This window comes from Sphingobacterium sp. UBA7855, assembly GCA_002500745.1.
Lineage (GTDB): Bacteria > Bacteroidota > Bacteroidia > Sphingobacteriales > Sphingobacteriaceae > Sphingobacterium.
On sequence record DLST01000020.1, the window covers coordinates 288357 to 346027 of the forward strand.

The following is a 57671-nucleotide window of genomic DNA, read 5'->3' on the forward strand; positions in this document are numbered from 1 at the left end:
GCTTGATGTGCAAAAAGCTATCGGATCTATTCAAACAAATTAATCAATTAAAAAGGAAACTAATACAAATCATGAATAAAAGACAATTATTATTCGCGTTCTTCCTAGGGACAGCTTTAGTATGGACCTCTTGTGGAAATAAAGATGCTAAAAAGCAAGGGCCACCACAGGCGCAAGCCGAGAAAGTCGTTCCAGTTACTTTCGGTGTAGCATCACATGAGATTGTAACAGGTACAATAAGCTATCCTGCGACAGTTAAACCGCTGAATGAAGCAGACTTATTTGCAGAAGTGAGCGGTTATATCACCAAAATATATGTCTCAGATGGCGCAGCAGTTACGAAAGGACAAGCACTTTATGAAATTGATGGTACACGCTATAATGCTGCGGTTCAACAAGCTAAAGCTAGCCTCCAAGTCGCACAGACAGAATTGGATCGCCAAAAAAGAGATTTAGGAAGATATCAAACATTGGCAGATAAGGATGCAATCGCAAAACAGACCTTTGATAATGCGCAATCAAGCGTTGCTGCTGCTCAAGCACAGGTAGAGTCTGCTCGCGCAGCACTACTCACAGCAAATACCAATTTATCACGATCGACTATTCGGGCTCCGTTTAGTGGCACTGTAGGAATATCACAGGTACGGTTGGGAGCTTTAGTGAATCCTGGTACTACCCTATTGAACACCTTATCTTCTACAAGTCCAATTGCTGTAGAGTTTCAGGTAAACGAAAAGGACATTAGCAAATTTAGCCAATTACAAAGTAGGCGTTCGTCTTCCGATCTTTCGCTTATGCTACCCAATGGAAGCACTTATGAGGGCAAAGGAACGATCACAACCATTGACCGGGCAGTCGATCCTGCAACTGGAACGATCAAAGTACGGGCGACATTTCCGAACAATGCCAATGAACTGCGTGCAGGTATGAATATCACCATGAATGTATCAACAACCTCTTCCAAAGAAGAAATTGTTGTTCCCTACAAAGCGGTATTTGAGCAGTTAGGTGTTTTCAATATATATACCGTCAACGACAGCAGTAAGGCGGAGATACATCAAGTAAAACTGGGTATCAAAGCTGGCGACAAAATCGTGATCAAAGAAGGTGTCAAAGATGGCGAGAAAATTATCGTCGATGGCACGATGAATGTCCAAAATGGAGTTAAAGTAGTGGATGCTGCCGTGGCAGCTCAACAGGCTGCGAAAGGAGCTCCTCAGGGAAAATAACACCACTAATTTTTAAAGAGAATCTAAAAAATATAGAATGATTTCAGAAGTATTTATTAAGAGGCCAGTTACCGCAATCGTTATTTCGATTTTGATTTCAATCATCGGAATTATTGCAGTATCGACGTTGCCAATTAGCCAGTATCCTTCTATTGCGCCTCCAACAGTGACTGTTACAGCAAATTACACTGGAGCGGATGCACAGACGGTTGAACAAACCGTGACAACTCTTATCGAGAGTCAGATCAATGGTACACCTGGCATGATTTATATGTCGTCTAATAGCACATCCAATGGTCAAGCAACAATTACGGTGACATTTGAAGTAGGTACGGATATCGATATAGCTACCCTAGATGTACAAAACCGTGTGGGAATTGCTGAACCAGCCCTTCCTGAAGCTGTTAGACGTCTGGGGATTACTACACGTAAAGCCAATAACGACATCCTTATGTTAGTTGCGCTAACTTCTCCAAAAGGAACGAGAAGCGAAAACTTCTTAGCTAATTACAACAACTTATACGTTAAAGACGCTCTATTACGTGTGAAAGGTGTTGGTGACGTAACCGCCTTTGGTCAGCCATTCTCCATGCGGGTATGGCTTGATGCGAACAAATTGGCTAACTTGAGCATGACTCCTGCCGATGTATCGACTGCAATTGCAGAACAAAACTCCCGTATACCTGGCGGTAGCGTCGGTGGACGTCCGCAAGAGTCGTCAACGGTATTTGAGTACCCGGTGATTACCGATAGTGACCTTTCCAATCCAGAGGATTTTGAAAACATCATTGTAAAAACCAATAAGGATGGGTCTATTGTACTTTTAAAGGATGTTGCACGTGTAGAATTGGGTCAGTTCAATTATGGTACATCATCTACCGTAAACGGTATGACCTCCTCGGCCATGATGATCAACCAGACACCTGGAGGTAATGCAGTCGAGTCGGCTGAAGGTATTGTTAATGCTTTGGAAAAATTGAAGAAATCTTTCCCAACAGATGTAGATTATACAATCAGTTACGAAACTGTATCCGTTGTAAATGCCTCAATATCTTCCGTTATACACACGCTAGTTGAAGCATTAATTCTAGTTACGGTTGTGGTGTTTTTCTTCCTTCAAAGTTGGAGGGCAACATTAATTCCTGTACTGGCCATTCCAGTGTCCATCGTGGGTACCTTCATCTTCTTCCTGATGTTTGGGTTTTCAATCAACAACCTGACGATGCTTGCTTTTGTATTAGCCATCGGTATTGTGGTGGATGATGCCATTGTTGTTGTGGAAGCAGTACAGCATTACATCGACCACTATAAGCTGGATGCAAAAGAAGCAACAAGGCGCGCTATGGGCGATATTACAGCTCCGGTTATTGCAATTGCATTGATTTTGGCAGCCGTATTTGTACCAGTCGGTTTTATACCAGGCATGGTCGGTAAATTGTACCAACAATTTGCCATCACGATCGCCGTATCCGTCATGCTATCTGCATTTATAGCGCTTTCATTAACCCCAGCATTATGTTCAATTTTATTGAAGCCTACAGCAGTACATGAAGGCGCAAGAGGATTGAATAAATTTTTCTATAAATTTAATGTTTGGTTTGAAAAAGTAACGATAAAATACTCAAATGGTGTAAAACAGGCGATCAAAAAAGCACCCCTGGTATTGATCATTCTCTTATGTATTTTTATTGGAACAGGATGGATGTTTACAACCAAACCCACTGGATTTATTCCTTCTGAGGATGGTGGTGCATTTTTTGCAGGTATAACGTTGCCAGAAGGTTCATCCTCTGCGCGTACAAATGAAGTGCTAAAAGAAATTGAAGCTGATCTGCATAAGACATTCCCCGAAATCAAATATGTTACTGCAATCTCCGGTATCAATATCTTGAATCGTGCATTTAAATCCAATGGAGCGACAGTATTCGTTTCGCTTAAACCTTGGGAAACGCGTACACGCACTGCAAACGATATTGCCGGGATGATTATGGGCAAGTATGCAGGCTATACCAAGGCCAGAGTATTAGCTGTAACGCCACCGGCAATTCCAGGTTTAGGTACATCTGGGGGTTTCTCGATGCAGGTACAGGATTTGCAAACTGTCAACATCAAAGACTTCGAAGCCACAGTCGGTAAATTCTTGATGGCTGCCAACCAACGTCCGGAAATTGGAATGGCTTACACATTGTTTAATACCAATTCGCCAAACTACAAATTGGAGGTAAACCGTGAACAGGCAAAACGTATGGGTGTGCCGATCTCAAGTATCTATTCAACAATATCATCGTATTTAGGTAGTAGTTATGTCAATGACTTCACAAAGTATGGACGTAGTTATCGGGTTGTTACACAAGCCGATATACCATACCGCATGAATATTGAAGATATCAATAAGTTGTATGTCAACAATATCTCAGGAAACCCTGTACCTATGGGTACCCTGGTTACTTATGAACTAACGACAATGCCTTCAATCATCAATCACTACAATATCTTTAGAAGTATTGAGGTCAACGGTAGCTCAGCTCCGGGTTATTCGTCAGGGGATGCTCTGAAAGCTTTACAGGAAGTTGCTGCCCAAACTTTGCCAGAAGGTTTTGACTATCAATTTTCCGGTCTATCATTACAAGAAATGCAATCGGGATCTAAGACCATTCAAATTTTTGCGTTGTGTATTCTATTTGTGTTCCTACTTTTAGCAGCATTGTACGAAAGCTGGTCTGTACCATTTTCTATTTTATTATCTGTGCCGTTGGGCGTATTTGGAGCAATCTTAACATTGACGCTGATTCCAACCTTGGATAATAACATCTATGCACAAATCGGTTTGGTTACAATTATTGGTCTAGCAGCCAAAAATGCAATTCTGATTGTAGAGTTTGCCAAGGAAAGGGTTGATATTGGAATGAACCTTTATGAGGCAACTTTAGATGCAGTAAAATTGCGTTTACGCCCAATCATCATGACATCTTTTGCATTCATTTTGGGGATTATTCCATTGATGCTATCCCACGGTGCTGGTGCTATATCTCGCCAAACAATTGGTTGGACCGTATTTGGCGGTATGACTGCCGCTACCCTCCTTGCGATATTTATCGTTCCCGTTCTGTTCGTCGTGATTACACGCATGGCCTATGGTAAGAAAAAACTAGCAGAATTAGAGGCTAATTTCGATGCGGAGAAAGCTAAAAATTTAAGTGCCCACTAGTTATATGTTGCCTCTGGTATTAAAATAAATACCGGGCTAACCGCAAAGAAGCCTTTCCTAAAATTCGGGAAAGGCTTCTTTTTGCTTGTCCAATTATATTTCTTTATTTTTACCATTCACTATTAAAAATATATGTCACCTGAATCACAACGTAAATTTGAATTACTAAACCTCCTCGCCGAGTCCTACGATGCGCTATTGTTTGATGTCGATGGTACTTTGGCAGATAATATGCACGCGCATAAACAAGCATACAAAGCTGCGGCAGAACACTATGGAATTGAATTGGATGTTAATTTGATCGACGAAACTGCCGGATGGCCAACTGTTGCTGTTTCAGAAGAAATCAGCAAACGCTATGAAGTGGATTTCGATTATCAGGAATTTTCCGCGCTTAAATCTACTATATTTCGTGATGAATATGTATTTAAAACCCAACCAGTAGATTATGTCGTTGAACATCTAAAATATCAAAAAGGCAAAAAACATATTGCTGCTGTATCTGGAGGCACGAGATCGACTTTATCGATGACATTGAATACCATTGGTGTATGGGATGATCTGGAAACATTGGTGTGTGCAGGCGATACTCCCGAAGGGAAACCCTCTCCCCAGCCTTTTCTTTTGGCAGCCTCACAATTAAATATTGATCCCAAAAGATGCTTGGTGTACGAAGATGGTATTCCGGGAGTTGAAGGTGCTAAAGCCGCAGGAATGGGATGGGTTCGCGTAGATGAAATTTAATACCTAGAATGCGATAAAAAAGCCGCAATAAATTAAACACTTATTGCGGCTTTTGATTATCAGGTAGGATTAAAAACTCGTGATTATTTTCACTCCCCCATTACTGTAGTTCAAATCGGATGATTTTAGTCCTCCAATCGGGGCTTTGTAATAAGGCTCTACAGAAATCGATAGTTTACCAATTTTTTGCTTCCTACCAACAGAAAAATTAACAAAGCCATTTACACCTTTTTCATCCACATTTTTATCTGTAGATTTTTGTTTATATTCTGCATTATTAGTCTCATAAATCATCGCGCGTTCCTGATCCAATACACCTACATAAGAGACGCCCACAGACGTGTAAAAGTTCCTCGTAATCGCATATCTCACATCCACAGGAATGTCCACGGTTAAGATTTTACCAGAGACTCGTTCATTGCTCTTGGCATCCTTTGCATCCGCTGCCCGCGTAATAAAAGAATTACTGATATTTGACTGTGAAATATAATTTGGTGCATCTAAACTAAATGAGTTTGAAGACATTGCTGGAGTAATAGGCGTATTCCCAGAAACAGCACCATAATGTTGAATAGAGGCTCCGGACCGGAGGCTTATTTTGCTCGATATATTATAAGCTAGTGCAACGCCACCGCCAAGTGTTATACTCTCCGAAGTTGAAGCTGGAGAAATAAAAGCCCCCATCTCCCATTTTTTCTCTAGACTGGTTTCATTCTGCATAATGCTTGTTCTCGCAGCCCCTTGTTGCATAGCGTAGAGTTGTGAAAGCTTTGCCGCATCATGCTGTGTCCTATTACCAGAAGAAATTGAAACCGAATTAGATTGAACGGTAAGACCTTCCACTTCATCTTCGTCCCAATGAATATTCGCTGAGAACTTATTATTCTTTAATGGGATTGCTTGTGGGCTGGTAATCTCCTTCGAAAAAGTTAAATCAGTCGATTGCATTACCCGTCCAGCATTTAATACCACACGGTTATTTTCGACATGTTGAACGGAATGGTTTGTCACCCCTGCGTAGGTAAACGGTCTTGTTTGAAATAACTTCTCGCTGACTAAATCATCATCACGAATAACATCCGATAGTGAACGCTTCATGGACTCTTTCAAATCCTTATTATTTACGATCACATCATCACTTGTCTGATTCTCGATTTTGACCACAGACGGTGCATCCTTAGGCGTATCGTTATTTAAGCCCCAGTAGCCAACACCAGCAAACACGAGTAAGGCAGCTGCTGCGCTCCAATACCTCCAATTCGAGGGACTACGTGGGATAGCATCATACGTTGAGGCAAATTTCTCCCAGGAACCTTCTTTATAAGGCAGTTCATGGTCTTTTAATTGTCCAATGATCTCATCTATCAATTCCTTTTTCTTATTGTCTTTCATCGTAACAACAATATTTATCTTATTTCTTGAACTACGCCTGTATAATTCAAGTATAATTTCCTAAGTTTTTGCTTCGCTCGCGTCAGATAAGTACGTGAAGTACTATCAGGTATATTAAGCATTTGGGCAATTTCATCGTGTGAATAACCCTCAATTTCATAGAGATTAAAAATAGTTTTTTGAATTTCAGGAAGCTGATCCAACAGCCGCATAATCTCATTGACTTCCAAACGACTATCCAACTGAACTGCTGGTGTGTGCATGTCACCTTCTCCGAGATCTTCAACCGAATAAAGTTGCTTCTTACTTCGTAAAAAATCAATGGAAATATTAGCCGCTATTCGACCTATCCAAGCTCGAAAAGACTTTTCTAAATTTTCATCGTCAATATCCCGATTAAAAGACTCCAATTTTCGAAAAACTCTAACAAAACTCTCATTCACAAGTTCTTCAGCATCCACATCCTGTTTTACATAACGGATAATAATTGCCATGAGATATCCATAATATTTCTTATAAACGAAGGCCTTCCCATCCTCGCGATCTAGCAAGCAACGTGCTAAGGCATCATCTAAAGACGATAACTTCTTGTTATAAAAATATGATCGAATTATACCCACTTAACCTATTTAATTATTAAGTCTCAAACTTAGACAAATTGCCTTTGATATGCAATCGATTACATTATCTATGCAACAATTCACCACATTTCCCCCGGTAACCAACATCTTTTTTTGAGGAAATAACCGAATTAAAATCATAAAACTTAAAACTAAATAGCCAATTGTCCCCTTGTAATATCACTATTTAACTATTTTTTTACACTTTAACGATACCCTAAGCATTTTCGCTACAACGATTTCATAAAAAAATCAATAAAAAGAATTGAAAAAAATGGCTATTTTTGCTTGATTTTCACATTTTAAATATTATTCATACCGAATGAGTACTGTATTATCCGAACAGGAACAACTTAGAAGACAAGCGATGCAATCGTTGTTGGATATGGGAATTGACCCGTTTCCAGCGAATGAATTTGTCGTTAATGCACATGCTGCTGATATTTTAGAAAATTACGATAGAGATAAATTGAATTATAAAAACATTACCCTAGCTGGACGCATTATGAGCCGTCGTGTCATGGGAAGTGCTTCATTTTTTGAAATTCAAGATTCTACCGGCCGTATTCAAGCTTATATTAAGCGGGATGACATTTGCCCAGACGAGAATAAGGATTTATACAACGTAGTTTTTAAAAAACTGTTGGATATTGGTGATATCGTCGGAATCAAAGGCTATGTATTCACAACACAAACTGAAGCGATTGCAGTGCACGTAGAACAACTTACCGTTTTATCTAAATCGCTACGTCCGCTACCTGTTGTTAAATCTGCTGAAGGAAAAACTTTCGACGCCTTTACAGATCCTGAACAACGCTATAGAATGCGCTATGTGGATTTGATTGTCAATCCAGGTAATAAAGATATATTTATCAAACGGACCAAACTTTTCAATGCAATGCGTCAGTTTTTTAACGATGCAGGTTATATGGAAGTAGAAACACCAGTTCTACAGTCTATTCCCGGTGGAGCAGCAGCACGTCCATTTATAACCCACCACAATGCGTTGGATATTCCATTATACCTTCGCATTGCTAACGAGTTATATTTAAAAAGATTGATCGTAGGAGGATTTGACGGTGTGTATGAATTTTCTAAAAACTTCCGCAACGAAGGAATGGACCGCACGCATAATCCCGAATTCACAGCGATGGAGATTTATGTAGCTTATAAAGACTACAATTGGATGATGGATTTTACGGAACGTCTTTTGGAACACTGTGCATCCGCCGTCAATGGAACAACTGAAGTTACATTCGGCACGCATAAAATTGACTTTAAAGCCCCATATAAACGTATCTCGATGACAGATTCTATCAAAGAATTTACTGGATTCGATATCACTGGAAAATCTGAAGATGAAATTCGTATCGCTGCTAAAGGAATGGGTATTGATGTGAATGAAACGATGGGAAAAGGTAAATTAATAGACGAAATTTTTGGTGCGAAGTGCGAAGGCCACTACATTCAACCTACATTCATCACAGATTATCCTAAAGAAATGTCTCCTTTGACCAAAAAACATAGAGATAATCCTAATTTAACAGAGCGTTTTGAGCTAATGGTCTGCGGAAAAGAGATTGCCAATGCGTATTCAGAGCTAAATGATCCGATTGATCAACGTGAACGTTTTGAAGAGCAATTGCGCCTTTCCGAAAAGGGGGATGACGAGGCAATGTTTATTGACCAAGACTTCTTACGTTCACTCGAATATGGTATGCCGCCTACTTCTGGACTTGGTATTGGAATGGATCGTTTGATCATGTTCCTGACAGACAATGCCTCCATTCAAGAAGTTCTTTTCTTTCCACAAATGCGCCCAGAAAAAGTTGCTCGAGTAGCGGAAATACAAGATTACGAGCAGGAAGGAATTCCTGCAGTATGGGTGCCAGCACTGCAAAAAATGGGTTTTACAACCATCGAAGCTTTAAAAGAGGCAAATCCAAATAAGGTCTTTAACGACCTTGGCGGTATGCGTAAAAAGCTTAAATTAGATATCAATATGCCAACGAAAGACGAGGTATTTGCTTGGTTCAATTAAATCGATCCAATCTGAACAAAAAAAGCTGTCCCAATAAAAATTGAGACAGCTTTTTTTATTGTGTAAAAACTGATAAAGAATTACCAACTGTGCATATGAATCGCAAAATTTTAATTGAAGATAGCTCACGTTTTTAATTAGTTCAAGATGCTACCAGCACGCTACCATTTCTATCACTAACAGGGAGATTACAGGGGGTTAACAGGGGGTTAACAGGGATAAACCCCTGTAGTACCCCTGTTATATCCCTATAAAGGTCGTCTTGAATCCCTATTAGATTGGGAATTGGTATTGAGATATCAATAAGATGAATGGAGAGGATAGCCAAAAACCTAGATAAAGCTTTTGAAAACAGTGGCTATGACCTGATTATCTCCAAGAAAATCGCTCGACCAATTGTATACATTTATTATATTTACATAGCATAAACGAAATCAGCTTTTGGTATGAAGAATATTCTCGCGCTTGATGGTGGTGGTATAAGAGGCATCATTCCCGCAATGGTACTTGTAGCTCTAGAAGAAAAACTACAGAAGCAGAAGATGGATACAAATGCTCGTATCGCCTCGTATTTTGACTTCATTGCAGGTACAAGTAGCGGTGGAATTCTCACCAGTATTCTGCTCTATCCGGAAGAAGGAAATCCCTCCCAACCAAAATTTTCTGCGCGAGATGCGTTAAATTTATTTGTCAATCATGGTACTGAAATTTTCAACGCTTCCAAATGGCGGCACTTTTTAGGCGGTTTCGGATTGGTCAGTGAATTATATTCCCCTATTCCTTTATCAAACGTACTCGATAAATATTTTCAAAATGCGAGATTGAGTCAATTAATCAAGCCCTGTATTATCACAGCATATAATATCGAATTACGAAAAAATCATTTTTTCAGACAACAGAAAGCAATTACACATGGTGAAGCGAGAGATTTCTACCTCAAGGATGTCTGTAGAGCGACTTCTGCCGCACCCACATTTTTCCCTGTCGCTGAAATCTACTCCCTTTCAAAAACCAGATACCCATTGGTTGACGGCGGCGTATTTGCCCAAAACCCTTCCATATGCGCTTTACTCGAAGTCCTAAAGGCATTTAATAGCACGCAGATAAATGATATGTTTATGGTGTCGCTAGGAACTGGTGTTTCAAAAACAGCCTACAATTACGAACATTTTAAGAAGAATCTTGCCATCCAAATCGGTCCAGCACTAGTGGATATTATGACAAGTGCGTCTTCTGAAAGCACTGAATTTTTCATAAAGCAATTATTTCGAAGCAACGGTAAACAACAAAATTATCTTCGCTTAGAACCATCGAACCTTTCTAGCATCAATGCGGCGCTAGATGCTGCATCGATGAACAATATCCAGAAATTGATCTCCTTATCGGATAAAATGATTAGTGAAAATGAAGATACGCTGGATTATATTGTTGCTCATCTAATTAAAGAAAAGAATCAGAAGGAGAAGAAAAATCCATGGAGCAAGTTGATGGATAAATTCTAAAAGATTACTTTTACGCATATTTTAAATCGATATGGCATTAAACTACGTTTGGGTTGCATTTTTTTTTATCACATTTGCCGTAGCCCTTGTAAAACTCATTTTTTTTGGGGATACTGAAGTTTTCCAGCAAATTGTAAACTCAATCTTTGATAGTGCGAAAACAGGTGCCGAAATTTCCTTGGGACTGATCGGCATGATGAGTTTTGCCCTAGGCATCATGAAAATTGGTGAAAAAGGTGGAATGATCAGTATCTTCGCGAAAGTCGTTGGCCCTTTTTTTCATAGATTGTTTCCTGAAATTCCAAAAAATCACCCTGCGCTTGGCTCTATTCTTATGAATTTCTCGGCTAATGCGCTTGGTTTAGATAATGCTGCAACGCCTTTAGGACTTAAAGCGATGAAAGAACTGCAGGAATTAAATCCAAACAAAGAAACTGCATCGAATGCCCAAATCATGTTTATTGTCCTCAACGCATCAAGTTTAACACTCTTGCCGATTTCTATCATGGCCTATCGAAAAGAAGCGGGAGCACCAGATCCTTCAGATGTATTCTTACCAATCTTAATAGCGACATTCTTCTCCACTCTGGTCGCGTTGATTCTTGTAGCTATTTATCAAAAAATCAATCTGTTGAATCGTGTAGTTTTGGGATATTTGGGTGCCATGTGCCTGTTTATCGGTGGACTGCTTTATTACTTTTCTGGTCTACAACAATCGGAGATCGAAATATTCAGCAAAGTATTTGGAAATGTTATCTTATTTAGCTTATTTACCTCTTTCATAGGGTTGGCACTTTTCCGTAAGGTAAATGTTTATGATTCCTTTATTGAGGGAGCCAAAGAAGGCTTTGAGGTTTCCGTTAAAATAATACCTTACTTAGTTGCAATGCTTGTTGGAATTGCCGTCTTTAGAGCGTCCGGGACAATGGATTATATGGTAGCGGGTATTGCTAAAGGCATTGCCTTGTGCGGTTTGGATACGTCCTTTGTGGACGCGCTACCTGTTGCTTTTATGAAACCGTTGAGTGGCTCTGGCGCACGTGGACTTATGGTTGATTTGATGAATGCAAAAGGTCCAATGGATTTCGCGGCTCGGGTTGCGTGTGTTATTCAAGGATCCACGGAGACTACTTTTTATGTCCTTGCAGTATATTTTGGAGCGGTAGGAATTAAACGCACTCGACATGCGCTTCCATGCGCTCTACTGGCTGAATTGGCCGGGGTGATAGCTGCAATCATTATATCCTATATATTTTTTAAATAGCTTGCAAAATAGGATCAGAACGGTTCTTTTCCATAGATAAGCCAATCGCTTAACACATAATTATATACTGATGAAAAAAACAATTGCATTGATAGCCCATGACGGCAAGAAACCAGAAATGGTGGCATTTGTCAAAGATCACCAAGATTTGTTAGAACGCGCTGATATCATTGCCACAGGGACCACGGGTTCATATGTCAGACAAACTGGCCTTCCGGTAGAATTGAAACTAAGTGGCCCAATGGGCGGCGACGCACAGATTGCGGCATTAGCTGCTGAAGGAAAAGTTGATGGAATCATATTCTTTCGCGATCCACTAGGAAAACATGCACATGAACCTGATATTCAAATGCTCATGCGTGTATGTGATCTTTATAATGTGCCATTGGCAACAAATCCGGCAACAGGAAGCCTGATTATTGAAGGTTTATTGGAAGATGTCGAAGCTTAAATTCAAATTGTATGGATAATGAAGTAATCGTTTCAATAGGGAAAATTCCCTATACAACTACAGTAAACTATGGAAAGCATCAGCTAACGGTAGATGAACCAAAAGATTTAGGCGGCGAAGATGAGGGCATCAATCCCGTTCCTTTGCTACTATCCTCTCTAGGGAGCTGCAAGGCCATCACGGTAAAAATGTACGCTGACAGGAAAGAATGGCCCCTGGAAGAAGTATTGGTTCGTCTAACGCATGAAGTACAAACGAGTGAGCAGCAACAAACGACCTATATACAATGCTATATTAGTTTTAAAGGAGATTTAGACGATGTCCAAAAACAGCGCCTATTCAAAATTGCTGAGAAGTGTCCTGTCCATAAAATATTAGCAAATCCGATTATAATAACGTCAAATCATTTATAGCGTTTCTTGGGATAACGAATAACAGTATTTATATTTGCCCGCGCAAAATCGGCCTTTAAAATTGTTAAAATCGAATGGAAAAGGTTACTGATGCTGAAATAAAGATATTTGTATTAAAAATATAGCAAACGATGCAGTTGGATCCACAAATAGCAATAGACTCGCCTTTTCGATCGATCAAACGTGAAGACTGGAAAAATTTAAACGGGAAAGTTTTGCACAACTTCAGTACCGAAGACTTAGAAACCCTCCATGCGCTAAATGAACCCTTGACAAATCAGGAGATAGAAGAAGTCTATGTCCCGTTGAGTCACTTACTCGAAATTCATATCGATCGTTTCCAAAGCCTTCATCGGCGAACAAATCGTTTTTTTGGTAAGGAGGAAAGCAAACTTCCGTACATCATCGGTATTGCCGGATCGGTTGCCGTGGGGAAAAGTACTACAGCAAGGGTATTGCAGCGTGTACTCAGTCTACTTCCTTCAAAGCCAAAAGTAGATCTAGTAACCACAGATGGCTTTCTTTATCCAAATAAGCAACTCATTGAACTCGGGATTCTTAACCGGAAAGGTTTTCCGGAAAGCTATGATGCCAAAAGATTGATCCATTTCCTTTCAGCCGTGAAGTCCGGTTCTCCAAGGATTGCAGTACCCGTCTACAGCCACCTGATCTATGATGTATTGCCAGACGAAGAGCAACAAATCATCGAACAGCCCGATATTCTCATTGTAGAAGGAATCAATGTATTGCAAGTCAATTCCCAGCGGCCGAGAAAAGGCCATAGCGTATTCGTCTCCGATTTCTTTGATTACGCTATTTATGTGCACGCCAGCGAAAAAAACTTGATCGAATGGTACACCAACCGATTTGAGTCACTTCGCGAAACTGCGTTCCAAAATCCAGCGTCATTTTTCCACAAATATGCAAATATGACGACTGAAGAAAGCCAGTCTATGGCCGTAAGTATCTGGAATGAAATTAATAAGCCTAACTTAATTAAGAATATTCTGCCAACACGATATCGCGCAGATCTGATTCTGGAAAAAGGGGGCCATCACTTCGTCAAAAATATCAAAGTCAGGAAAATTTAACCTTTGCCGCGCTGAAATTGCAAAATTTCATTCAATATTCTGCTCTGCACCTGCTGATGTATCTTGTTGCTGGAAGAAATTGTACTAACTTCAACTTTGTATTTGATGTAATCTTTAGCAATATCAGCAACCTTAATAATAAAACCTTTGGAATGGTCCAAATTAGGATTCTGCTGAAACAAAGGTGTTAAATAACGTTCCAATTCCTCTACTGCAACAGCAATATCAATGGGTAACTCAAACTTGACAACAATTTTATTTGATTTTTGAGAAGTTTTATTGACTAGCGTTGCCGTAAATACTAAATTGTTTGGAATCATTACGGCGTCGTCATCTTCATCTCGTACAACAAGATTGGCCAATGTGATATCGACAATCTTTCCCTGGTACTCACCTATTTTTATCCGGTCTCCCACCGAAAATTGATCGGAAAACATGATGATCAAACCAGAAATCATATTGGTGATATATTCTCTAAATATTACAGCAATCGCCATGGCAACGATTGTCATGCTGGTAATAAAATCTTTCGGATTAATACCAACGGCAATCATTAGGCCAACAATAAAGAAAAACACATTACAGACAGTAGCGACACGTGTAATGCCAAGTACAAAATTACCACGGACAATCTGTTGTTCATTTCTACTGTTGTATAATTTTACAAGTATAAAATGCCCAATTGATATCAAAACACTTGCGGTTAAAAATGTGTTTAATCCGTATGCGATATTTCGAATAATCTCCTTTTGCTTATAAAAGCTTTCAAATTGAACAAATGATGCCGTCAATGCAACGAGCAGTATCATCCGTATAAAAAAAGAAATTGAAATTGACTTTCTCATTTTTACCCTAAATCTAAAACTGTTTTAATCCTCCAAAGCTTGATTTTTGAATACCTTCCGCACAAGAATATCTCTGCAAGAACGGAATAAAAGCGGCCTGCTAAGCTAAACAATTTTACTTTACGCAAAAAGCATTATCAGGAAATACCTATCTTTGCGTAAAGATATTATTTACGATTAAATGAAGGAATCCAACGTGCATACTGAACTACATGTAACCGGAATGCACTGCGCAAATTGTGCTATTTCAATCCACAAATACCTGGAAAAAAACGGAGCTAAAGACATCTATATTGATTTTGTCGCTGATGAAGTCAAATTTTCCGATATCCCCCAAGAGCAAATACCAATGCTGATCGAAGGGATTGAGTCTTTAGGATACAAAGTAGTCGATGGTCAGGATGATAAGCCTAGCTTTTGGCAATCCATTGAATTTAAGTTTTTCTGTTGTTTGATTTTTACCGTACCTCTATGGAGCCATATGTTTACCGCTTATCCTTTGCTCCATGATCCTTATATCCAGCTCTGCCTTTGTATACCTGTATATCTTATTGGCTTTTCCTATTTTGGGATCAGTGCGTTACGATCCATTTGGAATAAAATGCCAAATATGGATGTGCTCATATTAGTCGGATCTACAGCAGCTTTTATCTATAGTCTGATTGGTACAGGCTATAATCTTGGGCACGATTATCAATTTTACGAAACCTGTGCTACGATCATTACATTGGTCTTTTTAGGAAACGTATTGGAAAAACGGGCTGTAAAGAAAACGACATCTGCAATCAAAGATCTGATCAATTACCAAAACGTGGATGCAATTAAGATCGATGGGGATCAGGAAATAACCATATTGGCCAAAGAAATTAAATCTGGTGATATTTTAAAAGTGAACACAGGAAATCAGATTCCTGTCGACGGCGATATTTTGGAAGGGCGAGGCTGGGTAGACGAGTCGATGTTAACAGGAGAAAGTATGCCCGTTGAAAAATTGAAGTATGATGCTGTAATTGGCGGTACATTACTGACCGAGGGGAATATTAGAATTGTCGCAACCAAAGTGGGATCTAAAAGTGTGCTCTATCAAATCATCCAGTTGATCAAAGATGCGCAAGGTAAAAAACCTCCTATTCAAAAATTCGGCGATAAGGTAGCCGCTTATTTTGTACCGATCGTTGTCAGTATCTCATTCTTCACTTTTTTCATCACATATTTTATCGCACAGTTGCCACTACAACAATCTTTGATGAATGCAATAGCCACCCTGGTTGTATCGTGCCCCTGTGCAATGGGATTAGCAACTCCTACCGCTGTTATGGTCGGCTTGGGTAGAGCTGCAAAAAAAGGTATGCTAATCAGAGGCGGAAGCACTATTGAGGAAATGTCCGAACTCAAACAAATGGTATTTGACAAAACTGGAACCCTAACAACTGGCGATTTTAATATCAAAGCAATTCAAACATTCGGTATTGAACAATCTCAAGTCGAATCGATCATAGCACAGTTGGAAAGTTATTCTAGCCATCCTATAGCGAAGTCGATCCGAAAACAGCTGAAGGAAATCAAACCCTTCCGTATTATCTTCAAGGAAGTTAATGAGATACGAGGAAAGGGGATATTTGCCACAGATACGAATGGGAATAGTTATTCCATTTGCAATGCCAAACTTGGATCAAAGGATTATTCAAACCGTTATGACCTTACATTAACAATTAACGAAATGGTTATAGCGGGTATTGTACTTGAAGATCAACTAAAACCTTACGCAAAAGAACTCATCCAATATCTCAAAGATAAGGGTATACGCCCTATCCTGTTGAGCGGCGATCGTCAAAGTAAATGTGAGCGCACAGCGCAGAAGCTTGGTATTGCCGACGTATATTGGGATAAATCACCGGAGGAAAAGTTAGAAATCTTGTATAAGCTTAAAAAGAAAGGCCCAACGGCCATGGTTGGTGACGGTATCAATGATGCGCCAGCACTCACTGCAGCGGATGTGGGCATTTCTCTTGGTGATTCGACTCATGTTGCGATTCAGTCTGCCAAAGTTATCCTACTGAATAGTGATCTCCGGTCCATTGAAAAGCTACTCAAGATCGGTCACCACACCTTACTGGCAATCAAACAAAATCTTTTTTGGGCCTTTGCATACAATATTGTCGCCATCCCGCTCGCTGCCCTTGGTTTCCTCGGCCCTATGGTGGCGGCCTTAAGCATGGCGTTTTCGAACTTAATTGTGATCGGCAATTCAGTCCGTCTCCGCTTTAAGAAATTGAAATAAAATTGATAGCTCATAAGTACCATGACAATCCATCGTTGATTGTCTTTTTTATATATAATAGCGCCTCAAACTTTCGCTTTTGAGGTTAAATTTTTGTAACTTCGCATGCGTAACAAGCCAGTTTATTGGGCTTGCTTACTAGTTTTATTGAAACCAAATTCATATGGCTGAAGAAACAGAAAACGACAACAATCTTGTTCCGGCAAACGACCGGATTATCCCAATTAACATCGAGGATCAGATGAAGTCTGCTTACATTGACTATTCCATGTCTGTCATTGTATCAAGAGCGCTCCCTGATGCACGTGATGGCATGAAGCCAGTACACAGACGTGTTCTTTATGGAATGCTGGACTTAGGGGTTACCAGTGGCAAGCCTTACAAAAAGTCTGCCCGTATCGTTGGTGACGTATTAGGTAAGTATCACCCTCATGGTGATTCATCCGTTTATGACACCATGGTTCGTATGGCTCAAGATTGGAGTTTACGCTATCCGTTGGTAGACGGCCAAGGTAACTACGGTTCTATTGACGGTGATCCACCTGCGGCTATGCGTTATACCGAAGCAAGATTAAAGAAAATTGCTGAAGAAATGCTATCCGATATCAACAAAGATACTGTTGATTTTCAAAATAACTTTGATGACTCTTTACAAGAGCCAACTGTTCTCCCTACTCGTATTCCCAATTTGCTCGTCAATGGGGCATCTGGTATTGCAGTCGGTATGGCTACGAATATGGCGCCACATAACCTTACTGAAGTTATCGATGGTACTGTAGCGTTCATTGAGAATCGTGATATCGAGATAGCCGAATTGATGCAACATATCAAAGGTCCTGATTTCCCTACAGGTGCACTTATCTATGGTTATGCGGGTGTTCAAGATGCCTGTAATACAGGACGGGGCCGGATTGTCATGCGGGCAAAAGCAGAGATAGAAACAACTAAATCTGGACGTGAACAGATTATCGTAACCGAAATTCCCTATCAGGTGAACAAGGCCAATATGATCGAGCGTACGGCCGAATTGGTTAACGAAAAGAAATTAGAAGGTATATCAGCCATCCGTGATGAATCTGATCGGACAGGTATGCGCATTGTGTACGATATCAAACGTGATGCGAACGCGAACGTTGTTTTAAACAACCTGTTTAAATACACTGCACTACAGACCTCTTTCTCAGTTAATAACATCGCTTTAGTTAAAGGAAGGCCTGTACTCATGAATCTGAAAGATATGATTCATGAATTTGTGGAACATAGACATGATGTCATCGTCAGACGTACACGCTATGAATTGGCTGAAGCAGAAAAACGTGCGCACATCCTAGAGGGATATTTGATTGCGCTGGATCATCTGGACGAGGTAATCAAATTAATTCGTAACTCCGAAACACCTGAAGATGCTCGTGTTGGATTAATGGAAAAATTTGGTCTTTCTGATCTTCAGGCCCGTGCAATTCTTGATATGACTTTACGTCGTCTTACTGGACTGGAACGGGATAAGATCAAAGAAGAATATGCTGAATTGATGAAAACGATCGACTATTTAAAGTCAGTTTTAGAAGATGAAGATCTTCGAATGAAGATTATCAGAGATGAGTTGATTGAGATCAAAGAAAAATATGGAGACGAACGTCGATCACAGATTGTACACTCTGCTGAAGATATGCGTATGGAAGATTTTATTGATGACGAAGAAATCGTGATTACAATCTCCCACAATAGTTATGTCAAACGCACTCCACTATCTGAATACAAGCGTCAGGGCCGCGGCGGTCGCGGATCGATCGGTACAAATACACGTGAAGAGGATTTTACCGAGCACATCATTACAGCATCTGCACATAATTATATGCTCCTATTTACCGAGGCTGGTCGTTGTTTCTGGCTGAGAGCTTTTGAAATTCCGGAAGGGAGCCGCACCTCGAGAGGTCGAGCACTGCAAAATATTATCAACGTTCCAAAAGAGGAGAAAATAAAGGCGTTTATATTAGTGAAGAATTTGAAAGACCAAGAATATCTGGAAAACAACTTCATCATTATGTGTACCAAGAAAGGTACCATCAAAAAGACATCTTTAGAAGCGTATTCTCGTCCACGGGCTAACGGTATCAACGCCATTAATATCAATGAAGGAGACCAGTTGATCGAAGCTTGCTTAACTACTGGAAGCAGTGAAATCGTTATGGCACTTCGTTCTGGTAGAGCCATTCGTTTTAACGAGTCTACTGTCCGACCAATGGGAAGAACTGCGACTGGGGTACGTGGTATCACATTATCAACTGAAAGTGATGAAGTGATTGGCATGATTAGTGTGAATGATTCCGAGACAACGGTACTGGTCGTTTCAGAAAAAGGATATGGAAAACGTACAGACATCGAAGATTATCGGGTGACCAATCGTGGCGGTAAAGGCGTAAAAACGATCAACGTTACTGATAAAACGGGCGAACTCGTTGCCATAAAAGGCGTAACAGACGCGGAAGATTTAATGATTATCAATAAATCTGGCATCGTTATCCGTATTGCAGTTGAGGGATTAAGGGTAATGGGTAGAGCTACACAGGGTGTAAGGCTTATTAATTTAAAAGATAACGATGAGATCGCCTCTATTACAAAAGTCGATCGTGAAGAAGAACTAGAAGAGTCTGGATTGACCGAAGAGTTAACCGAAAACGACGATTCTACTTCGGAAGAGAATAAGGAATCAAACTCCGAAGAAAGCACGGAATCAAACGAAGAATAATTGACTGATGAAAAACTTACTGATATCATTTTTAATATCTGCAAGTAGTTTAACTGTTGTTGCCCAATCCAATTTGAAAGAGGGCAGCAACAGTTTTGCTTTATATACCAAAACCGGCGAGTTCAAAAATCTTGAAAACGCACGGAAATTTGCAGACGCGGCTTTTCAATCAAAGAAAGATTCTGCTTCTGTCAACAATAATCTTTTAAGAGCATTGGTGTATAGTTCCTTGGCGGTTGCAGACTCAACAAGGAAACAACAATATAAGACGGATCCTATTGATATATCCATCAAATCGCTTAAGCTTCTGGATCAAAAAAAAGCACGCCGAAATTTTCCTGCTGAAATGGATTATGTTCGTCAAAATTTAGCCGGGGCCATCTCCTATCAGGCAGGCATTGCTTTAAAGGATGGTAAATTTGATAAAGCTTATAAGGCATATCTTCGAATAGATTCTCTTGGATTCAAAAATAATGATCTTAAATATAATCTCGCCGTACTTTCGGGTAAGAATAAAGATTATATGAACTCAATCAAATATTATAATGAGCTTATTAAGAGTGATCAACCTAAGCCCAATTACTATCTTGAATTGGCACATATTTATTCTCTAGGAGGTACTAAACAGGATGTTTTAAACGTTCTTGAAAAAGGACATGTTGCATTTCCTGAAAATAAGCAGATACTTTTTAGGTTGATTGATGTCTACTCGGCTAATCATTCTTATGATGCAATACTGAATGTTATCGCTGACGCTATCCGTTTGGAGCCAGAAAATGTGGAATTGAACTATATCGCTGGCTATTCCTACGAAAATGCCAATGACATCAAAAAGGCCAAGGAATATTATAACAACGTATTGCGATTGGATCCGAATAATTACGAGTCTAATCTTGCCTTAGGGCTTATCAATCTGGAAACTTTATTAAAGGAACCTACGAATCAGGATATACAAGAATTAACTATTGAATACCTGTTGAAAGCGAATGAAATCAAACCTTATGATGTCAATGCGCTCAAAGCCTTGGCGAAATATTATACGCTTATTGACGATGCATCGCAATTAGACAGGGTGAATTTATTATTGAATCAATTAACAGTTAAATAGATATGAATTTAAAATCTCTATTATTATTAGCCGCAATGGGTACTGTATGTACCTCAGTTTCTTTTGCGCAAACCGGTAATATAAAAAAGGCGAAAACTGGCCTAGCAAAATTTCAAGAATTGAAAGATGCTGGTACGGTGCAGTTGGGTTTGCCCAACCTGAAATCTGCAAAGGAAGCTATTGATGCTGCTGTAGTCAACGAAAAAACGAAAGATAACGCCGAGGCGTGGACAGTGTATGCGTTAGTAAATGCTAATCTTTCGACAATTGATAAATCTGCTGAATTGGCTAAATTGGCTGAAGACGGAATTACTAAAGCAAAACAATTGGATACAGATGGTACTAATAAAGCCAATATTACGGTTGCAGAACAAATTTTAGGACAATATAACTTCAATTTAGGTGCTGAAGAATATCAAGCTCAAAAATATGCTGATTCGTATAGCTCTTTTACAAAAGCATTGACTTATCTTCCTGGCGATACGTTAGTAACCTACTACAGTGGAGTTGCGGCATTATCGAACAAAGATTATAAAAATGCAATTGAACGCTACAAAGAATTGATTCCAAGAAAAGATTTCTCTTCGCATAAGACAATTATGGTAGACTTACCTAAATTATATCTAACTATGCAAGATACTACATCTGCGTTGGAATATGCAAAAAAAGCAGCTGAAGCTTATCCTGATGACAACGCAGCCATGACCCAGAATATTGAGCTGAATTTAATTACAGGTCATGAAAAGGAAACAATTGATGCTATTACAGCGCAATTAGCGAAAGATCCTAACAATAAAAGCTTAAATTATTACCTAGGCATCGCGCAATCGTCTGCAAAAAATGATGAGGCTGCAGTTGCAGCGTACAAGAAGGCATTAGAAATCGATCCAAACTTTTTTGAGGCAAATACAAATTTAGCGATCACGTTGATGAATAAAACACGTGAGAAATTAAATGTTGTTAATAATAATAGAAAGTTAACACAAGCACAGTATGATGCTGAATTAAATAAGATTAAAGCCGAATTAAAGCCAGTGCTTCCTTATTTAGAAAAAGCAGTTTCTTTACAGCCTAAAAATGTAGATGCATTAACGAATTTGAAGAATTATTATATCTTTATGCAGGATGAAGCTAAAACTGCCGAAATCAATGCTAAGATCAAAGAAGTAGAATAAAAAGCAAACATTCATAAAAAAACCGCATCCTAGGATGCGGTTTTTTTATGAATATTATTTGTGCTAACCTATAATGGCAATTAACTCAATTTGAAATAATAAAGTACATTGCCCTCCCCTTCCAGATACCAACTCCTCCTTTCCATAAGCCAAATTTGGCGGAAGGCATACCTCCCAAATAGATCCTACTGGCATCATTGAAATTGCTTCTTGCCACCCCCCTATCAGCTCATTGATATAGAACGTTTCGGGACACTTGCGTTTATAGGAACTATCAAATACAGTACCGTCTAGAAGTTCACCCTTGTAATGACAAATAACCTTTGCAGACTTTTTAGGTATTTGCCCGCCGCCTGTTGTCAACACCCTATAGTGCAGACCAGAGGGGCATACAATGACACCTTCCTGCTGTGCATGCTTTTCCAAAAATATCTTTCCCTCCTCAATATTTCTCTCTGCCAGTCCCGTGGAATTTAACTTGTTTTTCTTTTTCTGAACCAAAACTTGATTGATTAAAATTCAATATTACCACCTATTCTTTATACGCCCAAAATAACATCTTTTTGTTCTCTTTACGAAGAAAGAATACGTTTTTGTTCATGATAGAAAATCGGTTATAAAAGCTCAGCATTTAACGTTTTTTCAAAAGTAAATGCCCTACTTACAGGGCAGTTTTCTTTAGCCTTCTGCGCTATTGTTTGAAAAGTAGATTCGTCTATTGAAGGAACTTTCGCTTTCAACTCCAGTTCAGACCGTACAATGGAGCCATTTTCCATAACAATAGTCGATACAGTGGTCAACTCATCAGGAGCAAAACCTTCCTCAGAAAGATAGGCGCTCAATTGCATAGTAAAGCATCCTGCATGCGCTGCAGCCAATAACTCTTCAGGATTTGTTCCGACACCATTTTCAAACCGTGTTGAATAGGAATACTGTGTTTGATCTAAAACTGTACTATCGGTAGTCAGACTACCTTTTCCTTCTTTAAGATTGCCATTCCATTGGGCTGTTGCTTTTCTTCTCATGTTTTCTACAATAAAATATTTAAACTAATGCTATAACATAAATTTACCTTGTCGGCTATTCTAGCCTTTCAGGTACCTTTATAGAACAAATGGCTGTTGAAAAAGTTGTGTTCCATTTCACAAATTCATGTCGCATTCCCACCAATTGATACGTTAACTATCGTATTAAAACTAAACTCATGAACAAACTATACTTTATTTTTATCGTTGTACATATGCTCTTCTCCTGCAAAACCCGTCAACTTGATCAACAGGTTTTAATACGAGACTGTCCCGAAGAAAAAATAATCAACAAAATACCTGGCCCTCCAGTAAAAGGCGAGGCCGAAAAAATGTACTACATCTATCAGGGTAAACGAGTTTCCCCGAAGCAATTTGATCAGCAATGGCTCGAAAAGAATTGTGATGTTAAGGAGACAGTTGTTTATTGATTTAATTTCAAATAATAAGCTTAAAGACGTATTTTTGCCTAAAATTTTTAAGATGACAGTTTCTCTTCGGGAGGTCAATCAAAAGATTTTAGGCTATGTTTCTTTAACCTTCCTCGGTTATTTCACCATCGGCCTATCACTTGCTACCCTACCCATTTTTATTCACCAGACTTTGGGATTTAACACAATTGTCGCCGGACTGGTCATTAGCATTCAATACATTGCTACTTTTTTACTTCGGGGTTATGCCGGAAAAATAGTTGATACGAAGGGACCGAAAGTTTCTGTTTTGCGGAGTATGCTATTTTTTGGCATGTCTGGTATACTGCTTCTGCTTGTTTTCCTATTTAAATCACAGCCCTTTATCAGTTTAGGTCTGTTGCTAATCACCAGATTACTGACTGGAATTGCTGAGGGTATGGTTGGTGCCAGCCCCATAAATTGGGCACTTATGGAACTCGGTGATGAGTATGCGGCTAAAGCGATCTCGTTCAATGGCATAGCAAGTTATGGCGCATTGGCCATTGGTGCTCCCTTAGGTGTCCTGATGGTAGATCATATCAGTTACGAAGCTTTAGGCGTGCTAACAATTGTTGTGGGTCTATTTGGCTATGTATACTGTCGCTCAAAAACACCTTACCGGGTTGTTCGAAAAAGGACGGAAACGGTTAGCTTCAAACGGATATTACTTTTAGTAGCTCCGTTTGGAATCTGTCTTGCTCTGGGTGGACTTGGCTTCGGAAGTATCTCGACTTTCATGACACTCTATTATGAGCATTTCGACTGGCAAAATGGAGCTTCCTGTTTAACGGTATTTGGAGTCTTCTTTATCTTGACCAGACTTGTATTCAATAAAGTTATTGATCAATATGGTGGTTTAAAAGTCGCGTTGCTGAGTCTTTTTGTTGAATCATTAGGATTATTACTAATTGCTACAGTGATAAACCCCATTTGGACTTTATTAGGGGCAGCATTGACCGGTCTTGGTTTTTCACTAGTCTTTCCTGCGCTTGGTGTTGAAGCGATTAAAAGAGTCGACCAAAGCCAACAGGGGTCGGCATTAGCAGCCTATGGCCTATTTATTGATATTTCTTTGGGAATTACAGGACCTCTGATCGGTCTTGTGGCAAACAATATAGGCATGGACGCTATCTATCCTTTTAGTTCGATCATGGTTGCTATAGGTTTTGCGGTGGTTGGAAACCTCATTTATACGAAAAGAAAAGCACTTGCTTAGCGGTAGCACGAGCGCATAAAAGTAGTTTATGAAATCTGTATTTCATAAAAAAGCGGCTGAATTTTCACTTATCAGCCGCTTTTTTTATGCGAATTCGCAGATTTTAGCTTTCGATGCTGGGCACTCCAACAACTTCATTTGTATCTGCGTTGTAATCGATACCGTCGAAATTGAAACCGAACAAATTGAAAAACTCATTGCGATAGCCTTCAATATCCGAAATCTCTGCTAAATTTTCAGTGGTTGCTTTTTCCCATAATGCTGCAACTTCTGCCTGAACATCCGGACGCATCTCCAAATCGTCAACACGAATACGGCCATTTTCATCGAGGGAAACTTTTCCGTCAGCTGTATATAGGCGCTCAGCGAATAAACGTTGCATTTGCTCAATTGTGCCCTCGTGGATACCTTTTTCTTTCATCACTTTATACAAAAGAGAAATATACAAAGGAACAACGGGAATAGCCGAGCTTGATTGCGTAACCAAGGCCTTGTTAACCGATACATAAGAAACCCCATGAATATCACTCAAAATAGCGTTGATTGCAGGTACTGTTCCTTCTAAATCATCTTTAGCACGGCCAATAGTGCCATTACGATAAATCGGATAAGTAAGTTCAGGTCCTATATAAGAGTAGGCGACAGTTTTCGCACCCTCAGCCAATACGCCAGCAGCTTTAAGATCTTCAATCCAAAACTTCCAGTCTTCTCCACCCATTACTGCTACTGTATTGGCAATATCTTCTTCATTTTCGACAGGTTGAATAGTAATATCTGAAATTACGCCTGTATGAAAATCTACAGTCTTATTGGTAAAAGGCTCTTGTATTGGTTTCAAAACAGAAGCATGCGCGACACCAGTTTTCGGGTGAGTACGGCGTGGTGAAGCCAAACTGTAAACCACTAAATCAACCTGTCCTAAATCTTGTTTAATAAGTTCAATAGTTTGCTTTTTCACTTCATCAGAAAAAGCATCACCATTAATGCTTTTGGCATACAATCCAGCCTCATGCGCCTCTTTCTCAAAAGCTGCAGAATTGTACCATCCGGCAGTACCTGGTTTGCCTTCGGCTGCAGGCTTTTCGAAAAATACGCCGATCGTAGCAGCTCCAGAACCAAATGCTGCCGAAATCCGAGATGCAATACCAAATCCGGTTGAAGCGCCGATTACCAATACTTTTTTTGGACCATTCGCGATTTCACCTTTGGATTTTACGTATTCAATTTGATTTTTAATGTTTTGCGCAGCCCCTTGTGGATGCGAGGTTAAACAAATAAAACCTCTAGTTCTTGGTTGTATAATCATCTTGATTAATTTTCTTACTACTTGCTTTATTGAATAGGCAAAATAAGGAATTTTAAATGAGAAAATCGTGATAAAAATCAATTACTTTTTGTTTCATTTTCAATTAAAGAGGCATTTGCTTACTTTCACAAATTGAAGTATAGATCCTTTTCACTTTAATTATGCTTTTCCAATTTACGCTAAAAAAGAATAAAAATAACGCCATCCTGCTAGGAACTTTAGCAGCGCTTTTCTTTGCCACTACTTTTGTTCTCAATCGCATTATGGCAGTGTCTGGCGGAGGCTGGCAATGGACGGCCTCCTTACGATTTATTTGGATGTTACCCATATTGTTCATTATCGTCGCTATAAGGGGAAATCTCAGCAGCTTACTGAAAGAAATAAAATCAAATTTAGTACAATGGTGGCTTTGGAGTACGATTGGTTTCGGTTTGTTTTATGCAACCCTAACCTTTGGTGCCAATTATGGCCCCTCCTGGCTTGTAGCGAGTACCTTCGAGTTTACTATCATTGCAGGTATGTTCATTGGTCCGTTAATCGAGAAGAAGGGATACCGAAACGGGATATCAAAAGCTTCCCTCCTGTTTTCTATTATTATTTTTATCGGCATCCTCCTAATGCAAATTGCAGAAGCTCAATCCACTTCGCTAAATACCATGCTATTAGGAACAATTCCAGTATTAGTTGGTGCAGTCGCCTACCCTTTAGGCAACCGTAAGATGATGAAAATATCAGGGAATAGACTTGATGCTTTTCAGCGTACGTTAGGCATGACAATCTGTAGCATGCCTTTTTGGATTGTACTTAGTCTATTTGGCTATTTGGAAAATGGATTACCAACAGATAGTCAGCTTTTGCAAACCTTCCTTGTGGCGCTATGTTCGGGTGTGATAGCGACACTTTTATTTTTTACAGCGACCGATCTTGTCCATCACGACCATAAGGTACTTGCTGCCGTAGAAGCCACACAGGCGATGGAAGTTATTTTTACTTTGATTGGCGAAGTCCTTCTTTTACATGCAGCGCTTCCAAATGGCTTTTCATCGATTGGGATCGTCCTGGTGGTTATGGGGATGATCCTACATAGCCGATCGGCCTGACCTTAGTTTTTATCGTTCGTCAGCCTGTAATGTCTTACTTATTTTACTCAGATTCAAACTATTGGCCATCGCAGAAAAAATAGCGTGATATGTGCCTTTATGCGCATAAAGATCCTCATGTTTGCCCTTTTCGGCGACGCGACCTTTTTCCATTACAACAATTGCATTGGAATCAATGATCTGAGAGATACTATGAGAGACAATGATTACTGTACGATCCTTCTTTATGGCGTCTAGGCTATTCTTGATCTGCTCGGTAGCAATAGCATCCAAATTAGCCGTTGGTTCGTCCAAAAAGATAATCGGAGGATTTTTTAGGAACAGCCGTGCGATGGCTATACGTTGCTGTTGACCACCGGATAAAGATTGCGCATCTGAATCATAACCTTTTGGAAGCTCCATGATCTGTTGATGAATATAGGCTTTCTTAGCGGCTTCCATTATCTCATCTTTGGAGCTCCCAATTTTTCCATATTCAATATTCTCCAAAATCGTTCCTTTAAAAATGTGATTTTTTTGCAATACCATTCCGATTTGTTGACGTAGATAGGTGGTATCATATTTCGCCAAATCCACGCCATCTAAGAAAATCTGTCCTTCAGCAGGTTCGTAAAATTTATCCAATAAATTGATAATCGTACTCTTCCCGGCTCCACTTAAACCGACCAAAGCTGTTATTTCATTCGGTTTGATATCGAAACTGACATCTTTCAAAGCAACGGTACCGTTTGGATACTCAAAAAACACATTCCTAAGTTCCAAATGCCCTTTGATCTGCGCAGGGATATAATCACCTTTAGATTCAATCTGCTCATCGGACTCTAGGATCTCAAAAAAAGACTCCGAATAGATCAATGCATCATTGACCTCGTCGTAAATACGATGAAGTTGTCGTATTGGCGCAGAAACATTGTTAAACAACATAATATGAAACATGATTGCCCCAATGGTAATCTGCCCCGAAAGTACTAAATACGATGTTAAAACAATAATAATAACGACTGCAATCTGTTCGACAAAATTCTTAATGCTATCGTATAGAAAACTGGTTTTCCGAGTTGCCATTTGATTTTCAGTCATCTCGTATTGGATCGTCTCATGCCGCTTGGCCTCTTCTGGTTCGCGAACGAATGATTTGATCACTAGTATGGAATCGATCAAACTAATAATCCGATTATTTTTGGATTCCCGATACTTCCGCATTTGCCGTCTAAATCCGGTCAGCTTTGAGGCCTGGGTTTGCCCAATGTACAGGTATAAGGGAATAACAGCAACCCCAATCAAACCTACATATACGTTCGCGTAAAACATACAGATAAGCGCAATAATTGCATTTGCAAATAACGGTAAGATATCAATAAAAAAATTCTGTACCAACCGCGTCAATGAACTGATCCCCGCGTCTATCCGAGTGGCCAATTTCCCGCTTTCGTTATCTGAAGATGTGTAAAATGCTAATTTATACGTCAAGATCCGATCGACAATAGATTGAGAAAAATCCCTTGCAATATAAATACGAAGTTTCTCACCATAAAATTTCTGACCAAACTGTACGATCGCGTAGATGATCTCTTTAGCCAGCAGAATGATACTGATCATTCCAACGATATACATGCCCTTAGAAAGAGGCTCTTTGGCGACCATCAAATCGTTAATGCGATCGACGGTATAGCGCAAGATAAAAGCATTGATTTGCGCTGCAAAAGATCCCACGATAGTCAAGAGTAACGTGTAAAAAATCAATCGCCGGTAAGGTTTGGCAAATGGTACAATTTTTTTAAGCAATTGGGATATAGTCATCGAACTTTGATTTATTACGAAGAAAACAAAAGATCTTTGGGCATTGTTTAAATCTAATCATAAAAACCATTTTAGGGCTTCAAAAGGTAACATATACCAAGAAAAAAAAGCTGTGTTAAAAGCCTATCTCATCAATTTGATGAAAATAACTTTTTAAGTTTTAGCTGACATAAAAAAAGACCAAATTCTAGCTGATTTTGGTCTTTCTTTGGGAATTAATCCGTTAAAGCTGTGGCACTAAGTCAATTCTGATTTCTACTCGCAATTTTGTGTACAATACAGTCTTTTTTCTATAATATTGATAAGTTATATCTTAGCCAAAGATCCGATTCAAGACTTTAGCCAAGCGTAAGCCACCTTTCAACATACATTGTTCCATCACATCTTTATTTTGATAAACATACGAATAGGATAAATTGGCATTATTTGCTACGTCAGCATAAATTTTTTCCGCTAATTGGTTGGATTCATAGAGCCAATTTGAAAGTTCTCCAGCCGCCAATTGTTTGTTTCGCTCTTTACTATTTACATCGATCACTGTTGCGTACTCTGTATAGCTATATTTTTCGTTATCCACTAAATCACTATCCCACACACGGTGGATATTCGATTTTTTACCGAACCAGCTTACTTCAATCTTATTCCCCCCCTGATCTTCAGCACGGCTTACATGCATGGGTTGATGCGCATCCCCTAAGATATGGATCAAAAAATAAAGATTTTGCTTCTGTTGATCCATAGCGATAGTCTTATCAGCAAAAGATTGTTCGATACGGATAGCGGTCTTATACAAATTTTCATCGGCAGAATTTTCAAGCCCCAACTGAAACTCTGCCCAAGGTAAATTGGAATTTAAGTTGATAAAATGTGAATTGCCTAATTTTTTAAATTCGGGATTAGGATCCGACTTAATGAAGTCACCCCAATTGGCCCAATAGGCGAGCTTTTGCTGACCAATAATTTTTTCGATATTCTTTTTCGCTTTTTTAGTCAAATGACGTTCTGCAATTTCAGCAACCACACGGTGTCCGATCGTTCCCCATGCAAATACCGATGAAAGCTGAAAACATAACGTCATCGCGAGTAAACCCTTAATAATATTTCTCATTGAATAGTTGTTTTAAATGATGCTGTTTTTCCGTCTCAAATCAACTTCCAGCGTAATTTAGCCGGTTTTAAACATGTTGATTTGATTTTGTATCAAACCCATCTTTGTATAGTTAAATTAAAATTATTTAAATAAATCAAACGAATATTTTGCGGACGACCAAAATTCATCCAGCGCAATCATTCGGGGCTTAAAAAATGAAATAAGTTCGGCCCAATCCGCCTCTCTAAAAATACTATGCCCTTGCATAATGGTATAAATCTGACAAATTGGCTTTCCATATTCATCTCTTCCATCCATCTCCCAAATCCACTCTTCGCCAAGCAGATCATGCAGTAAAGCTCTAAACTGAAGAAACTGCTCAGCCATCAACGCCCTGATACCTGCATCCGGCTGCGACCATTGTATCGCGATTTTCGCTTCACTTTTATCAGCATCCATTTTAAAATACAAATGCTTTACACCTGTTTTGTAATTAATCCAATTTGCTTTTTCTCCATCCGCAGATAAATGTAATGCCATAAACTGACCAAACTTCGTCCAGAACGAATGTTTTAATTGTTTTATCTCTTCCCTTGAATACACCAATACAATTTTTAAGTCAACAAAATTAATAAAATAGCCTGGCTTCTCTAAACCTTATTGGTATTAAAATTGTTGTTTTATTAACAAATAATTTCGAAAAAAAATGAATATGGATAAGAAAAAATCACTCCTGCTTTTGGCCACGGTAGCACTAGGAACAGTAGCATACAATGCTCTTAAACCTGTCATTTCGCGGCCGGATGTTGTCGATCCATTCGATTTGGATAAATATCTCGGAAAGTGGTATGAAATAGCAAGGCTTGACTTTCGCTGGGAAACTGGCTTAAGTAAGGTCTCCGCCGAATATAGTATGAATAAAAATGGTACGATCCGCGTAAATAATCAGGGGTATAGCGAAGAGAAAGGACGATGGAGACAATCTATTGGAAAAGCCAAATTTGTTAACAGTCCGAATGAAGGAGCACTTAAGGTGTCGTTCTTTGGCCCATTTTATAGTGGCTATAACGTTGTCAAAATAACATCGGATTACAAATATGCGCTTATCTTTGGAGAAAATCTCGACTATATGTGGATTTTAGGCAGGGATTTAGATATTCCAGCTAAAATTAGAAATCAGTTTCTAACCTATGCTCTTCAATGTGGCTATAAGACAGGTGATCTTGTATGGACAAAACATTAATTGAAAATCGGAGTGAGCAACTGGTAGTTTAATGTTGCGTCTTGTGCAATCACGTCCGCAATTTCTTGAAGGTCTTTATCGCTTATGACATTTCTGATACCTGCGTTATAAAGAGTAGCCAAAAACAACGCTGCCTCATGCTTTTCACTTATTGTCAGAATAGAACTCCCGACGTAGAAATTTAATGCCGATACCGCATATTCACCAAACAGATTGAATCCAAAATCTCCGCCTGTCTGTATGCAATAACGCATCATTTTTTCAAAATCAGAACGCAATGTTTCTTTGGTATCCGTGCTCATACTTTCACTTTTAGAAATTTTTGCTTACCCACTCTAAGCCTTTATGTGACTTTGGCAAAGGTGCAAAAAATATCCCAAACAATACAGCTGCTAGACAGAAGATTGTTTGGGATAAGATATAAACGGCGTTTATTTTCTCTTAATTACAAGGCTTCGGCATGTTGAGTCACATCCAAACCAAGTTCTTCGTCCGTTTCTTCCACACGAAGTGGAGCAATAAGGTCAGTAATTTTTAATAAAACCAATGAGCCGACGAAAGCAAAAAATGACACGGCAAATAGAGCGACCATATGAACAAAGAATAATTTTGTTTCGCCAAAAAACAGCCCGTTGTCTACCACCACGGGGTTGATGTTATGATGTGCAAATACACCTGTAAGCACCATACCCACCATACCGCCTACTCCGTGACAAGGGAATACATCCAATGTATCATCAATACTTGTTTTACTTCTTAGGTAAACAACAAGGTTGCTGACCAATGCGCCCACCAGACCAATAATCATTGCGTGTGGGATGCTAACAAAGCCAGCGGCGGGAGTAATCGCTACCAGCCCAACCACAGCACCGATACATGCTCCCATTGCAGAAGGTTTCTTTCCACGGATAATATCAACAAATATCCATGCCATAGCAGCCATAGCTGAGGCAGTAGTCGTTGTTGCAAAAGCATAAGCCGCTAAGGAATTTGCACCTCCTGCAGAACCTGCGTTGAATCCAAACCAACCAAACCACAATAGAGCAGTACCCAAAATCACATAGCTGATACGTGCAGGATTATGGACTTGTATTTTGCGGCCTTTTAAGTAGATCGCGGCCGCTAATGCTGCCCAGCCCGCCGACATATGCACAACAGTACCACCAGCGAAATCAAGAACACCAAACTTGGCTAAAATTCCCTCAGGATGCCAAGTTGCATGAGCCAATGGCATATAGATAAAAATGCTAAATAGAATGATAAATAGCATAAATGAATTGAAGCGAATACGTTCTGCAAAAGCACCTGTAATCAGCGCTGGCGTGATAATCGCAAATTTTAGCTGAAACATAGCGAATAAAACCAAAGGTATGGTTGGCAGTGCTCCCCATGCAACATTTCCCAATGTACCTTTCATCATAAAAAATGTACGTGGATCGCCCACGATTCCGCCGATATCGTCTCCGAAAGCTAAACTAAAACCAACGATTACCCAAAGAATTGTCATCAAGCACATGCAGATGAAACTTTGCATCATGGTTGATATCACATTTTTTTTGCTAACCATACCACCATAAAAAAATGCAAGTCCCGGCGTCATAATCAATACCAATGCAGAAGAAGTTAACAACCAGGCGGTGTCTCCTGTATCAAACTCTGCCTTATTCAGATCAGACAAGTCAATTGAAGGAAATACAAGTCCTAATACTCCTAAAAGAACTAGAACAATAAGTGGAATAATTTTTTTCATTTGTTTAAACTGATTAGTGTTTATTAATACTTTAATAAAATTGTTGAAAAAATACAAAAACAAAACAAAAACCTATTATCATTTATATTTTTATCAAATATAAAGTCTTTTTATTAAAAAAATACCATCATTATTTATTTTTTTTGATTTTTTTTACATAATTTCACAATAACAAAAACAAAAACCATTATTAATCTATAAAATTCGACTTAAAACCATGGTAAAAAGAGCAATTAGAAAATAAAAACAGCAAAAAATCCAAACAAATCAAACTTAAACCTCCAAAAACATGAAAAAACTTCTTACAACAGTAATTTTATCTGTATTTCTTATAAACACAGCCTTATCACAAGAAGAAAACAAAGAAAAGGGAATCGAAATATCCGGTTCTGTCGACACCTATTGGAAATATGACTTCCAAAACAAACCAAATATTAACACCTATTTCACAGAAGACAACAATTCCGTTTCCATCGGAATGGTAGATTTAGCTGTTAAAAAGAAATTTAAAAAGGCTTCATTTGTAGGCGAGTTATCTTTTGGACCTCGCGGTCAATATCGCTCTATCATGAATGGAGACGGTCAAGCTGGTGATGATAAAAATAGCTTTCACATACAAAATCTCTATGTAGGCTACGACCTCACTGAAAAACTAAATCTTACTGCAGGTTTTATGGGAACATTTGTAGGCTTTGAAGTGATATCTCCCACCTACAATTTTCATTATTCAACATCTTATCTTTTTGGTGCAGGACCTTTTCAAGATGCGGGACTGAAAGCAACGTACAGTTTCTCAGATAAGGTGGCGTTAATGTTCGGAATATTTAATGACTGGAACGTGTACCAAGATATGAACGGTGTGTCGCACCTAGGCTCCCAGCTAGCTTATACACCCAATGATAAAAGTAGCTTTTATCTTAATTTTCTCACAGGATCCTCAGCAGGTGGAAAAACAAATTATAGTTCAGGAACATTGATTGACCTCGTAGCTAACTATGATTTCTCACCCAAATTTTTCCTTGGTTTAAATGCAACCAATTATAAAAAGAGAGATGGTGGAGGATATACGGGCGTCGCTCTCTATCCAAGAGTTCACTTTTCGGAAAATTTTGGATTAGGATTGCGTGAAGAGTTTTTCCAAACACATAAGGAAGAGGAAAATGGGATCCCAAGTACCAATATTCTCGCTACAACATTAACAGCAGAATACAGTTATCACGGCTTCAAATTTATACCGGAGATTAGAATTGATAAAGGAAATACAGAAAGATTCATCAAAAATGATTTAAGTCCAACGAAATCTGCCGGACAATTTTTGTTAGCCTGTGTCTACAGTTTCTAGAAAGAATATTCAGCAAAAATAAAGGAGCGGAATTCAGGTAGAACTCCGCTCTTTTATTTTAGCCAGGCAGCTATACAGAAATATCAATATTTAAAGATTAAATCATTTGTTTAAATTTACAATTTTCCAGAGAGCCAACGGGGAATAACAAACTCTGCCGCCAGGTGCGCTAGCTTAAAACTTGGCCAATTGTCCGGCTTGATCCAAACTACCTCTACGAGCTCCTCATAAGCTTTAAAAGACTGAGCCACCCTCAATCTAATTAAATAAATATTACCCGCTACCAGCGTATTTGCCTCATTGACGGCATGTGCTGTATGGCTACCTAAAAATTCTAAATCCTTTTTCGGTACATCAAACCTTAGCTCTTCGCGAAGCTCACGTATCAACGTCTCCTCCTGACTCTCTCCCGGTGCTGCTTTGCCTCCTGGTAACTGGAAATAAGCGGAGTCTTTTTTCCGAACCATCAACAAATTGCCATCAGGACTGAGGATCGCCGCCGAACAAATAACAATTGTATCCATATCGTGTAATTCAAATGGCAAAGCTAGCGTTTTTATTGCTGATGCAAAACATTTACCGCTTTGACCTGACTTTCATTAAGTCAGCAACTGAATAGATTCAGGTCAGTTAAGCACCCAAAAAAGACAATAGTCATTCGTTCCCATCACGTGATTTAAAACACCTGTGATTGGCAGTATTCCCTTAAAGTGTTCTTAATCACGCACAATAAAATTGCAAATCATCAACAATTTAGGTAAGTTTAAACCATAAAGCAATAATTTATAAATCCATATATGAGTCCAAGATTAGCATGTCTAGTACTAAGTCTAATTTTCCTGTTGACTGGATGCCAACAGGGTAAAAAAGATAGCGCAAAGCCGAAGCCACCCAATAGTCAACAAAAAAAAGAGGTGCCTGAAAAGTTAAATGAAAAACCAAAGCTAATCACAGTCGAAGATATAATTATCAAAAAAGAGCTACAGTATAAAAAATATACCCTGCAAGATACCTATCCTTATAAGGATACTACACGAACTTTCCAATGGCACAAAATTAAAGAACGCTTAGCATTTGTTACCAATTTTCAACAAACTCCTTCCCTATACGCTGTACTTCAAAACTATCAGAATGAGAAAGGTGAAGCGCCAACAATTCAGGGCTACAAACGGGACTCTTATAAACGGGTTTCTGACAGCTTTAATGTGGAGCGTTATCAGGCCGCACCACTCTACGATCTAAACAGCAATCAAGCGTTGCGTTATGGCCGCGATGGGTGGCTGGTCCGTGTGCAGGGACCCGACAGCCTAGACAGGGTTTCGGTCGAAGGTATTTCGTTTGAAGGGAAATACAACGTGCCAAAGCGCTATCTTCAAATTATTCGCGATACGATTGAATTTAAATTTGTTACAATTGTAGATATTAAAAACCAAAATATCTGTACATTGGAAAAAGCTGGAAATGAATGGCTCGTCAGAAGCATGAATCCAGCAACCAGCGGGCGACATAAGCCTCCGCATGCCCAGGAAACGCCCACTGGTCTTTTTGTGGTGCAAGAACATAAATCGAAGATGTTTTATTACAAAGATGGAACCAAAATTTATGGTGGATTTGCGCCTTATGCCACCCGGTTTACTGCAGGTGCATATATACACGGTATTCCTGTTAACAACCCAAATGGCAATATCATCGAATATAGCGAAACGCTTGGAACTATTCCCAAATCACACATGTGCGTCAGAAATGCGTCATCTCATGCTCAATTTGTCTATAAACGGTCAAAAGACTTTTCGTCACTCGTTATAGTTATTGATTAACAATATTTAACATTCTGTAAATCAAATATGTATTAATTTTAATTGTTACTTTTGTAAACATCTATAGAGAAAAGGAGTAAAATGGGAAATACGTTTATCTTTCTTTTGATGGCGCTTAATACAGCACTTTCATCACAAGAAGAATTAAAAACAACACAGCAACAAGCCAGCAAGCATCGTATAAATGTGGAGCGTCAACGTACAGAAGTTGATTCCTTATATGATGAAATGAACCTAGCTCAAGTATTACAATACGAAGCTTTTCGTCAAGCAATGGAAGGTAGAAAAGCCCTTCCTATCCACAACAAAGATATCATGACGGTCATCGATTTCTCGCTGGCATCCACTGAAAAGAGGCTTGTAGTATTAGATCTTGCGCAGAAAAAGGTACTGTTTAATACGTTAGTTTCGCATGGCAAAAATAGCGGCGAGAATTATGCGGTAAATTTTTCAAATCAACAGGAATCGCTCAAAAGTTCGTTAGGATTCTTCACGACTGAAAATACATACAATGGTGAGAATGGCTATTCATTGGTACTGAATGGTCTTGAGAAAGGGATAAATGATAATGCCAAAGCGAGATATGTAGTGATGCATGGTGCAGATTATTGTAGCAATGGAACAATAGCGAGTTTAGGTAGACTCGGAAAAAGTTACGGCTGCCCTGCCGTTCCGAGAGAATTTGCAGCCCCTATCATTAATACCATCAAAGATGGCACATTATTGTTTATTTACGCAGATAACGCTGAATATTTAAGCAAAACTCACTTGATCCATCAACCGAATATTCTGATGGCCCAGTTTCAAAAAAGACAGTCTACGTTTAACAATGAAGGCTAATAAAAAAAACCTGATGGTGATTCATCAGGTTTTTTTTATTCAAAGCAGCTATACCAGCTGACAAATCTTTTAAGACTTGTGCCTTTTCCTAAATTTCAACATCCAATTGTAAATTGCATCGTCGTGAAATAATCGCTCTACACTTCCATGTGTACCTCCTTTTATCACATTCAAACTCACATTAGCATCTGGATCTTCTTTTTTTATCGCCCGCATAATTTTTTTAGATTCTGAAATTGGCACCGCCCGATCGGCCGTTCCATGATGCAACCAAATGGGCACCTGGGTCAGGTTGGACGCATACTGACTCGATCCACCACCACATATGGCCACAGCTGCCGCTACCCTTTGCGGATATTTACCAGCCACATCCATAGTGCCGTAGCCCCCCATACTCATACCACATACATAAATACGGTCCGGGTCAGCATTGTAATGTCCGATGACATAATCCACAATTTCCATTACTTTATCTGCATCCCAGCCACCCTTTGACTGTGGAGCAACAATAATACCTGGAACTTCCTGCCCCTTATTGATAGCATAAAGGATACCATAGCGCTTTACACGATCCAAATTTGTACCGGAAAGACTCCGCCCATGCAAAAAAACGAAAAGAGGTTGCTTCTCCATATTGGAAGAATCTGGTCCAGAATTTTTCAATAAAAAGGGATAGGTCGTTTCTCCTCTAATCGCTTGTATTTCCTGCGCATTTACACGTATCACTAGCATACAGAAAAAACATAGATATAAATAAACTCTTTGCATACTTATGTATATAAAATTTAGCTTAATTTGGATCATTAAAAATACAATTAAATGATTTTTGACAACCGTATTTAACAAGATTTAACATTTTCGACAGTCTGTTTGTGATTCAAAACATCGCTAATCAGCTGAATCTACAATAAGCAACGAGCGTTCATTTATACGATTCCATCCAATTATAATTGCATTTCAGATCAAATTTATCTTAGTTTGTAACTGTTGACGCAAATCGAAGTTCTCACATGAAAATATTACATACCGCCGATTGGCACCTTGGAAAACGACTGGAAAGTTTCTCTCGAATAGACGAACAGGCCCTGGTTATGGATGAGATCGTTCAGATTGCCGATCAGGAAAATGTCGACCTAGTAATTATTGCCGGAGATCTCTTTGATGCTTTTAACCCGGGAGTGGAAGCAATTGAGCTATTCTATAAAACAATCAAACGTCTTAGTAAGGATGGCATGCGTCCTGTAATTGCTATTGCCGGGAATCATGATTCACCACATTTGATTGATGCACCCGATCCGTTGGCAAGGGCCTCCGGAATTATCTTAATCGGCCATCCGCACGCCGTCGTCACTCCTTTTGCTACGGAAGGCTTCGCTGTTGTACATGCAGATAAAGGCATTATCATCTTGAAACTACCTCAGTATGAGCATACGATTCGAATCCTTCATACCGCTTATGCCAATGAGATCCGCTTAAAACAATATTTAGGTGAAGATAAAGAAAGTAAGTTAAATGAGGTTTTATCTTCCGAATGGAAAAAAATTGCCGAGACCTATTGTGATGAAAAAGGCATTAATATCCTCATTGCCCATCTTTATATGAATAAGTTAGGTCGTCCACTTTTGGAAGAGCCGGATGGTGAAAAGCCGGTCAAAATAGGAAATGCAGACTTGATCTATTCACAAGCTATTCCGGAACAAGTCCAATATACGGCATTAGGACATCTACATGGTTATCAAAATATAGGCTCTCCAGAGAAACCAGTTATCTACGCATCATCTCCCCTATGTTATAGTTTTTCAGAGGCTGGGAAAACCAAATTTGTAGCGCTAGTAGATGTATCGCCCAATACACAGGCTGCAGTAACTCCGATTCCACTTACACAAGGCAAACCATTATTTAGAAAAACATTTGAGGATATTGAAAGTTGCATTTCCTGGCTAGAAGCAAATCCAGATGCCTTGATAGAATTGACATTGAAATCCGACACCTTTTTGAAAGCAGAAGACCGCAAGCGGATCTATCAGGCGCATTCAGGAATAATCTATTTGATTCCGGTGGTTAAACAGCGTGATGGCGAATCTATAGACACCAACGAAATCAATCTTAAGCAAGACATATCTGCATTGTTTCAAGATTATTTTAAATCCAGAAATGCCAATCAAGCGCCCAATGACGATATCCTTGATCTATTTCGCGAAATTTTAAATTCTTAATTGCATGATTCCATTAAAGCTAATATTAGAGGGCATCTATTCCTATCAGGATCGCCAGACGATCGATTTTACTGCACTTCTCGAAGCTGGACTTTTTGGTATTTTCGGCACAGTGGGCTCTGGTAAATCGTCCATATTAGAAGCGATTACTTATGCGTTATATGGGGAAACAGAACGTTTGAATGCACGCGACAAACGTGGATATAATATGATGAATCTGAAGTCAAACAAGTCATATATAGAACTTGATTTTGTCAACTTTGAAGGACGCACATTTAGAGTTACGCGCGAATTTAAACGGAACTCCAAAAACTTCGATGACGTTAAATCGCCAACGGTCGTGCTCTATGAGAAATTAAATGATACATGGGTACCATTGGAAAGCAGTAATACACAGCGAATAATAGGACTAAGCTATGAGAATTTCAAAAGAACAATCATCATTCCACAAGGACAATTCAAGGAATTTATAGAACTTGGCGCCAGGGAGCGCACCGATATGATGAAAGAGATTTTTCAATTGCATCGGTTCGACCTACAGGATAAAGTTTCCGCACTATATAAGAAAAATCAATCGGAATTAGATCACTTGAATGGTCAATTATTTGGATTTGAGGAGATCACTTCAGACCTTGTAGCAGCCACCAACGAAAAGTTACAGGTTGAACTTCAATCTTTCGCTTTTATAGAATCTTCGCATAAAGTACAGCATGAAAAATTCATGCTGCTCCAAAAACTTAAAGCGGATTTTCTTGAATTGAACCGGATGAAATTACGTTACGAGGAATTACTTGAACAGAAAGTACAAAAGGAGAATTTAAGGCTACGATTAAGCCGGTTTGAGGAGGCCCAAGCCAAATTTTTACACAGGCTCCAATCCAAAGAAAAATTAGATATTGATAAGGGATCAACGCAAAGAAAATTGGCGAACGAAGAAGCAAAAAAGGCAGAAATACAACAGCTTATACTGCAACATCAATCTCGCTTAAATGTATTAAAACCGAAATATGAACTGCTGCCGCGACGCCGTATGCAGGAATTGGATCTTGAATTGATACAGCAATTGATTACCTTTTCCAATGAAATTAAAGGCTTGCAAGATCGCGCTGAAAAAGGCCGCCATTTTGTCGTAGAAGCGAAAAAACAACAAGCGCATTATAAAGCAAAAATCCAGGAAACTGAAAGTGAGATTTCGAATTTAAAGCGTGCTAAACCTTCGCCGCATGAATTGATGGAATTGGGCCGATGGTATACTAAACAACAGGGTATACAACAACAAGAAAAAGAGCTTAATAAGCAATTGGTCGATTTAGAAAACAATGCCAGCGAAATCAGACGAGAATTAAAGCATGCCGACGTCAACCTGGAGGAATTTCAATCAACTCATGCCCGTGTTGTTCACCAATTGGAACAAAAACTCAATAAGCTACAGGACGAAAAGGCCCATCTGCTTTTGCAGCAGCGGCTATCCCAATATGCTAAAGATTTGAAAGAAGGATCGCCTTGCCCCCTGTGTGGGGCTATTGAACATCCAATGGTCAACCATGGGCAGGATATTTCTCTAGAAATCCTTGCTCATGAAAAATTGATGACCGACACGACCGAACTCCTAAAACTAAAACAGGATCAAAAATTCCAAGTGGAGAAACTTGTTCTTCGCCTGCAATCATTGACAGATCAAAAACACGAACTGAACACGAAAATTGAATTGCATAAGTCCATAGAAATGGCCCATTTCAATGAATTTGTATGGACTGGCTATAGCAGTACAGATGAATCGATCTATGCTTCCAAAAAACAGGAGCTTTCCAAAATTGACACCCTAATCCAGGCCCTCGAAAATCAGCTTGTAAATGATCAGACTGCTTTAGCGTCTGTAGAGGAAAATCTGGAGAAATACAACAAAGCCCTGGGGCAATTTGAACGCGACGAAGTAAGCAAGCAAGCACAGATCAATCAAAATATTGGCAATTTAAAACTCCTCAGCTGGTTCGATTACGAATCGAAAGATGCCCAAACTGTCGAAGAAGAATATAACGCAATCAAAACCTCAAATATTACGGTAGAAAAAGAGTTTGTTTCGGTAAACGATAAGCTAAGCGAGTTAAACAGTCAGTTCGCAGGGCAAAACAGTGTGGTGAATGCCATTTTGGAACGACTCCAAACAATTGAAAGTGAAATTCTGGAAGTTGACAACACGTTTCAGCAGCATCTTTTAGCTTCGCCGTTTAATGCGATCGAGGAGGTTAAGCAGATACTCGCACAAAACTTGCCTGTACAGCAGATCCGACTTGAGCTGGAACAGTTTCAAATAGATTTCGAAACTGTAAAGGCGCAGATTGCTCAACTGGAACATAAGCTCGTTGACCAAGTGTACGAGGAAACAATCTTTATTGAACAGGAAAAGGCGCTGAAAGAAAGCGCTCAACAATTGAAAGAAAGTACTGAAAATGTTGCCAAGCTGAGGCAGGAACTCAACCAATTGATGATTTCCTACGCTAAAAAAGAGACCCTTCTGCAGCAACAAATGAAGCTAAACTTACGTAATGAAAATTTGAAACAACTCTTCAATCTATTTAAAGGTGCCGGTTTTGTACAATATGTTTCTTCAATTTATCTACGTCAATTGTGCGACCACGCCAATATTCGTTTTCACCGTATGACACGAAATCAACTTAGTCTGCAGATAAACGAAAACAATGAGTTTGAGATTATAGATTATTTAAATGAAGGGAAGAGTCGTAGTGTAAAAACTTTATCCGGAGGTCAGGCTTTTCAAGTATCGCTAAGCCTGGCGCTCGCGCTCGCGGAGAGCGTGCAGTCGAGTACGAAAGCGAGCAAAAACTTTTTCTTTATTGATGAAGGTTTTGGCACACAAGATAACGCGTCAATCAATATTGTATTTGAAACCCTGCTAGAGCTACGCCGCGAAAATCGTATTGTAGGGATCATTTCTCATGTTGAGGAGCTCAAAGAAAGAATTCCAATATCCCTTTCCATAGAAAAAGATGAAGACCACGGTAGTCAAATTTTTATTAATTAAGATCAAAAGTTATTTTGTATATTAGTTATTGCGGTCATATTCGTTGCAAAAAGGCCGCAATAACTAAAAAATAAAGATTATGGGCTTATTTTCGAACAGCAAAAAAGGGAAAGGGTCTCATCCTTTTTTTCTTAAGGGAAGCAAAACGAATAGTAATACGATCCAATCTGGAAGCAGTTGCCATTCCCCGCACATTCAACAGTCCATGTTATTTATCAAGCACTATGATATCCTGACTATCTTAAAAGATATTCTAATGCCGTACAACCAAAACTAAGGTTCAAAAAAAGAAGTATAACGTAGCATTATAAAACTTTTCTAAAGAAATATTGTCATACGATAAAACAGGTCAAAGACAGTATATTTGTCAACTATATGAAATACAAACAAATCAACAATAATTCCATTAATCAAATTATGCTTATCCTCATCATACTAGCGATATGCATATTGATCTTTACGAGCTTATTTTATTATTTACCAGGTTTTTTAGGGGCGATAACGCTCTATATTCTATTTAGAAAAATCAACTATAAGCTCACCGAAGAAAAAAGATGGAATAAGTCGGCGGCAAGTATTCTATTAATCTTACTGACAATTGTTTTTTTAGTTGGACCGCTTTATCTGCTAATCAACTACATGGTACCCCAGGTTACAGAGGTCATTAGCAACAAAGACGAACTGATGCAGAAATTTGATTCTGTAAAGAGCTATTTAAAATCCAGTCCCTACTTCAGTAATATTGACCTTTCAGATTCTGCATTGATGCAAACGCTCCAGCGAGCGGCTAAGTTTATACCCAATATTCTTAACTCCGTCGCAGAAGTTGGAGTCAATTTACTCGTGGCATTATTTGTACTTTATTTTATGCTTGTAAGCAGCAAGAGGCTGGAGGAAACAATTTATAACGCCATTCCTTTTACCAAAGCTAGCAAGGCTGAGTTATGGAAAGAGTTCGACATGATGGTGAAATCCAATGCTATTGGTATTCCAATTTTAGCCATGTGTCAAGGGATTGTTGCCGGACTTGGCTATTGGTTTTTTGGACTGGAAAGTCCTATTTTTTTAGGAATATTAACGGCTGTCTCCACAATAATTCCAATCTTAGGAACAATGGTGGTCTATTTACCAGCCGCACTATTTCTACTCGCCAATGGCCAATCCGGAAGTGCTATAGGTCTTGCTTTGTATGGAATCATTATTATAGGGAGTATAGATAATGTTCTCCGCTTTACCATCTTAAAAAAGCTGGGTGATGTACATCCCCTAATTACGGTATTCGGTGTACTACTTGGGTTAAATTTGTTCGGTATGCTTGGACTAATATTTGGTCCTTTAATTCTATCCTGTGTTGGTGTACTTCTCAAAGTTTACAGTATTGAATTTGGAAAAAGCGCACCAGAAATTATTCAGTCAACATCCCTAATAGAATCTGGGGCAATGGGTGAGAAACCAAATATTATCGAGTAAGGAAAGCTAAACAATTGAAATGTGTCTATCGACATGTATCTAATCACCAAACTCGATATCCAGTAAACTGTCATAAATAAAATTGTAAGGCATAAAATCCGCTTTTTTTCATAGTTTTGGTTCGTTAATGTATTCGAGTATTGCTGATAATTAAAAATCTAATATTGGATGCTAACGAAAGAAAAGATCAAATCATTGATACTGATTTAAAAGCAAATGTATTCTATGAACAAAAAAATAGTCTTAGGAGTAACAGCGGTATTCATAGCTGGAATCCTATACTCATGTGGCGACAATAACAAATCAAAAACTGAAGGCAAAACCACACCTACACAAGAGGTCACTTCAGAAAACCACGACCATGCGGGACATGATCACGGGCAGACGGCCCCCATCCAATCTTCCGAACCAGCTGGCATTCTTCCTAATTTTACTTTTTATCAACTTCGTTCCGGGATAAGAGTTACAAACGATAATGTTGCCAAAGACAAAAATACCGTATTTATTCTTTTTGATCCAGGCTGTAGCCATTGTCAGCACGAGGCTGTCGAGTTAGAAAAAAACATAGATCGTTTAAAAGATGTAAATATTTATTATATCTCCATGAATGACCCTGCTTTAGTATTGGGCTTTTTTGACAGTTTTGCTCCAAAATTATCCAAAGCATCAAATGTTGAAGTATTGATCGATAAAGATCAGACATTTATTCAAAAAATTCATGTGCCGACACAATTCCCAGCGAATTATGTTTATGGAGCAGATGGTAAACTGAAAGCACATTGGGAGGGCGAAAAAAATATCAACGAAGCAATAAGCGAATTTCATAAATAATCTGAAATGCTCAACATAGCAATCAACGGATTCGGCCGTATTGGCAGAAATACATTGCGTAATATTTTTCTTCGCGGAGCTTCTGATGAGATAAAGATCATTGCAATAAATGATTTGACAGATACAAAGACGCTTGCCCATTTATTTAAATATGATTCGGTGCACGGCCCTTTTTATGGCACTGTGTCCCACGACGAAAATCACATCATTATTAATGGCAGAGCAATCCGCGTTATTAATGAAAAAGATCCTTCGATGCTCCCGTGGAGAGAATTAGATATCGATGTTGTGATAGAATCAACAGGGCATTTTACGACACGTGCCAAATCAGCTTTACATTTAGAGGCAGGTGCAAAGAAAGTAATTATTTCGGCACCGGCGCAAGACAAGGATATTCCGACAGTGGTGCTCGGCATTAATGATCAGACTATCGATCTTTCTGCATCCATTTTATCCAATGCCTCCTGCACGACCAATAATGTTGCTCCCTTAGTAAAAATTTTAGATGACCATTGGGGCATAAAAGATGGTTATATCACAACGGTGCATTCCATGACAGGCGATCAAAATCTTCATGATGCACCACATAAAGATTTACGGAGAGCGCGGGCAGCGTCATCTGCAATCATTCCAACAACAACAGGTGCAGCTAAAGCTATCACCAACGTTTTTCCCCATTTACAGAATAAGCTCGGCGGCGCTGGAATACGTGTCCCTGTCCTCAATGGTTCATTAACGGACTTCACCTGTACGCTTGAAAGGCAGACCACGGTTGAAGAAATTAATAAGGCCTTTCAATCGGCAGCCGAAAATGAATTGAAGGAAGTGCTGTATTATACAGAAGATCCAATCGTTTCAGTTGATATCATCAATAACCCTTATTCCTGCGTTTTTGATGCTCAGCTCACTTCCATTGTTGGGGGGTTGGTCAAAGTAGTTGGTTGGTACGATAATGAATTTGGTTATTCCAATCGATTGGTTGATTTACTGATTAAGATTGATCATTTAAATGAAAAATCTTTTGCCTAAATGAACGGCTGTCTGCTATACTGATTTAAGATAGGGATTATGATTTATTTGGGTAAAAATGAACTGTAATTAAAAAACCTGTATTTTATACAGGCTTTTTAATTACAGTTCCCTTTCTACTCCCAGACCGAATAAGGCGAAATCATATTTGACGGGATCCAGCGGATCAAGTAAACGTAAGTTTGCTGTTAACTCCTGCGCTGTCTTCCAATTGACTTTATCAAATGTAATCAAACCAAATTTACGCGCCACACGCTCCACATGAACATCGCAAGGGCAGATCAGATCTTTTGGTGAAAGGCGATTCCAGATACCGAAATCCACACCTTTGTTATCCTGTCTAACCATCCAGCGTAAAAACATATTGATTCGTTTAACAGTGGACTTCTGTGCGGGGCTACTAATATGCTTACGTGTGCGATAGGGATAGTCCGGCAGTGAAAAAAAATACATTTTAAATGTATTAAGCGCCAGTTCAATATCAATCTCCTTTCTATTCTCCTGCCCTACCAGAAAAGCATCTTCCAAAGAATCAAAATGACCATAATGATATTTGAAAAATTCAATGAAGTAGAGAATATCCGTGTCATTAAATGTACGGTGTTTAAACCCCAACAAACTTTTTAGATCTTGCTCTTGATGATTCATAATATAGTCGTACGGTGAACCATCCATTCGATCAATAAGCTCCTTGCATTTATTGATGATCGTCTTCCTTTGGCCCCAAGCCATAATTGACGCCAGGAAACCCATGATCTCAATATCCTGCTTCGCAGAAAATTGATGTGGAATAACTATCGGATCATTGGGTATAAAATTAGGTTGATTATATTCCTCAACTTTCTTATCCAAAAAATCTTTCAGATCAAAATCAGCTGCAATTGTCATTATTACCTTCCTGTCTGAAGTATACCCTTACAAATATTGGCAATCAAACCAGGCCCTTCATAAATAAATCCGGTGTAAACCTGAACAAGGCTAGCACCTGCATCCAATTTTTCAATGGCATCTTTAGCCGAATGAATCCCACCAACACCAATAATTGGAAAAGCCTTATTCGATTTTTGACTGAGGTACCGAATAACTTCCGTAGATCTTTTTGTTAAAGGACGTCCACTCACTCCCCCTGCTTCTTGAGTTAATGCCGTTGCACTCTTTAATCCATCTCTTGAGACAGTGGTATTTGTCGCAATAACGCCAGCAATCCGCGTCTCCATAACAATCTCCACGATATCATCCAATTGACTATTTGTTAAATCGGGAGCGATTTTAAGTAGAATAGGCTTCGGAGTTGATTTACTATTATTTAATCCCTGTAAGGTATTGAGGATGTTTGTTAGCGGTTCCTTCTCCTGTAAATCGCGTAGACCAGGCGTGTTGGGAGAACTGACGTTGACAACAAAATAATCCACATGGTCAAATAATGCATTGAAACAATAGATATAATCATTAACTGCGTCTTCATTCGGCGTAAGTTTATTCTTACCGATATTCCCTCCTATCAATAACCCTTTACGATCTGTCAAGTTTTTTAATCTATTCGCAGCAACATCAGCGCCCTGATTGTTGAATCCCATTCTATTGATCAGCGCCTCGTCCGGTACCAGACGAAACATTCTAGGTTTATCGTTACCGGGTTGCGGTTTAGGAGTTACTGTTCCAATTTCAATAAAACCAAACCCCAAATTAGCCATATCAGCAATATACTCCGCATTTTTATCAAATCCCGCTGCAAGACCTACTGGATTTTTAAACTTCAACCCAAAAACTTCACGCTCCAAACGTGGATCTTCGACTGTAAAAAAAGCATTCAATAATTGCTTTGCACCCCAAATTTTTGAGAAAACATTTAATCCTCCGGTCACTTTGTGGTGAGCCATCTCGGGATTCATTGTAAAGAATATAGGCTTGACTAATTTATACATAATCGCAAAGTTACTCAAACAAGAAGAAATATTCATTACTTTTGTACTTTTGCAGTTGAAATGATATCAATAAATAATTTAACATTTGAAATAGGATCTCGTGCCCTATATGATGAAGCAAACTGGCATATCAAACCAGGAGATAAAGTTGGCCTGATCGGCGCTAATGGCACAGGTAAATCTACGTTGCTTCGGCTTATTGTCGGTCAATACACACCGACATCAGGATCAATTTCTATGGCGAAGGACCTGAAGATTGGCTATTTAAACCAAGATTTATTATCATACCATTCTGACAAAAGCATTTTGCATGTTGCAATGGAAGCCTTTGAACGCCAAAATCAATTACATGCCGAAATCGAAGAGTTACTTGGTAAATTAGAAACAGACTACTCCGATGATATTCTGAATAAATTGAGTGACAAACAGGTAGAATTCGAAGCCCTAGATGGGTATAACATTGAATTTAAAGCTCATGAAATCCTCGCAGGTCTTGGCTTTTCTGAAGCGGAACAAAAAAGACCGCTAGCTACGTTCTCAGGGGGTTGGCGTATGCGGGTCATGCTAGCCCGTATCCTTCTACAGACTCCGGATATTTTATTGCTAGATGAGCCTACCAACCACATGGACTTACCTTCAATTAAATGGCTTGAAAACTATCTTCAGTCGTTCGATGGTGCTATTGTGATTGTTTCCCATGATAGATATTTCCTGGACCGTATCATTAAAAAAACGGTCGAATCGCGTAAAGGGAAATTAACACTTTATGCAGGTAACTACAGTTTTTACCTTGAAGAAAAAGAACTGCGAAATGAACTTCAGGCTAATCAATTCAAAAACCAACAAGCAAAAATTAAACAGGAAGAGCGCTTAATTGAGCGCTTTCGGGCCAAAGCATCGAAAGCAAAAATGGCTCAGTCACGCATCAAGGCTTTGGATCGCTTGGAAAGAATTGACGACGTAGATGACGATAATCCGACGGTAAACTTTAGTTTTAAATTTTCGAAACCTTCCGGCCGCCATGTCGTTACTTTAGAAAATATCTCCAAGTCCTATCCTAACCTAGAGATATTAAAAAACACCTCAGCAATTATTGAAAAGGGCGATAAAATCGCTTTGATCGGTGCCAATGGTAAAGGTAAATCGACATTATTACGCATTGTGGCTGATGCGGATCACGAGTTTGATGGAAAGGCTGAACAAGGCCATAATGTGTCGCAAACATTTTTTGCGCAACACCAGCTTGAGGCCTTACACCTGGAGAATTCCATCCTTGCCGAATTACAAGCCTTTGCACCGAAACATACAGAAACTGAATTACGGTCTATCCTAGGCTGTTTCCTTTTTACAGGGGATGATGCCTTCAAGAAAATTAAAGTCCTTTCTGGAGGAGAGAAATCACGTGTGGCCCTTGCTAAAGCATTAACAGCAGATGCCAACTTCTTGGCACTCGATGAGCCGACCAACCACTTGGATATGCAGTCGGTCAACATTCTGATCCAAGCTTTGCAACAATACGAAGGCACATTTATTGTTGTATCCCACGACCGTTATTTCTTGGATAATGTCGCGAATAAAATCTGGTACATAGAAGATAAACAAATCAAAGAGTACCCAGGTACGTACCAGGAATATGAAGAATGGGCGGCAAAACGAATTGTCAAAACTGAAGGTAAGACGGAGAAAAAAGCCAAGGAAGAACCGAAAGCGAAGAAAGAAAAGCAACCGCTTACGGAAGATAAAACGCGCTTATTGAGCAGAAAGAATAAAGAACTTATGTCATTTGAACAAAAAATAGAAGAACAGGAAATTTTGGTCAAAACATTAGAGTCAAAGCTTGCCGATGAAGCGGTCTATTCCGATGCTGCTAAATTACAGGACACTACGCGCTCATACAACTCGGCAAAAGCATTATTGATACAATTTCAGGAAAGCTGGGAACAGTTAGCGGAAGAAATCATGGATTTAGAAGACAATTAATTTTTTCGACTTAAAATCAGGTTATTACCTGTTTAAAGGTGATTTTAAGCCAAAAATATTTGCAGAAATAGGATTAAAGCCCTACTTTTGCATCACTTCAAACAACGAACAATAGTTCTAAAACGAAGTACGATTCCGTAGCTCAGCTGGTAGAGCAATACACTTTTAATGTATGGGTCCTGGGTTCGAATCCCAGCGGGATCACAAACAAAAGCTAATCTTTCGATTGGCTTTTGTTGTTTTAGTAGGTTAACAATCGAAAAATGAGCCGGCTCGGTCAGAAGGATCGTGGAATTGATATAGGACCAATGATATGATCAAAACTAACTGGTTAAAATAAAAAAGTACTGATATTATAGTGACTAAAACCTATCCCTGAGACTTACTAATAAGTATATAGTTCAATTTCTGTCCCATTCTTTTAAAAATCCATGGTTAAGTCAAATCATTTTATAGAAATTTAAAATGTTACAAAACAATTCTCAAACTTGACTAATCAATCGATTGACTAAACTGATTTTATCAAAAGTTTATTTTCTTACACCGAAATAAATGGACTTTCATTTATATTTATTACACACAATATAAACCATTATGAGAAAATTTTTAAATCCACTATTAGCATCGCTTGCTCTACTTACTGCGTCCTGTAGCAAAACTTTGATGAACACAACAGAGAGTGTCGGCCCTCTCAAAGCAAAAGCCTCAGCAGCAACCGCGATCAACGAATGGAACAGCAACCCTTACAAACTAAACGTGATCTATTTCGTTCCCAATGATGTGGATTCTATTCCCAATTTCCGAAAACGTCTAAGCAGAATTCTATTAGATGCGCAAAATATGTTTGCCAATAACATGGACCGCGAAGGATTTGGTCGAAAATCTTTTGGATTAGATCTGGTCAATGATACGTTAATAAATATTCATTACCTTGCTGGGCAATTTGGAAAAGCAACTTACCCCTATTCTGGGGGCAACGGAGCAGTAAAGACGGAGGTAGATGCATATTTTGGTCAAAATCCATCGGCAAAGAAAAGCGCGCATAACCTCATTATTATTCCGACTTACAACACCGATCCTGCAAATCCAGGCGGCCCGCCATTCTATGGCACCGGCACTAGTTGTTACGCATTGGACTATGCAAATCTTGATGCTAAAAATTTGGGAATCGGCGGCGATATTGGGTGGAAGGCAACCGTATGGATTGGTGGTATGATTCACGAATTGGGCCATGGCTTGAATGCCAGCCACAACAGAATGAATAAGACCTTGGCACCCACTTTAGGCACAGCCTTAATGGGCTCAGGAAATTCCACTTATGGAATCTCAACAACCTCCCTGACAAGTACCACCGCGGCGACATTTAATAATAGTCAAGTATTTAGTTCTGTGACTAGAAGTGATTGGTATGCATCCGCGTCAGCAGAAATTGTATCTTTGAATTCGATCTTTACAAACAATACGATTATCATTTCCGGAAAATTTACCACTAACAAGCCTGTCAATGATATTGTTGTTTGGCATGATAGAGAGCCCTTCGGTGGGAACAATGATTATGATGCCGTACAATGGGCGACAAAAATCATCGGTCAGGATAGTTTTAGATTCGAATGCCCACTCGCTGATTTTTATGACCTGACAGGAAATTATGAAATGAGAATTGGCTTTATGCACGTCAATGGTATTCGCACAACCATACGTTACGCCTATAACTTTACCAACAATATTCCCGATCTATCCAAAGTTGTTACTTATAAACTATTGCCGACGACAAGTTGGTCCATCATCGGAAGCGATAGCAATGAGCTTGGTTCAACTGCAAATAATGTCTTGGATATGAACCGAGGCACTGTTTGGCATACCCCATGGTCATCAACCCAAACACCCCAACCACATTTCTTCTCGGTCAATATGGGAGCTGTACGCACTATTAAGGGCCTTGCATTTCGTAATCGAGATAATTTAAATGGAGCAATAAAAGATGTCAATATTTATGCAAGTACGAACGGTACAAGTTGGACCCTAATCAAAACAGCACAATTGCCAAAAGTCTCAGGTTCTTGGATTAATGTCGAACTCAACGCATCAATTAGCACGCGTTACCTTAAAATTGAATCTACTAGCTCTTGGGGCGATTTCTTCTATTCGCATCTTGCTGATTTTGGGACGTACTAAGAACTGATAAAGAATTACAATCACAAGATTAATTATTAACAGCGCCTATAAGCAAGGATTATCTTCAACCAATATGCGAGACAAATAGCGTAGTATAGAAACAATGAAATATTGAAAAACCATTGTTGAACTCCCGATTTATGTTAATTTTGGATATTAACACATTATAAGTTAATCCGACGCGTCTTTATGAATAAATTACGTAAATATTGGAAACTATTTTCCTATATTGGTGCACATCCGGGCATGTCATACATCGATTTCAAACGCGTGTACATGATCAATCTGATTGCATTGTTATGTTTATTTCCAACTATTTTCTTTGCAATCCTTAATCTTATCGATCAACGTTATATTTTATCTGCGATTAATTTTTCCAATTCGACTTGTGCCTTTACAGTGCTTGTCCTTCAATATTATGGGAAATACAACATCGCTAAGGCCACATTGTTAACAAGTAATTCTGTGTTTTTCTTTGCAGGAGCTTTGCTCTATAGAAATGGTGGAGAATATTTTTTATTGTGCACATTAATCGTCGCCATGTTGATGTATGAAAACCGAAAGATTCATATAGTCCTTTGTCTTACGATAGCTTTTCTAATTTCACTTTTATATCTGCTACCCGATATACTTCCACTACGCCAGCACGTTCCGCGATCAAGATCTGTGTTCAATATTATTAATGCGCTTGCTTTTATCGTCGTGGCGGTCAACTTTTTTCTCGATATCATCTATAAAAATATGAAAAAGATCGAGCAGCAGCGCCTTAATTTAGAATCTATGAATCGCGACAAGGAAAAAATATTTTCTATTATTGCGCACGACATCAAAAGTCCTTTTGCCAACCTAGAAGCACTGGTATTTATGTTCCGTAACCAAATGCTAAACAGTACCACTTCACAGGAATATATTCAACAAATCTATCAACAAATCGCTCAGCAGAATCAAGCGTTAGATGACCTACTGCAATGGGGCAGCAGCAATATGCAAGGCATGAATTGTAGCACATCGAAACTATTGATTAAACCCATTATTCAACACATTATCAAAAGCTTCAATGATAATGCGCAATCTAAACAACTCAAAATCAACTTGGATATACCTCCAGACACGCAAATAATTGCCAATAGAGACCATACCACTATCATTTTACGAAACTTAATCAGTAACGCGATAAAATTTAGTTATGTTAATGGGAATATCAACATTTATATTAGTGTGGACGATCTCTATACGCATATCCATATTCAGGATGAAGGTATAGGTATAAATCCGTTAAAATCCGCCGCGCTATTTAATGAGATTCAGCAAAAGTCCTTTGGAACTGAACATGAGCCTGGATCGGGTGTTGGACTTGTATTGTGCAAGGATTTGATTGAGAGAAATAATGGTATTGTAAACATTCAAAGCACACCTAATGAAGGATCCATTTTTAGCGTAGGACTACCGTCCTCTCCAACTCATATTACCCAAACTAAGGTAGAATCACCTTCATGTGTTTAGCAGTAAAACTAAATGCTCAGATGGGAATACGGCATACACTTCGAACGTCGATAAGAATCGTCAGACAAGATGTATCTGAAATGACCTGTCAGCTATGCTGCGAGTGAATCATCTCTTTATTATCAATTTGTCACATTTTAGCGTGAATTGATTAGCTTAGTCGTACGATTGTAAAAAGAGCACATAGAATCTATTCAAATGAAAATCTAATAATATACTTCGAAATACAGGTACGGTCTTTGATCACTATGGAAAACAAACAATGTTGTTTCAAAGCTAAAGAAGTATACTTATGAAACACTTCATCATACTCCTTACGATAGCCTTTGGTCTATTTCTAATTGTTAAGGTGTGTTTTTCGCAAAAGGGGAATGATTTAAAATCGACAAAACAAAAAACTATGAATACTATAAATCAAATAGATCACGTAATTTATTTCGCCGGAGGTTGTTTTTGGGGAACCGAACATTTTTTTAAACAAGTTCGTGGCGTTACCGCAACCGAGGTTGGCTATGCCAACGGAAATCTTAAAAACCCTTCTTATACACAAGTGTCCAGTGGAACGACTGGCTTTACTGAAACCGTTAAGGTGAGCTACGATCCTCAAATCGTAGATCTCAACCTTCTAATCGACCTATTCTTCAAAACGATCGATCCCACTTCACTGAATAAACAGGGTAATGACATCGGTACACAATATCGCACCGGTATATATTATACCAATACAAGTGACGCGATAATGATCAAAGAACGAGTAGCTGCACTGGCAAGTCAGTATTCAAGAAAAATAGTCGTAGAAGTAGAGCCTTTACAAAATTTTTATGATGCTGAAGCCTACCATCAAAAATATCTGGACAAAAACCCCGGCGGTTACTGCCATATAAGCCCAGATTTATTTGAGCTGGCTCGCCAAGCAAATCCGCAAAAAGCAATTCAGGAAAACGAAGGATCCTACAAAAAAGCAGATAAAGAGACGCTAAAGAAAGTACTTACACCGTTACAATATAATGTTACACAAAATGCCGCTACTGAACGCGCATTTGATAATGAATATAATGACGAATTTAGAGAAGGTATCTATGTAGATATCACCACGGGAGAACCTTTATTTGTTTCTACTGATAAATTTGAATCTGGATGTGGATGGCCGAGCTTTTCCAAACCAATCAGTGATAGTGTAATTGACGAACTATCTGACAACTCCTACGGAATGCGCAGAACAGAGGTACGTAGCAAGACGGGAGATGCACATCTTGGACACGTTTTCGATGATGGTCCGGCTGATAAAGGAGGATTGAGATATTGTATAAACAGTGCTTCACTCCGATTTATTCCAAAAGATAATATGAAAGAACAAGGTTACGAGAAATATCTGCCACTGCTGGTAAAAAAATAGTTTAATAGCGCCTCATAAAGAGGCACTATTAAACTATTTTAGAGATCACATTTCCATACATCACTACAATAACCGACTGTTCAGTGCAATGACAAGTGCCTCATTCATATTACTTACCCCGAGCTTTTCGAATAATTTCCGCCGGTGAAATTTCACCGTATCGATAGAAACAAAAATTCGTTCGGATGTTTCCTGAATACTGAGTCCACGATGATAAAAGCGCAATATCTCTATTTCGCGCGCTGTAAGATTTATTTTATTTCGGGATATCCATTTTCCTGTCAACAGATCAAGTTCCCATAGTAAATCAGCATGAAGTTTTTCGATCACTACATTACCTGAAGAAATATTGGTGGATAAAGAAACGATACAAATGGCTTTCCATATTTTCCCTTCTTCTGTTAAAAAAACAGGCGTCAACTTGTGATTAATTAAAACCGGTCTATTTGGAGCATGTTGTATTTGAAAATCGTATGATATAACGTATGATTTCCGCTCTTCAAGTGGTAGCTTTTCGTAAAAGCTAAATCCAGCTTCGTTGATATCAATAAGCATCTGAAAATCATCAGCAGGAACATATTTCTCATAAAAAGCATATCCCATTTCCATCACCTGCTTAGCGGTCAAACCAGCTAAAAAAAGAGGATTATCAGAAACGTATTCAAAGCTTTTACTTTGATAATCTATCAGGTAAATACTTTGATAGGTGATCCGCGATAAAGCTTTTACAAACTCAAGATAGTCATGGGTCTGTAAGATATCCTTTTCCGAAAGACGATCGAGTGTGTTTTTTTTCGAAAATAGCGCATTATAATCCATAACAAAAATCAAAAAACGAAGTTAAATAAAACTATAGTCAGTTATACCGTTTATTCAAACAAAGTGCAATATGTTTGGAAAATAAGCTGCTCTATTCATGTTTTGCAATCCCAGTCAAAAGACTAAAAAAATCTCCACGGATAATGGAGATTTTAATGGATTACTTGGAAACTAAAGGCGATCATAAAAGATAAGCCACATGTTATTTACTTACTTCATTCAACAATTGAATATCTTCTGTATCCAATTTGAGCGTTGGAGCAGCAAATAATGTTTCCAATTGGGACGCACTTGTTGCACTTACGATTGGTGCCGTGATCAGCGGTTTGGCCAACAACCAGGCTAATGCAACGGTAGCCTGCTTTACGCCATGTTTGTCGGCAATCGAATCTAAGGCTTTAAGGACAGCTTTTCCCTTATTGTCGAAATACTTCTTTATCCCACCGCCGCGAGTAGTGTTGTCGAAGTCGGCTTCAGTTCGGTATTTACCAGTCAAAAAACCAGCCGCAAGTGACCAATAGGGAAATACACTTAAACCATACTTTTCAACCAATGGGGCATAATCAGCTTCGAAACCTGATCTTTCAACGAGATTGTAATGTGGTTGCAGTGCCACATATTTTGGCAAACCATTCTTCTCGGCAGCATCAAAGCTTTCAATCAATCTTGTTGGCGACAAATTAGAAGCTGCAATATAGCGAATCTTACCTGCTTTAATTAGTTCATCATAAGCCGATAGTGTCTCTTCCACTGGTGTTACCTTATCATCAAAATGCGTGTAGTACAAATCAATATGATCTACTCCCAATCGTCTCAACGAATCATCAGCAGATTTTAAAATATGTTTTTTTGAAATATCGTAACCATGCTCCCGAGTTTCTGAGCCAACTTTTGTAGCAATTACTATTTCCTGTCGATTGCCGCGGCTCTTCAACCATTTACCAATTATTTCCTCGGATTGCCCTCCTATGCCATTTACCCACCACGAATACGTATCCGCCGTATCAATAAAATTAAATCCTGCACCTGCAAATTGGTCTAAAATCTCAAACGACTGCTGTTCGTCCAACGTCCATCCAAAAACATTTCCGCCAAAATTTAGAGGTGCTATCTGCAAATCTGTGTGTTGTATTTCTATCTTTTTCATTTAATTTATGTATTGTTCCATTTTAAAAAAAAACTGGATCACACCGCTGTGTAGACATTAAAGTTACATTATTAGAAGCGTGCTAGCGCAAACACCTGTCACATAAAATTGTCATAAAACGAATTCAGAAAACGTAATATTGCATGAGCAAAATAATCGTTCAAAGCATTATAAATAGGATAATTCCGGGAGAAAAATCTAAGGCTCTATGGTTTAAGAACAAATCAAGCGGCGAAGCTCCAATTAAGCATCTGGATCAATACTGTAGCGGAAAACGAACATTTGCAGGTGAAGGAGTAACGAATGATGGGTAGAAAAAAGGGTCACTCTATTTCGAGTCGACCCTTTTATATATTACTTTTCGATGGATGACATATCGATTACAAATCGATATTTAACATCACTGTCCAATACCCTTTGGTAAGCCTCATTGACATAATCAATATTGATCATTTCTGTCTCAGGCAGAATATTGTGCGCTGCGCAAAAATCAAGCATATCCTGAGTTTCTTGTATACCTCCAATACTGGACGCCGTTAGGACCTTATTCCCCCCCATAATGGACCGGCCATTAATCTCCATCGGAGCAGCTGGAATTCCGACACAAATGTAAACCCCTTTTGTTTTTAACAGTGCTAAATAGAGGTTGTAATCATGGGGAGCCGATACTGTATCAATAATGAAATCAAAATACGATGAAAACTCGTCGATCTCATTAGACTCATGCGTATTTAAAAACTTATGCGCGCCAAGCAAAGTCGCATCGTCTTTTTTACGTGGCGAATGACTAATCATGGTAACTTCTGCCCCCATCGCTACCGCAATTTTAACAGCCATATGCCCTAATCCACCTAGCCCCAATACACCAACTTTATGACCTTTGCTGACATTCCATCTTTTTAATGGAGAATACGTTGTAATCCCAGCGCAAAGCAGTGGGGCAACCTTTTTAATATCCAATGATTCTGGCACATGAAGCACAAAATTTGCGTCCGCTACGATATTATTGCTGTAGCCGCCAAAGGTATAGCTGTGATCATGCA

Annotated in this window: 48 protein-coding genes, 1 tRNA gene and 1 pseudogene (2 of these 50 cut by a window edge); 32 read left to right on the plus strand and 18 right to left on the minus strand. The window is 39.0% G+C overall.

Annotated features, from left to right (window positions below; translation table 11 throughout):
• The 4 genes from B2107_RS20605 to B2107_RS20620 all read left to right on the plus strand — a co-directional run.
• Positions 1 to 43: the 3' portion of a TolC family protein gene (locus tag B2107_RS20605; RefSeq protein ID WP_293957637.1), read on the plus strand. 1283 nt of this gene lie to the left of the window's left edge; 43 of the gene's 1326 nt are visible here — the last part of the coding sequence; the start codon falls outside the window, past its left edge; it ends in the stop codon at positions 41 to 43.
• Between the two features lie 28 nt (positions 44 to 71).
• On the plus strand, positions 72 to 1229 hold the full coding sequence (locus B2107_RS20610) for an efflux RND transporter periplasmic adaptor subunit (RefSeq protein WP_293957638.1): 1158 nt from the start codon (positions 72 to 74) through the stop codon (positions 1227 to 1229).
• A 37-nt stretch (positions 1230 to 1266) separates the two neighbouring features.
• The gene (locus B2107_RS20615; protein WP_293957639.1) at positions 1267 to 4437 is read left to right on the plus strand and encodes an efflux RND transporter permease subunit; all 3171 of its coding nucleotides are present in this window, start codon (positions 1267 to 1269) and stop codon (positions 4435 to 4437) included.
• A 132-nt stretch (positions 4438 to 4569) separates the two neighbouring features.
• Positions 4570 to 5181 (plus strand): HAD family hydrolase, encoded by a 612-nt coding sequence (locus B2107_RS20620; RefSeq protein ID WP_293957640.1) that lies wholly within the window; start codon positions 4570 to 4572, stop codon positions 5179 to 5181.
• Positions 5182 to 5250: 69 nt separating this feature from the next.
• On the opposite strand, the gene B2107_RS20625 is transcribed toward B2107_RS20620, so the two are convergent.
• Together B2107_RS20625 and B2107_RS20630 are read right to left on the minus strand one after the other, a co-directional pair.
• A complete protein-coding gene (locus B2107_RS20625; RefSeq protein ID WP_293957641.1) occupies positions 5251 to 6573 on the minus strand; it encodes a hypothetical protein in 1323 nt (440 codons plus the stop codon).
• 14 nt (positions 6574 to 6587) lie between these two features.
• Positions 6588 to 7193 carry an RNA polymerase sigma factor gene (locus B2107_RS20630; protein ID WP_293957642.1) on the minus strand — a complete coding sequence of 202 codons (606 nt, stop codon included), beginning with the start codon at positions 7191 to 7193 and terminating at the stop codon, positions 6588 to 6590.
• 322 nt (positions 7194 to 7515) lie between these two features.
• Between B2107_RS20630 and lysS the strand changes: the two genes are divergently transcribed.
• The 6 genes from lysS to coaA all read left to right on the plus strand — a co-directional run bounded on the left by lysS (position 7516) and on the right by coaA (position 13955).
• Positions 7516 to 9234: a lysine--tRNA ligase gene (gene lysS, locus B2107_RS20635; protein ID WP_293957643.1), complete on the plus strand. Its 1719-nt coding sequence runs from the start codon at positions 7516 to 7518 to the stop codon at positions 9232 to 9234.
• Between the two features lie 446 nt (positions 9235 to 9680).
• A complete protein-coding gene (locus tag B2107_RS20640; protein WP_293957644.1) occupies positions 9681 to 10736 on the plus strand; it encodes a patatin-like phospholipase family protein in 1056 nt (351 codons plus the stop codon).
• Positions 10737 to 10767: 31 nt separating this feature from the next.
• Positions 10768 to 12000 (plus strand): nucleoside recognition domain-containing protein, encoded by a 1233-nt coding sequence (locus tag B2107_RS20645; RefSeq protein WP_293957645.1) that lies wholly within the window; start codon positions 10768 to 10770, stop codon positions 11998 to 12000.
• Between the two features lie 70 nt (positions 12001 to 12070).
• Positions 12071 to 12451: a methylglyoxal synthase gene (locus B2107_RS20650; protein WP_209579226.1), complete on the plus strand. Its 381-nt coding sequence runs from the start codon at positions 12071 to 12073 to the stop codon at positions 12449 to 12451.
• A gap of 11 nt (positions 12452 to 12462) precedes the next feature.
• Positions 12463 to 12864, plus strand: a complete 402-nt coding sequence (locus tag B2107_RS20655; RefSeq protein WP_293957646.1) for an OsmC family protein — start codon at positions 12463 to 12465, stop codon at positions 12862 to 12864.
• A gap of 131 nt (positions 12865 to 12995) precedes the next feature.
• Positions 12996 to 13955: a type I pantothenate kinase gene (coaA, locus tag B2107_RS20660; RefSeq protein ID WP_293957647.1), complete on the plus strand. Its 960-nt coding sequence runs from the start codon at positions 12996 to 12998 to the stop codon at positions 13953 to 13955.
• Here the strand turns inward: coaA and B2107_RS20665 are convergent.
• Positions 13952 to 14800, minus strand: a complete 849-nt coding sequence (locus B2107_RS20665) for a mechanosensitive ion channel family protein (protein ID WP_293957648.1) — start codon at positions 14798 to 14800, stop codon at positions 13952 to 13954. The genes coaA and B2107_RS20665 overlap by 4 nt on opposite strands.
• A gap of 181 nt (positions 14801 to 14981) precedes the next feature.
• Here B2107_RS20665 and B2107_RS20670 point away from each other — a divergent pair, with 181 nt between their 5' ends.
• The 4 genes from B2107_RS20670 (at position 14982) to B2107_RS20685 (ending at position 22113) form a co-directional block, all read left to right on the plus strand.
• Entirely contained in the window at positions 14982 to 17081 is a 2100-nt protein-coding gene (locus B2107_RS20670; RefSeq protein WP_293957649.1) for a heavy metal translocating P-type ATPase, read from the plus strand.
• Between the two features lie 163 nt (positions 17082 to 17244).
• Positions 17245 to 19830: a DNA gyrase subunit A gene (gene gyrA / locus B2107_RS20675; RefSeq protein ID WP_293957650.1), complete on the plus strand. Its 2586-nt coding sequence runs from the start codon at positions 17245 to 17247 to the stop codon at positions 19828 to 19830.
• 7 nt (positions 19831 to 19837) lie between these two features.
• Complete coding sequence (locus tag B2107_RS20680) at positions 19838 to 20938, plus strand: tetratricopeptide repeat protein (RefSeq protein WP_293957651.1); 1101 nt, start codon at positions 19838 to 19840, stop codon at positions 20936 to 20938.
• 2 nt (positions 20939 to 20940) lie between these two features.
• Positions 20941 to 22113, plus strand: coding sequence for a tetratricopeptide repeat protein (locus B2107_RS20685; protein WP_293957652.1), 1173 nt, complete (start codon positions 20941 to 20943; stop codon positions 22111 to 22113).
• A gap of 63 nt (positions 22114 to 22176) precedes the next feature.
• Here the strand turns inward: B2107_RS20685 and B2107_RS20690 are convergent, their stop codons facing one another.
• Together B2107_RS20690 and B2107_RS20695 are read right to left on the minus strand one after the other, a co-directional pair.
• Positions 22177 to 22614, minus strand: coding sequence for an FKBP-type peptidyl-prolyl cis-trans isomerase (locus B2107_RS20690; protein WP_293957653.1), 438 nt, complete (start codon positions 22612 to 22614; stop codon positions 22177 to 22179).
• A 113-nt stretch (positions 22615 to 22727) separates the two neighbouring features.
• Positions 22728 to 23138: an OsmC family protein gene (locus B2107_RS20695; protein WP_293957654.1), complete on the minus strand. Its 411-nt coding sequence runs from the start codon at positions 23136 to 23138 to the stop codon at positions 22728 to 22730.
• Between the two features lie 179 nt (positions 23139 to 23317).
• On the opposite strand from B2107_RS20695, the gene B2107_RS20700 reads away from it, so the two are divergent.
• The gene (locus tag B2107_RS20700; RefSeq protein ID WP_293957655.1) at positions 23318 to 23569 is read left to right on the plus strand and encodes a hypothetical protein; all 252 of its coding nucleotides are present in this window, start codon (positions 23318 to 23320) and stop codon (positions 23567 to 23569) included.
• Positions 23570 to 23621: 52 nt separating this feature from the next.
• Positions 23622 to 24806 carry an MFS transporter gene (locus tag B2107_RS20705; protein WP_293957656.1) on the plus strand — a complete coding sequence of 395 codons (1185 nt, stop codon included), beginning with the start codon at positions 23622 to 23624 and terminating at the stop codon, positions 24804 to 24806.
• Positions 24807 to 24909: 103 nt separating this feature from the next.
• Here the strand turns inward: B2107_RS20705 and fabV are convergent, their stop codons facing one another.
• Positions 24910 to 26112, minus strand: coding sequence for an enoyl-ACP reductase FabV (gene fabV, locus B2107_RS20710; RefSeq protein ID WP_293957657.1), 1203 nt, complete (start codon positions 26110 to 26112; stop codon positions 24910 to 24912).
• A 161-nt stretch (positions 26113 to 26273) separates the two neighbouring features.
• Here fabV and B2107_RS20715 point away from each other — a divergent pair, with 161 nt between their 5' ends.
• A complete protein-coding gene (locus B2107_RS20715; protein WP_293957658.1) occupies positions 26274 to 27212 on the plus strand; it encodes a multidrug resistance efflux transporter family protein in 939 nt (312 codons plus the stop codon).
• 9 nt (positions 27213 to 27221) lie between these two features.
• Here B2107_RS20715 and B2107_RS20720 read toward each other — a convergent pair whose 3' ends face one another.
• From B2107_RS20720 to B2107_RS20730, 3 genes are all read right to left on the minus strand, one after another.
• Complete coding sequence (locus tag B2107_RS20720; protein ID WP_293957659.1) at positions 27222 to 29012, minus strand: ABC transporter ATP-binding protein; 1791 nt, start codon at positions 29010 to 29012, stop codon at positions 27222 to 27224.
• 313 nt (positions 29013 to 29325) lie between these two features.
• The gene (locus B2107_RS20725; protein WP_293957660.1) at positions 29326 to 30120 is read right to left on the minus strand and encodes a S1/P1 nuclease; all 795 of its coding nucleotides are present in this window, start codon (positions 30118 to 30120) and stop codon (positions 29326 to 29328) included.
• A 123-nt stretch (positions 30121 to 30243) separates the two neighbouring features.
• Complete coding sequence (locus B2107_RS20730; protein WP_409529659.1) at positions 30244 to 30642, minus strand: DUF4268 domain-containing protein; 399 nt, start codon at positions 30640 to 30642, stop codon at positions 30244 to 30246.
• Between the two features lie 172 nt (positions 30643 to 30814).
• Between B2107_RS20730 and B2107_RS20735 the strand changes: the two genes are divergently transcribed.
• Positions 30815 to 31345 carry a lipocalin family protein gene (locus B2107_RS20735; RefSeq protein ID WP_293957662.1) on the plus strand — a complete coding sequence of 177 codons (531 nt, stop codon included), beginning with the start codon at positions 30815 to 30817 and terminating at the stop codon, positions 31343 to 31345.
• On the opposite strand, the gene B2107_RS20740 is transcribed toward B2107_RS20735, so the two are convergent.
• Together B2107_RS20740 and B2107_RS20745 are read right to left on the minus strand one after the other, a co-directional pair.
• The gene (locus tag B2107_RS20740; RefSeq protein WP_293957663.1) at positions 31342 to 31647 is read right to left on the minus strand and encodes a hypothetical protein; all 306 of its coding nucleotides are present in this window, start codon (positions 31645 to 31647) and stop codon (positions 31342 to 31344) included. The genes B2107_RS20735 and B2107_RS20740 overlap by 4 nt on opposite strands.
• A gap of 143 nt (positions 31648 to 31790) precedes the next feature.
• Positions 31791 to 33095: an ammonium transporter gene (locus tag B2107_RS20745; protein ID WP_293957664.1), complete on the minus strand. Its 1305-nt coding sequence runs from the start codon at positions 33093 to 33095 to the stop codon at positions 31791 to 31793.
• Positions 33096 to 33384: 289 nt separating this feature from the next.
• Here B2107_RS20745 and B2107_RS20750 point away from each other — a divergent pair, with 289 nt between their 5' ends.
• Positions 33385 to 34437, plus strand: coding sequence for a porin (locus B2107_RS20750; protein WP_293957665.1), 1053 nt, complete (start codon positions 33385 to 33387; stop codon positions 34435 to 34437).
• Positions 34438 to 34553: 116 nt separating this feature from the next.
• Here B2107_RS20750 and B2107_RS20755 read toward each other — a convergent pair whose 3' ends face one another.
• Complete coding sequence (locus B2107_RS20755) at positions 34554 to 34961, minus strand: NUDIX hydrolase (protein ID WP_293957666.1); 408 nt, start codon at positions 34959 to 34961, stop codon at positions 34554 to 34556.
• A gap of 273 nt (positions 34962 to 35234) precedes the next feature.
• Here B2107_RS20755 and B2107_RS20760 point away from each other — a divergent pair, with 273 nt between their 5' ends.
• Positions 35235 to 36254: a L,D-transpeptidase gene (locus B2107_RS20760; protein WP_293957667.1), complete on the plus strand. Its 1020-nt coding sequence runs from the start codon at positions 35235 to 35237 to the stop codon at positions 36252 to 36254.
• A gap of 81 nt (positions 36255 to 36335) precedes the next feature.
• A complete protein-coding gene (locus B2107_RS20765) occupies positions 36336 to 37094 on the plus strand; it encodes a murein L,D-transpeptidase catalytic domain family protein (protein WP_293957668.1) in 759 nt (252 codons plus the stop codon).
• 69 nt (positions 37095 to 37163) lie between these two features.
• On the opposite strand, the gene B2107_RS20770 is transcribed toward B2107_RS20765, so the two are convergent.
• Positions 37164 to 37826: a prolyl oligopeptidase family serine peptidase gene (locus tag B2107_RS20770; RefSeq protein WP_293957669.1), complete on the minus strand. Its 663-nt coding sequence runs from the start codon at positions 37824 to 37826 to the stop codon at positions 37164 to 37166.
• A gap of 278 nt (positions 37827 to 38104) precedes the next feature.
• On the opposite strand from B2107_RS20770, the gene B2107_RS20775 reads away from it, so the two are divergent.
• The 5 genes from B2107_RS20775 (at position 38105) to gap (ending at position 45683) form a co-directional block, all read left to right on the plus strand.
• Positions 38105 to 39310 (plus strand): metallophosphoesterase family protein, encoded by a 1206-nt coding sequence (locus B2107_RS20775; RefSeq protein WP_293957670.1) that lies wholly within the window; start codon positions 38105 to 38107, stop codon positions 39308 to 39310.
• 4 nt (positions 39311 to 39314) lie between these two features.
• Entirely contained in the window at positions 39315 to 42353 is a 3039-nt protein-coding gene (locus tag B2107_RS20780; RefSeq protein WP_293957671.1) for an AAA family ATPase, read from the plus strand.
• 375 nt (positions 42354 to 42728) lie between these two features.
• Positions 42729 to 43823, plus strand: a complete 1095-nt coding sequence (locus B2107_RS20785) for an AI-2E family transporter (protein ID WP_293957672.1) — start codon at positions 42729 to 42731, stop codon at positions 43821 to 43823.
• A 225-nt stretch (positions 43824 to 44048) separates the two neighbouring features.
• On the plus strand, positions 44049 to 44654 hold the full coding sequence (locus B2107_RS20790; RefSeq protein ID WP_293957673.1) for a TlpA family protein disulfide reductase: 606 nt from the start codon (positions 44049 to 44051) through the stop codon (positions 44652 to 44654).
• A 6-nt stretch (positions 44655 to 44660) separates the two neighbouring features.
• The gene (gene gap, locus B2107_RS20795) at positions 44661 to 45683 is read left to right on the plus strand and encodes a type I glyceraldehyde-3-phosphate dehydrogenase (RefSeq protein ID WP_293957674.1); all 1023 of its coding nucleotides are present in this window, start codon (positions 44661 to 44663) and stop codon (positions 45681 to 45683) included.
• Positions 45684 to 45785: 102 nt separating this feature from the next.
• On the opposite strand, the gene B2107_RS20800 is transcribed toward gap, so the two are convergent.
• Complete coding sequence (locus B2107_RS20800) at positions 45786 to 46571, minus strand: TIGR02757 family protein (RefSeq protein ID WP_293957675.1); 786 nt, start codon at positions 46569 to 46571, stop codon at positions 45786 to 45788.
• Positions 46572 to 46573: 2 nt separating this feature from the next.
• Positions 46574 to 47608, minus strand: a complete 1035-nt coding sequence (locus B2107_RS20805) for a quinone-dependent dihydroorotate dehydrogenase (RefSeq protein WP_293957676.1) — start codon at positions 47606 to 47608, stop codon at positions 46574 to 46576.
• Between the two features lie 60 nt (positions 47609 to 47668).
• Between B2107_RS20805 and B2107_RS20810 the strand changes: the two genes are divergently transcribed.
• The 6 genes and pseudogenes from B2107_RS20810 to msrB all read left to right on the plus strand — a co-directional run bounded on the left by B2107_RS20810 (position 47669) and on the right by msrB (position 54662).
• On the plus strand, positions 47669 to 49588 hold the full coding sequence (locus B2107_RS20810; protein ID WP_293957677.1) for an ABC-F family ATP-binding cassette domain-containing protein: 1920 nt from the start codon (positions 47669 to 47671) through the stop codon (positions 49586 to 49588).
• A gap of 131 nt (positions 49589 to 49719) precedes the next feature.
• Positions 49720 to 49792: transfer RNA gene (locus B2107_RS20815), tRNA-Lys, on the plus strand.
• 390 nt (positions 49793 to 50182) lie between these two features.
• Positions 50183 to 51763, plus strand: a complete 1581-nt coding sequence (locus tag B2107_RS20820; RefSeq protein ID WP_293957678.1) for a discoidin domain-containing protein — start codon at positions 50183 to 50185, stop codon at positions 51761 to 51763.
• A 189-nt stretch (positions 51764 to 51952) separates the two neighbouring features.
• Positions 51953 to 53266, plus strand: coding sequence for a sensor histidine kinase (locus B2107_RS20825; RefSeq protein WP_293957679.1), 1314 nt, complete (start codon positions 51953 to 51955; stop codon positions 53264 to 53266).
• A 400-nt stretch (positions 53267 to 53666) separates the two neighbouring features.
• Positions 53667 to 54134: pseudogene (gene msrA, locus B2107_RS21860) on the plus strand (peptide-methionine (S)-S-oxide reductase MsrA); the annotation flags it as partial.
• A gap of 63 nt (positions 54135 to 54197) precedes the next feature.
• Positions 54198 to 54662: a peptide-methionine (R)-S-oxide reductase MsrB gene (msrB, locus tag B2107_RS21865; RefSeq protein ID WP_349682268.1), complete on the plus strand. Its 465-nt coding sequence runs from the start codon at positions 54198 to 54200 to the stop codon at positions 54660 to 54662.
• Positions 54663 to 54725: 63 nt separating this feature from the next.
• On the opposite strand, the gene B2107_RS20835 is transcribed toward msrB, so the two are convergent.
• The 3 genes from B2107_RS20835 to B2107_RS20845 all read right to left on the minus strand — a co-directional run.
• On the minus strand, positions 54726 to 55481 hold the full coding sequence (locus B2107_RS20835) for a response regulator transcription factor (RefSeq protein ID WP_293957681.1): 756 nt from the start codon (positions 55479 to 55481) through the stop codon (positions 54726 to 54728).
• Between the two features lie 202 nt (positions 55482 to 55683).
• Positions 55684 to 56628, minus strand: a complete 945-nt coding sequence (locus B2107_RS20840) for an aldo/keto reductase (protein ID WP_293957682.1) — start codon at positions 56626 to 56628, stop codon at positions 55684 to 55686.
• Between the two features lie 354 nt (positions 56629 to 56982).
• Positions 56983 to 57671: the 3' portion of an NAD(P)-dependent alcohol dehydrogenase gene (locus tag B2107_RS20845; RefSeq protein ID WP_293957683.1), read on the minus strand. The gene runs 367 nt beyond the window's last position; only the last 689 of its 1056 coding nucleotides appear in the window; the start codon falls outside the window, past its right edge; it ends in the stop codon at positions 56983 to 56985.

Coding starts and splice junctions, on each gene's coding strand:
- B2107_RS20840 (WP_293957682.1), bottom strand. CDS start 56,628: ATGAAAAAGATAGAAATACAACACACAGATTTGCAGATAGCACCTCTA.
- B2107_RS20730 (WP_409529659.1), bottom strand. CDS start 30,642: ATGGCATTACATTTATCTGCGGATGGAGAAAAAGCAAATTGGATTAAT.
- B2107_RS20755 (WP_293957666.1), bottom strand. CDS start 34,961: ATGGATACAATTGTTATTTGTTCGGCGGCGATCCTCAGTCCTGATGGC.
- B2107_RS20695 (WP_293957654.1), bottom strand. CDS start 23,138: ATGAGAAGAAAAGCAACAGCCCAATGGAATGGCAATCTTAAAGAAGGA.
- B2107_RS20790 (WP_293957673.1), top strand. CDS start 44,049: ATGAACAAAAAAATAGTCTTAGGAGTAACAGCGGTATTCATAGCTGGA.
- B2107_RS20735 (WP_293957662.1), top strand. CDS start 30,815: ATGGATAAGAAAAAATCACTCCTGCTTTTGGCCACGGTAGCACTAGGA.
- B2107_RS20835 (WP_293957681.1), bottom strand. CDS start 55,481: ATGGATTATAATGCGCTATTTTCGAAAAAAAACACACTCGATCGTCTT.
- fabV (WP_293957657.1), bottom strand. CDS start 26,112: ATGATTATACAACCAAGAACTAGAGGTTTTATTTGTTTAACCTCGCAT.
- B2107_RS20750 (WP_293957665.1), top strand. CDS start 33,385: ATGAAAAAACTTCTTACAACAGTAATTTTATCTGTATTTCTTATAAAC.
- B2107_RS20760 (WP_293957667.1), top strand. CDS start 35,235: ATGAGTCCAAGATTAGCATGTCTAGTACTAAGTCTAATTTTCCTGTTG.
- B2107_RS20685 (WP_293957652.1), top strand. CDS start 20,941: ATGAATTTAAAATCTCTATTATTATTAGCCGCAATGGGTACTGTATGT.
- B2107_RS20715 (WP_293957658.1), top strand. CDS start 26,274: ATGCTTTTCCAATTTACGCTAAAAAAGAATAAAAATAACGCCATCCTG.
- B2107_RS20810 (WP_293957677.1), top strand. CDS start 47,669: ATGATATCAATAAATAATTTAACATTTGAAATAGGATCTCGTGCCCTA.
- B2107_RS20705 (WP_293957656.1), top strand. CDS start 23,622: ATGACAGTTTCTCTTCGGGAGGTCAATCAAAAGATTTTAGGCTATGTT.
- B2107_RS20820 (WP_293957678.1), top strand. CDS start 50,183: ATGAGAAAATTTTTAAATCCACTATTAGCATCGCTTGCTCTACTTACT.
- B2107_RS20740 (WP_293957663.1), bottom strand. CDS start 31,647: ATGAGCACGGATACCAAAGAAACATTGCGTTCTGATTTTGAAAAAATG.
- B2107_RS20745 (WP_293957664.1), bottom strand. CDS start 33,095: ATGAAAAAAATTATTCCACTTATTGTTCTAGTTCTTTTAGGAGTATTA.
- B2107_RS20780 (WP_293957671.1), top strand. CDS start 39,315: ATGATTCCATTAAAGCTAATATTAGAGGGCATCTATTCCTATCAGGAT.
- B2107_RS20765 (WP_293957668.1), top strand. CDS start 36,336: ATGGGAAATACGTTTATCTTTCTTTTGATGGCGCTTAATACAGCACTT.
- B2107_RS20700 (WP_293957655.1), top strand. CDS start 23,318: ATGAACAAACTATACTTTATTTTTATCGTTGTACATATGCTCTTCTCC.
- B2107_RS20720 (WP_293957659.1), bottom strand. CDS start 29,012: ATGACTATATCCCAATTGCTTAAAAAAATTGTACCATTTGCCAAACCT.
- B2107_RS20825 (WP_293957679.1), top strand. CDS start 51,953: ATGAATAAATTACGTAAATATTGGAAACTATTTTCCTATATTGGTGCA.
- B2107_RS20625 (WP_293957641.1), bottom strand. CDS start 6,573: ATGAAAGACAATAAGAAAAAGGAATTGATAGATGAGATCATTGGACAA.
- gyrA (WP_293957650.1), top strand. CDS start 17,245: ATGGCTGAAGAAACAGAAAACGACAACAATCTTGTTCCGGCAAACGAC.
- B2107_RS20785 (WP_293957672.1), top strand. CDS start 42,729: ATGAAATACAAACAAATCAACAATAATTCCATTAATCAAATTATGCTT.
- B2107_RS20670 (WP_293957649.1), top strand. CDS start 14,982: ATGAAGGAATCCAACGTGCATACTGAACTACATGTAACCGGAATGCAC.
- B2107_RS20805 (WP_293957676.1), bottom strand. CDS start 47,608: ATGTATAAATTAGTCAAGCCTATATTCTTTACAATGAATCCCGAGATG.
- B2107_RS20665 (WP_293957648.1), bottom strand. CDS start 14,800: ATGAGAAAGTCAATTTCAATTTCTTTTTTTATACGGATGATACTGCTC.
- coaA (WP_293957647.1), top strand. CDS start 12,996: ATGCAGTTGGATCCACAAATAGCAATAGACTCGCCTTTTCGATCGATC.
- B2107_RS20610 (WP_293957638.1), top strand. CDS start 72: ATGAATAAAAGACAATTATTATTCGCGTTCTTCCTAGGGACAGCTTTA.
- B2107_RS20800 (WP_293957675.1), bottom strand. CDS start 46,571: ATGACAATTGCAGCTGATTTTGATCTGAAAGATTTTTTGGATAAGAAA.
- B2107_RS20645 (WP_293957645.1), top strand. CDS start 10,768: ATGGCATTAAACTACGTTTGGGTTGCATTTTTTTTTATCACATTTGCC.
- B2107_RS20725 (WP_293957660.1), bottom strand. CDS start 30,120: ATGAGAAATATTATTAAGGGTTTACTCGCGATGACGTTATGTTTTCAG.
- B2107_RS20770 (WP_293957669.1), bottom strand. CDS start 37,826: ATGCTAGTGATACGTGTAAATGCGCAGGAAATACAAGCGATTAGAGGA.
- B2107_RS20620 (WP_293957640.1), top strand. CDS start 4,570: ATGTCACCTGAATCACAACGTAAATTTGAATTACTAAACCTCCTCGCC.
- B2107_RS20615 (WP_293957639.1), top strand. CDS start 1,267: ATGATTTCAGAAGTATTTATTAAGAGGCCAGTTACCGCAATCGTTATT.
- B2107_RS20655 (WP_293957646.1), top strand. CDS start 12,463: ATGGATAATGAAGTAATCGTTTCAATAGGGAAAATTCCCTATACAACT.
- B2107_RS20680 (WP_293957651.1), top strand. CDS start 19,838: ATGAAAAACTTACTGATATCATTTTTAATATCTGCAAGTAGTTTAACT.
- lysS (WP_293957643.1), top strand. CDS start 7,516: ATGAGTACTGTATTATCCGAACAGGAACAACTTAGAAGACAAGCGATG.
- B2107_RS20640 (WP_293957644.1), top strand. CDS start 9,681: ATGAAGAATATTCTCGCGCTTGATGGTGGTGGTATAAGAGGCATCATT.
- B2107_RS20650 (WP_209579226.1), top strand. CDS start 12,071: ATGAAAAAAACAATTGCATTGATAGCCCATGACGGCAAGAAACCAGAA.
- gap (WP_293957674.1), top strand. CDS start 44,661: ATGCTCAACATAGCAATCAACGGATTCGGCCGTATTGGCAGAAATACA.
- B2107_RS20775 (WP_293957670.1), top strand. CDS start 38,105: ATGAAAATATTACATACCGCCGATTGGCACCTTGGAAAACGACTGGAA.